The 57200-nt window shown below is 64.3% G+C and carries 54 protein-coding genes (2 of these 54 cut by a window edge); 15 read left to right on the top strand and 39 right to left on the bottom strand.

What is annotated here, in order from left to right; translation table 11 throughout:
• The 6 genes from GGQ90_RS14560 to fghA all read left to right on the top strand — a co-directional run.
• On the top strand, positions 1-945 hold the 3' portion of the coding sequence (locus GGQ90_RS14560; protein WP_188082887.1) for a glycosyltransferase. The gene continues 189 nt to the left of window position 1, outside the view; only the last 945 of its 1134 coding nucleotides appear in the window; its start codon lies beyond the left edge, outside the window; its stop codon occupies positions 943-945.
• A gap of 93 nt (positions 946-1038) precedes the next feature.
• The gene (locus GGQ90_RS14555; protein WP_004212237.1) at positions 1039-2442 is read left to right on the top strand and encodes an NAD(P)H-dependent flavin oxidoreductase; all 1404 of its coding nucleotides are present in this window, start codon (positions 1039-1041) and stop codon (positions 2440-2442) included.
• Positions 2443-2450: 8 nt separating this feature from the next.
• Positions 2451-2669 (top strand): DUF2093 domain-containing protein, encoded by a 219-nt coding sequence (locus tag GGQ90_RS14550; RefSeq protein ID WP_188082802.1) that lies wholly within the window; start codon positions 2451-2453, stop codon positions 2667-2669.
• 518 nt (positions 2670-3187) lie between these two features.
• Positions 3188-4300, top strand: a complete 1113-nt coding sequence (locus GGQ90_RS14545; RefSeq protein ID WP_188082801.1) for an S-(hydroxymethyl)glutathione dehydrogenase/class III alcohol dehydrogenase — start codon at positions 3188-3190, stop codon at positions 4298-4300.
• Positions 4301-4326: 26 nt separating this feature from the next.
• The gene (locus GGQ90_RS14540; RefSeq protein ID WP_188082800.1) at positions 4327-4707 is read left to right on the top strand and encodes a VOC family protein; all 381 of its coding nucleotides are present in this window, start codon (positions 4327-4329) and stop codon (positions 4705-4707) included.
• A gap of 14 nt (positions 4708-4721) precedes the next feature.
• Entirely contained in the window at positions 4722-5558 is an 837-nt protein-coding gene (gene fghA, locus GGQ90_RS14535; protein WP_188082799.1) for an S-formylglutathione hydrolase, read from the top strand.
• A 172-nt stretch (positions 5559-5730) separates the two neighbouring features.
• On the opposite strand, the gene GGQ90_RS14530 is transcribed toward fghA, so the two are convergent.
• Both GGQ90_RS14530 and GGQ90_RS14525 read right to left on the bottom strand, forming a co-directional pair.
• A complete protein-coding gene (locus tag GGQ90_RS14530) occupies positions 5731-7377 on the bottom strand; it encodes an amidohydrolase family protein (RefSeq protein WP_188082798.1) in 1647 nt (548 codons plus the stop codon).
• A 73-nt stretch (positions 7378-7450) separates the two neighbouring features.
• Positions 7451-10369, bottom strand: a complete 2919-nt coding sequence (locus tag GGQ90_RS14525) for a TonB-dependent receptor plug domain-containing protein (RefSeq protein WP_188082797.1) — start codon at positions 10367-10369, stop codon at positions 7451-7453.
• 332 nt (positions 10370-10701) lie between these two features.
• Here GGQ90_RS14525 and GGQ90_RS14520 point away from each other — a divergent pair, with 332 nt between their 5' ends.
• Positions 10702-12141, top strand: a complete 1440-nt coding sequence (locus GGQ90_RS14520) for an amidohydrolase family protein (protein ID WP_246428252.1) — start codon at positions 10702-10704, stop codon at positions 12139-12141.
• Between the two features lie 42 nt (positions 12142-12183).
• Here the strand turns inward: GGQ90_RS14520 and GGQ90_RS14515 are convergent, their stop codons facing one another.
• The gene (locus tag GGQ90_RS14515) at positions 12184-13737 is read right to left on the bottom strand and encodes a S10 family peptidase (RefSeq protein WP_188082796.1); all 1554 of its coding nucleotides are present in this window, start codon (positions 13735-13737) and stop codon (positions 12184-12186) included.
• A gap of 106 nt (positions 13738-13843) precedes the next feature.
• Between GGQ90_RS14515 and GGQ90_RS14510 the strand changes: the two genes are divergently transcribed.
• A complete protein-coding gene (locus tag GGQ90_RS14510; protein ID WP_188082795.1) occupies positions 13844-14923 on the top strand; it encodes an alpha/beta fold hydrolase in 1080 nt (359 codons plus the stop codon).
• Between the two features lie 144 nt (positions 14924-15067).
• On the opposite strand, the gene GGQ90_RS14505 is transcribed toward GGQ90_RS14510, so the two are convergent.
• The 4 genes from GGQ90_RS14505 to GGQ90_RS14490 all read right to left on the bottom strand — a co-directional run bounded on the left by GGQ90_RS14505 (position 15068) and on the right by GGQ90_RS14490 (position 21332).
• Positions 15068-16570 (bottom strand): peptide MFS transporter, encoded by a 1503-nt coding sequence (locus GGQ90_RS14505; RefSeq protein WP_188082794.1) that lies wholly within the window; start codon positions 16568-16570, stop codon positions 15068-15070.
• A complete protein-coding gene (locus tag GGQ90_RS14500) occupies positions 16567-16998 on the bottom strand; it encodes a YybH family protein (protein WP_188082885.1) in 432 nt (143 codons plus the stop codon). Before GGQ90_RS14500 ends, GGQ90_RS14505 begins: the two co-directional genes overlap by 4 nt.
• A gap of 37 nt (positions 16999-17035) precedes the next feature.
• Positions 17036-18838 carry a DUF885 domain-containing protein gene (locus tag GGQ90_RS14495; protein ID WP_188082793.1) on the bottom strand — a complete coding sequence of 601 codons (1803 nt, stop codon included), beginning with the start codon at positions 18836-18838 and terminating at the stop codon, positions 17036-17038.
• A gap of 85 nt (positions 18839-18923) precedes the next feature.
• Complete coding sequence (locus GGQ90_RS14490) at positions 18924-21332, bottom strand: glycoside hydrolase family 127 protein (RefSeq protein ID WP_246428251.1); 2409 nt, start codon at positions 21330-21332, stop codon at positions 18924-18926.
• Between the two features lie 73 nt (positions 21333-21405).
• On the opposite strand from GGQ90_RS14490, the gene GGQ90_RS14485 reads away from it, so the two are divergent.
• Positions 21406-22464, top strand: a complete 1059-nt coding sequence (locus tag GGQ90_RS14485; protein WP_281391438.1) for an Ldh family oxidoreductase — start codon at positions 21406-21408, stop codon at positions 22462-22464.
• Between the two features lie 14 nt (positions 22465-22478).
• On the opposite strand, the gene GGQ90_RS14480 is transcribed toward GGQ90_RS14485, so the two are convergent.
• Together GGQ90_RS14480 and GGQ90_RS14475 are read right to left on the bottom strand one after the other, a co-directional pair.
• The gene (locus tag GGQ90_RS14480; protein ID WP_188082792.1) at positions 22479-23681 is read right to left on the bottom strand and encodes a M24 family metallopeptidase; all 1203 of its coding nucleotides are present in this window, start codon (positions 23679-23681) and stop codon (positions 22479-22481) included.
• 4 nt (positions 23682-23685) lie between these two features.
• Positions 23686-24936: an NAD(P)/FAD-dependent oxidoreductase gene (locus GGQ90_RS14475; RefSeq protein WP_188082791.1), complete on the bottom strand. Its 1251-nt coding sequence runs from the start codon at positions 24934-24936 to the stop codon at positions 23686-23688.
• An 84-nt stretch (positions 24937-25020) separates the two neighbouring features.
• Between GGQ90_RS14475 and GGQ90_RS14470 the strand changes: the two genes are divergently transcribed.
• The 5 genes from GGQ90_RS14470 (at position 25021) to GGQ90_RS14450 (ending at position 30058) form a co-directional block, all read left to right on the top strand.
• Positions 25021-25920, top strand: a complete 900-nt coding sequence (locus tag GGQ90_RS14470; RefSeq protein ID WP_017502462.1) for a dihydrodipicolinate synthase family protein — start codon at positions 25021-25023, stop codon at positions 25918-25920.
• Positions 25920-26927 (top strand): 4-hydroxyproline epimerase, encoded by a 1008-nt coding sequence (locus GGQ90_RS14465; RefSeq protein WP_188082790.1) that lies wholly within the window; start codon positions 25920-25922, stop codon positions 26925-26927. Before GGQ90_RS14470 ends, GGQ90_RS14465 begins: the two co-directional genes overlap by 1 nt.
• Before the next feature lie 85 nt (positions 26928-27012).
• The gene (locus tag GGQ90_RS14460; protein ID WP_188082789.1) at positions 27013-27663 is read left to right on the top strand and encodes a GntR family transcriptional regulator; all 651 of its coding nucleotides are present in this window, start codon (positions 27013-27015) and stop codon (positions 27661-27663) included.
• Between the two features lie 51 nt (positions 27664-27714).
• Complete coding sequence (locus tag GGQ90_RS14455) at positions 27715-29160, top strand: amino acid permease (RefSeq protein ID WP_188082788.1); 1446 nt, start codon at positions 27715-27717, stop codon at positions 29158-29160.
• Positions 29161-29341: 181 nt separating this feature from the next.
• On the top strand, positions 29342-30058 hold the full coding sequence (locus GGQ90_RS14450) for a helix-turn-helix domain-containing protein (protein ID WP_188082787.1): 717 nt from the start codon (positions 29342-29344) through the stop codon (positions 30056-30058).
• 146 nt (positions 30059-30204) lie between these two features.
• On the opposite strand, the gene GGQ90_RS14445 is transcribed toward GGQ90_RS14450, so the two are convergent.
• The 3 genes from GGQ90_RS14445 to GGQ90_RS14435 form a co-directional block, all read right to left on the bottom strand.
• Positions 30205-31050, bottom strand: a complete 846-nt coding sequence (locus tag GGQ90_RS14445; RefSeq protein WP_188082786.1) for a DNA adenine methylase — start codon at positions 31048-31050, stop codon at positions 30205-30207.
• Entirely contained in the window at positions 30968-31243 is a 276-nt protein-coding gene (locus GGQ90_RS30000) for a Com family DNA-binding transcriptional regulator (protein WP_188082785.1), read from the bottom strand. Before GGQ90_RS30000 ends, GGQ90_RS14445 begins: the two co-directional genes overlap by 83 nt.
• Before the next feature lie 156 nt (positions 31244-31399).
• The gene (locus tag GGQ90_RS14435) at positions 31400-32575 is read right to left on the bottom strand and encodes a tyrosine-type recombinase/integrase (RefSeq protein ID WP_188082784.1); all 1176 of its coding nucleotides are present in this window, start codon (positions 32573-32575) and stop codon (positions 31400-31402) included.
• A gap of 73 nt (positions 32576-32648) precedes the next feature.
• On the opposite strand from GGQ90_RS14435, the gene GGQ90_RS14430 reads away from it, so the two are divergent.
• Complete coding sequence (locus GGQ90_RS14430) at positions 32649-32894, top strand: hypothetical protein (RefSeq protein WP_188082783.1); 246 nt, start codon at positions 32649-32651, stop codon at positions 32892-32894.
• A 105-nt stretch (positions 32895-32999) separates the two neighbouring features.
• On the opposite strand, the gene GGQ90_RS14425 is transcribed toward GGQ90_RS14430, so the two are convergent.
• From GGQ90_RS14425 to GGQ90_RS14295, 27 genes are all read right to left on the bottom strand, one after another.
• Entirely contained in the window at positions 33000-33176 is a 177-nt protein-coding gene (locus tag GGQ90_RS14425; protein ID WP_188082782.1) for a hypothetical protein, read from the bottom strand.
• Positions 33173-33772 (bottom strand): glycoside hydrolase family 108 protein, encoded by a 600-nt coding sequence (locus GGQ90_RS14420; protein ID WP_188082781.1) that lies wholly within the window; start codon positions 33770-33772, stop codon positions 33173-33175. Before GGQ90_RS14420 ends, GGQ90_RS14425 begins: the two co-directional genes overlap by 4 nt.
• 4 nt (positions 33773-33776) lie before the next feature.
• A complete protein-coding gene (locus tag GGQ90_RS14415; RefSeq protein WP_029547957.1) occupies positions 33777-33956 on the bottom strand; it encodes a hypothetical protein in 180 nt (59 codons plus the stop codon).
• 130 nt (positions 33957-34086) lie between these two features.
• A complete protein-coding gene (locus tag GGQ90_RS14410; protein WP_188082780.1) occupies positions 34087-34872 on the bottom strand; it encodes a hypothetical protein in 786 nt (261 codons plus the stop codon).
• Between the two features lie 15 nt (positions 34873-34887).
• The gene (locus GGQ90_RS14405) at positions 34888-36807 is read right to left on the bottom strand and encodes an SGNH/GDSL hydrolase family protein (RefSeq protein ID WP_188082779.1); all 1920 of its coding nucleotides are present in this window, start codon (positions 36805-36807) and stop codon (positions 34888-34890) included.
• 3 nt (positions 36808-36810) lie between these two features.
• Complete coding sequence (locus GGQ90_RS14400) at positions 36811-39417, bottom strand: hypothetical protein (RefSeq protein WP_188082778.1); 2607 nt, start codon at positions 39415-39417, stop codon at positions 36811-36813.
• Entirely contained in the window at positions 39414-39827 is a 414-nt protein-coding gene (locus GGQ90_RS14395; protein WP_185704157.1) for a hypothetical protein, read from the bottom strand. Before GGQ90_RS14395 ends, GGQ90_RS14400 begins: the two co-directional genes overlap by 4 nt.
• Positions 39828-39847: 20 nt before the next feature.
• Positions 39848-41836 (bottom strand): hypothetical protein, encoded by a 1989-nt coding sequence (locus GGQ90_RS14390; RefSeq protein ID WP_188082777.1) that lies wholly within the window; start codon positions 41834-41836, stop codon positions 39848-39850.
• Positions 41833-42258, bottom strand: a complete 426-nt coding sequence (locus tag GGQ90_RS14385; protein WP_188082776.1) for a DUF6950 family protein — start codon at positions 42256-42258, stop codon at positions 41833-41835. Before GGQ90_RS14385 ends, GGQ90_RS14390 begins: the two co-directional genes overlap by 4 nt.
• Positions 42255-42851 (bottom strand): hypothetical protein, encoded by a 597-nt coding sequence (locus GGQ90_RS14380; protein ID WP_188082775.1) that lies wholly within the window; start codon positions 42849-42851, stop codon positions 42255-42257. The genes GGQ90_RS14385 and GGQ90_RS14380 overlap by 4 nt, the downstream gene beginning before the upstream one ends.
• Before the next feature lie 2 nt (positions 42852-42853).
• Positions 42854-43456 (bottom strand): hypothetical protein, encoded by a 603-nt coding sequence (locus tag GGQ90_RS14375; RefSeq protein ID WP_188082774.1) that lies wholly within the window; start codon positions 43454-43456, stop codon positions 42854-42856.
• Positions 43457-43459: 3 nt separating this feature from the next.
• Positions 43460-46180 (bottom strand): coiled-coil domain-containing protein, encoded by a 2721-nt coding sequence (locus GGQ90_RS14370; protein WP_188082773.1) that lies wholly within the window; start codon positions 46178-46180, stop codon positions 43460-43462.
• Positions 46170-46361: a DUF7697 family protein gene (locus GGQ90_RS14365; protein ID WP_223178261.1), complete on the bottom strand. Its 192-nt coding sequence runs from the start codon at positions 46359-46361 to the stop codon at positions 46170-46172. Before GGQ90_RS14365 ends, GGQ90_RS14370 begins: the two co-directional genes overlap by 11 nt.
• A gap of 17 nt (positions 46362-46378) precedes the next feature.
• Positions 46379-46906 (bottom strand): hypothetical protein, encoded by a 528-nt coding sequence (locus GGQ90_RS14360; RefSeq protein ID WP_188082893.1) that lies wholly within the window; start codon positions 46904-46906, stop codon positions 46379-46381.
• Positions 46906-47850 (bottom strand): phage tail tube protein, encoded by a 945-nt coding sequence (locus GGQ90_RS14355; RefSeq protein ID WP_188082772.1) that lies wholly within the window; start codon positions 47848-47850, stop codon positions 46906-46908. Before GGQ90_RS14355 ends, GGQ90_RS14360 begins: the two co-directional genes overlap by 1 nt.
• Before the next feature lie 21 nt (positions 47851-47871).
• Entirely contained in the window at positions 47872-48312 is a 441-nt protein-coding gene (locus tag GGQ90_RS14350) for a hypothetical protein (protein ID WP_188082771.1), read from the bottom strand.
• Between the two features lie 6 nt (positions 48313-48318).
• On the bottom strand, positions 48319-48993 hold the full coding sequence (locus GGQ90_RS14345; RefSeq protein ID WP_188082770.1) for a DUF6441 family protein: 675 nt from the start codon (positions 48991-48993) through the stop codon (positions 48319-48321).
• 1 nt (position 48994) lies between these two features.
• Positions 48995-49303 carry a head-tail joining protein gene (locus GGQ90_RS14340; protein ID WP_188082769.1) on the bottom strand — a complete coding sequence of 103 codons (309 nt, stop codon included), beginning with the start codon at positions 49301-49303 and terminating at the stop codon, positions 48995-48997.
• Positions 49303-49653 carry a DUF2190 family protein gene (locus tag GGQ90_RS14335; RefSeq protein ID WP_188082768.1) on the bottom strand — a complete coding sequence of 117 codons (351 nt, stop codon included), beginning with the start codon at positions 49651-49653 and terminating at the stop codon, positions 49303-49305. Before GGQ90_RS14335 ends, GGQ90_RS14340 begins: the two co-directional genes overlap by 1 nt.
• Before the next feature lie 60 nt (positions 49654-49713).
• Positions 49714-51852, bottom strand: a complete 2139-nt coding sequence (locus GGQ90_RS14330) for a prohead protease/major capsid protein fusion protein (protein ID WP_188082767.1) — start codon at positions 51850-51852, stop codon at positions 49714-49716.
• Between the two features lie 14 nt (positions 51853-51866).
• Positions 51867-53381 (bottom strand): phage portal protein, encoded by a 1515-nt coding sequence (locus GGQ90_RS14325; RefSeq protein ID WP_188082766.1) that lies wholly within the window; start codon positions 53379-53381, stop codon positions 51867-51869.
• Positions 53381-53572: a phage head-tail joining protein gene (locus tag GGQ90_RS14320; RefSeq protein WP_188082765.1), complete on the bottom strand. Its 192-nt coding sequence runs from the start codon at positions 53570-53572 to the stop codon at positions 53381-53383. Before GGQ90_RS14320 ends, GGQ90_RS14325 begins: the two co-directional genes overlap by 1 nt.
• A gap of 11 nt (positions 53573-53583) precedes the next feature.
• Complete coding sequence (locus tag GGQ90_RS14315) at positions 53584-55590, bottom strand: phage terminase large subunit family protein (protein WP_188082764.1); 2007 nt, start codon at positions 55588-55590, stop codon at positions 53584-53586.
• A gap of 28 nt (positions 55591-55618) precedes the next feature.
• Positions 55619-56224, bottom strand: coding sequence for a hypothetical protein (locus GGQ90_RS14310; RefSeq protein ID WP_188082763.1), 606 nt, complete (start codon positions 56222-56224; stop codon positions 55619-55621).
• A gap of 118 nt (positions 56225-56342) precedes the next feature.
• The gene (locus GGQ90_RS14305) at positions 56343-56609 is read right to left on the bottom strand and encodes a hypothetical protein (protein WP_188082762.1); all 267 of its coding nucleotides are present in this window, start codon (positions 56607-56609) and stop codon (positions 56343-56345) included.
• A gap of 76 nt (positions 56610-56685) precedes the next feature.
• Entirely contained in the window at positions 56686-56997 is a 312-nt protein-coding gene (locus GGQ90_RS14300; protein WP_223178260.1) for a hypothetical protein, read from the bottom strand.
• Positions 56994-57200 carry the final stretch of a DUF3164 family protein gene (locus GGQ90_RS14295; RefSeq protein WP_188082760.1) on the bottom strand. It continues 480 nt past the right edge of the window, so the window shows 207 of its 687 coding nt (coding positions 481-687); its start codon lies beyond the right edge, outside the window; it ends in the stop codon at positions 56994-56996. The genes GGQ90_RS14300 and GGQ90_RS14295 overlap by 4 nt, the downstream gene beginning before the upstream one ends.

Here is a 57200-nt window from a genome sequence, read left to right as displayed (position 1 = left end):
GCGCCGCCCTTTGCCGGGCGGCCGGGACTGGCGCGGTTTCGCGCGATCGCGCAGTTCCTGTCCGGCTATGACCTGGTGCTGGGCTATAATTGGGGGGCGATGGACGGGGTGATGGCGCACCGGCTGTTCGCCCGGTCGATGCGCCTGCCGCCGCTGATCCATCATGAGGATGGCTTCAATGCCGATGAGGCTACGGGACTGAAGCCGCAGCGCAATCTTTATCGGCGCATGGCGCTGGGGCGGGCGCAGGCACTGGTCGTGCCGTCGGCCCGGTTGGAACGGATCGCGCATCAGGCGTGGAAGCAGCCAGCGGGCAAGGTCCATTTGATCCGCAACGGCATCGATGTGGCGCGTTATGCCGAGGCGCCGGCACCGGATGCGATACCGGGGCTGGTGCGCACGCCGGGCAAGCTGTTGGTGGGCACGCTGGCGGGGCTGCGCGCGGTCAAGAATATCCCGCGGCTGGTGCGCGCCGTGGCGGTCCATCGCGCGCGGCTGCAACTGGTGGTGGTGGGCGAGGGGCCGGAGCGCGACGCAATATTGGCCGAGGCGGCGGCGCAGGGGCTGGACGATATCTGCCTGGCCGGGTTCATGACCGATCCCTGGCGCTTTGTCGGCCTGTTCGACATTTTTGCCCTGTCGTCGGACAGCGAGCAGTTCCCGATCTCGCTGGTGGAGGCGATGGCGGCCGGGCTGCCGGTGGCATCCACCGATGTCGGCGACGTCGCCAATATGGTGGCGCCCGCCAACCGGCCCTTCGTTGCGGCTGATGAGCCGGGGCTGGCGGATGCGCTGGGGGTACTGGCGGCCGACCCGGAATTGCGTGCCGCATTGGGTGCCGCCAATCGGGCGCGGGCGCAGCGTGATTATGACGAGAAGACCATGGTTGATGCCTATGCCGCATTATATGGCGAGGCTCTGGCCAGCCCTCATATTTTGCGCTAGGGCGCGCGTCAGTTCGTCATCCCTGACAAAAACTGTTATAGGACGACATTTCAACCGGTCTGGGGAGGCCGGTTCATTTCGCGGGAGAAGTCGTTGTTCAAGGGTTTGAAACCCATCGTCTATGGTGGCCGCGAAGTCTGGCCGCTGGTCGAAGGTGGCAAGGGTGTTGCTGTTTCCAACCATGCCAGCTCGGGCGCCTGGGCGGCTGCCGGCGGCATCGGCACGGTATCGGCGGTCAACGCCGACAGCTATGACTCCATGGGCAATATCATCCCGCAAATCTATCATGGCCGCACCCGCCGCGACCGCCATGAGGAACTGATCGCCTATGCCATCGACGGTGCCGTCGAGCAGGTAAAACGCGCCTATGAGATTGCCGGCGGCAAGGGCGCGATCAACATCAATGTGCTGTGGGAAATGGGCGGTGCGCAGCGCGTGCTGCACGGCGTGCTGGAAAAGACCAAGGGGATGGTCGCCGGCGTCACCTGTGGCGCGGGCATGCCCTATAAGCTCAGCGAAATCGCTGCCTCCTACAATGTCAGCTATCTGCCGATCGTGTCGTCGGGCCGCGCCTTTCGCGCGCTGTGGAAGCGGGCTTACTCCAAGGCGTCGGAATGGCTGGGCGCGGTGGTCTATGAGGATCCCTGGCTGGCCGGCGGCCATAACGGCCTGTCGAACGCGGAAGATCCGCGCGCGCCGCAGGATCCCTATCCCCGCGTTCGTGACCTGCGCGCCACCATGCGCGAGGGCGGCATTTCCGACGACGTGCCGATCGTCATGGCCGGCGGCGTATGGGCGCTCAAGGACTGGAACGACTGGATCGACAATCCCGAACTCGGCGCGATCATGTTCCAGTTCGGCACCCGCCCGCTGCTGACCCAGGAAAGCCCGATCCCGCAGGATTGGAAGGACCGGCTGATGCAGCTGGAGCCGGGCGACGTGCTGCTGCACAAATTCTCCCCCACCGGCTTCTACAGCTCGGCGATCCGCAATCCCTTCCTGCGTTCGCTGGAAGCGCGGTCGGACCGCCAGATCCCGTTCAGCACCGAGCAGGCGGGCGACCATACCCATCAGCTCGACGCGGGCGTGAAGGGCAAGAATTTCTGGGTGACGGTCGGCGACCTGCTGCGCGCGCGCGAATGGGTGGGGCAGGGCTTCACCTCCGCACTCAAGACGCCGGACAACACGCTCGTCTTCGTGACCGAGGAAGAGAAGGCGGAAATCCGCAAGGACCAGACCGACTGCATGGGCTGTCTGTCGCAGTGCAGCTTCTCCAGCTGGATGGACAGCGAGACCAACTCGACCGGTCGCCTGGCCGATCCGCGCAGCTTCTGCATCCAGAAGTCGCTGCAGGAATCGGTGCATGGCGGTGATCTGGACAAGAATCTGCTGTTCGCCGGCCATGCCGCCTATCGCTTCAAGCAGGATCCCTTCTATTCGAACGGGTTCGTGCCGACCGTGAAGCAGTTGGTCGACCGCATCCTGACCGGCGACTGATGGCGTCGATGACAACAGGCGATATCCAGGGCCTTGCGGTGCTGCATTATGACACGCCGCATTTCGACATGGTACGGCCGGGGCAGTTCGTGCTCTGCGCCGTATCGGGTGCGCGAATCGACCTCGACGACCTGAAATATTGGAGCGCCGAGTTTCAGGAAGCCTATCGCGGGCCGGAGGAGGCGACCGCCTCCTTTCTGCGCCACCGCGGTGCAGCATTTCGCTGAACTGCGGTAAGTGCCTGCTACTATTCGGCTTTCTGTTGCTATTCAATTAGTTGAATGATCGCTGTGCGCGGCGGCGAAAATTTCAAGATGTTGCAATTTCCATTCATCGCTCCGGCGGAACGGTCTGTCGCGAGATTGCTGTTCCCACGCCCTTTTATCTGATGTATTCTTCCTCAACAGGCGGCGCAGATCGTCTTTTGGGTGAAGGATGTGTCAGATGTCTCGGATTGATGTCTTTGGTGATCGTATCTGTCTTGTGAGCAGCCTGCTGATCCTGGGCTGGTTCATTTACAACGTGTCCTTCTAAACAGGGCGCGACCGAGAAAGGCAGGACGACCCATTCGGCGATGCAAGTCGCTGGATGTGTTTTGTTTTTTTCAATTTATTCCGGATTTTCCTCTCCTTTTGACCGCGGTATCGGCTGGCAATTGCTGCCGGAACCGATATGAACGCCGGGAATGCTTTTAACAGGGCGTCCCCGGGGCGCCCGTTCACGCCAGTCATGGGAGTTGCCCGCCGTGAAAACCCGCGCCGCCGTCGCCTTCGAAGCGAAAAAGCCCCTCGAAATCGTCGAAGTCGATCTGGAAGGCCCCAAGGCGGGCGAAGTCCTGGTCGAGATCATGGCCACCGGAATCTGCCATACTGATGCCTATACGCTCGACGGATTCGACAGCGAGGGCATCTTCCCCTCGATCCTGGGCCATGAGGGCGCGGGTATCGTCCGCGAAGTGGGGGCCGGCGTCACCAGTCTGGTGCCGGGCGACCATGTCATCCCGCTCTACACCCCCGAATGCCGCCAGTGTAAGTCGTGCCTGAGCGGCAAGACGAACCTGTGCACCGCGATCCGCGCGACCCAGGGCAAGGGGCTGATGCCCGATGGCACGACCCGCTTTTCTTACAAGGGGCAGCCGATCTTCCATTATATGGGCTGCTCGACCTTCTCCAACTTCACCGTCCTGCCCGAGATCGCGCTGGCCAAGATCCGTGAGGACGCGCCGTTCCAGAGCAGCTGCTATATCGGCTGCGGCGTCACTACGGGCGTCGGCGCGGTGATCAATACTGCCAAGGTGCAGGTGGGCGACAATGTCGTGATCTTCGGCCTGGGCGGAATCGGCCTCAACGTCATCCAGGGCGCGCGCCTGGCCGGCGCGAACAAGATCATCGGCGTCGACATCAATCCCGATCGCGAGGAATGGGGCCGCAGGTTCGGCATGACCGAATTCCTCAACTCCAAGGGCATGAGCCGTGAAGAGGTGGTCGCCGCGATCGTCGCGATGACCGATGGCGGTGCGGATTACACGTTCGACGCCACCGGCAATACCGACGTGATGCGCGTGGCGCTGGAGGCCTGCCATCGCGGCTGGGGTACCAGCATCATCATCGGCGTGGCCGAAGCCGGAAAGGAAATCAGCACCCGTCCGTTCCAGCTGGTCACGGGCCGCAACTGGCGCGGCACGGCCTTTGGCGGTGCCAAGGGGCGCACCGACGTGCCCAAGATCGTCGACATGTACATGACCGGCAAGATCGAGATCGACCCGATGATCACCCACGTCATGGGGCTGGAGGACATCAACAAGGGGTTCGACCTGATGCATGCGGGCGAGAGCATCCGCAGCGTCGTCGTCTTCTGAACCGATAATCCAGCAGGAGAGAGACCATGTTCAGCCATGTTATGGTGGGATCGAACGATCTCGACGTTTCGCGCGCCTTTTATGATGCGCTGTTCGGTTCGGTCGGCGGCAAGCCGGCGATGCAGGACGACAAGGGACGGCTGATCTACATGCATGACGGCGCGCTGTTCATGGTCACCAAACCGATCGACGGGGAAGCCGCCTGTCATGCCAATGGCGGCACGATCGGTTTCCGCATGGCATCGACCGAGCAGGCCGATGCCTGGCATGCGGCCGGCGTCGCAGCGGGCGGCACGGCTTGCGAAGATCCGCCGGGCGTGCGCGAGGGCGGCTTCGGCAGGCTCTATCTCGCCTATCTGCGCGATCCCGCCGGCAACAAGCTGTGCGGCCTGCATCGGATCGGCTGAGGAAGGAAGAGCGGGTGGAGACGGTTTCGACCAACAGGGCCTTTGGCGGCATCCAGGGCGTCTATCGCCATGCCTCGCGCGAGACGGGAACGGAGATGACCTTCTCCGTCTTCGTGCCGCCGCATGCGCCGGGGGCGAAGCTGCCGGTGGTCTGGTATCTTTCCGGCCTTACCTGCACCCATGCCAATGTGACGGAAAAGGGCGAGTTTCGCCGGGCCTGCGCGGAACTGGGCCTGATCTTCGTCGCGCCCGATACCTCGCCGCGGGGCGAGGGCGTGGCCGACGATCCGGATGGTGCATGGGACTTTGGCCTGGGCGCAGGCTTCTATGTCGACGCGACGCAGGCGCCCTACGCTGCCCATTATCGCATGTGGTCCTATGTGACGCAGGAATTGCCGGCGCTGATCGCGGACCAGTTCCCTGCTGACATGGATCGCCAGTCGATCATGGGGCACAGCATGGGTGGCCATGGTGCGCTGACCATCGGCCTCACCTATCCCGAGCGTTATCGCGCGGTGTCGGCCTTTGCGCCGATCGTGGCGCCGGGCCAGGTGCCCTGGGGCGAGAAGGCGCTGGGCGGCTATCTGGGCGAGGACCGGGCGGCTTGGCGCAAGCATGACGCGGTCGCGCTGATCGAGGATGGTGCACGGATCGACGCGCTGCTGGTGGACCAGGGCGCGGGGGACAGCTTCCTGGAGGAGCAGCTACGCCCCCAATTGCTGCGCACGGCCTGTGACGCGGCGGGCATCGACCTGTCGCTCAATCTGCGTGAGGGCTATGACCACAGCTATTATTTCATCTCCAGTTTCATGGACGATCATCTGCGCTGGCACGCTGCGCGGCTTATTTAGGACGCGATGCGTCTGCCGGGCCGCAAGGCAGCTTGTCTCCGGGGTTTGGCTTTCGGGCAAATGGGCGCTCTTTCCTGCGGCTGACAAGGGCTGCCCGCAACAGGAAAGAGCGCCCGTCGACAGGCTCCGGTAATGCCTCAAAGGCCGCCATCTGCCTGTCGCTGCGAAACCCTCATGGTAGCGTAGAGGCCTCCGCATTCTCGATCGTCATGATGCCCGGTGGCATACCGCGCTCTGCCTTCTGCCTGGCGACCATGGCGCGGACTTCAGCGCGCAACGCCTTTGCATCATAGATGATGCCGTCCTTGATCGTGTAGTCGACGCCGCCGACCCGATCGACCTTGCCGGTCGCGTCATCGAGCCTGATCGATCCGGTGCCGAACAGCAATTTCATGTTGGCCAGCGGGTTGCCCTTGATGACCACGAGATCCGCCTTGCGGCCGACGCGAATGGTGCCGATCTGGTCCTCATGGCCGAGCAGCCGAGCGCCTTCCTGCGTGGCGGCGTGGATCACTTCCAACGGGCTGAAGCCGGCCTCGCGCAGCAACTCCATCTCCTGAATATAGCCGAAGCCGTAGAGATTGTAGATATAGCCGGAATCGCTGCCCACGGTGACGCGGCCGCCACGGTTCTTGTAGTCGTTCACGAACCGCATCCAGCGGCGATAATTGTCCTTCCACGCCATTTCATGCTCGGTGGTCCAGTCGAACCAGTAGGCGCCATGATTGGTGCGGCTCGGGCGGTAATAATCCCACAGCGCGGGCATGGTATAGTCCGCATGCCACTGCGCCCGGCTCATCCGCATGAAGTCGCGGCTGGTGAGATAGGCGGTGAAGGTGGGATCGAGGGTGAAGCCGCGTTCCAGCAGCGTGTCCATCACCTTGTTCCACTGGTCCGACCCCGGATCGGCCGCCTGCGCCCACAGCCGCCCGGCCTCGCCGAAGCGCATCTGCTCGTCATTGTTGATGAAGTCGGTGGGAAAGGCCTGGATGCGCTGGTCGGTGAACATCGCCTCGGGCAGGCCATACCAATGTTCCATGCTTTCCAGCCCCGCGCCCGACGTGCCCAGCACATTGGCATAGGCAACCAGTTGCTGGGCATGGTGCATGGTGCTGTGCAGGCCGAGCTTCTTCGTTTCGTCGAGCGCGGCATAGAGCACATCCTCCGGCGCGCCGCCGATGAACTTGATACCGTCGGCGCCGCGCTTCTTGGCTTCCTGGATCACCGCGCGGGCGGTGGCGGCATCATTCACTGGGCCGCGTATCTGGTGGAACATCGGATAGATGTCGATGCGCGGGGCGACGATCTCGTTGCGGGCGCTGCGGGCCTTGATGTCGGCCAGCCATTCGATCGGATGGCCGCTGCCCAGATCGCGGACGGAGGTGATGCCATGCGCCATCCAGAGCTTGAGGATATAGTCGGACGGCACCTTCTGCGCATCACTCAGGGAATGAAGATGGACATGGGCATCGACGAAGCCGGGCATGACATAGGCACCGGCCAGGTCGATCTCATGGTCGCCGGGCGCGGCGCGCAACGCCGGATTGATCGCGCCGGGCGCGCCGATCGCCTTGATTTCGGCGATGCGGTCGTTCGACAGGACGATGTCGAACGGTCCCTGGGCCGGGGCGCCGGTGCCGTCGATCATATAGACATGGCGCAGCACCGTGCGCTGGAACGGCCCTGCGCCCTGGTTGCGGGCGGGAATGGGATCGGCGGTCTTTGCCGCCGGCGCATTGGATGCTTCGGGCGCCGCGAGCGCGCTGCCGCTCAGGAGCAGCGCCGCCAGGGCGAGAATGGGACCGGACCGGACGGCCATGCGACGCTCTCCTCTATAGCTGTTGTGAGTGGCGGGCGGGAGCGCCACGGCCCCGGCCCGCCTGCTCATTGGATCAGAACTTCATCCGCGCGCCGACGAAGTAGCGGCGGCCCAGCGTGTCATAGAGCGACACGTCGGTATTGGCGTCGCCGACCAGCGTCGTGCCCAGGACCGGCGGCTGCCGGTCGAGCATATTGTTGACGCCGCCGAAGAAGGAGAAGGTCTCCGTCGCGTCGATCGAGAAGCTGGTGTCGAGATACCAGACCGGGTCCACCGACTTCACCACATTGGTCGCGGTCGGATAGAGCTTCAGGTCGCCGATCATCCGGCCCTGCAGGCGGAAGCTCAGCGGGCCGCTGGCATAGGTGGCGCCCAGGTTCAGCTTGAAGTCCGGGGTGATGAAGCCGCCGGTGCCGACCGAGCAGCCCGCGCCATAATAGCCGGCGCAATCCTGCGGCGCGGAGGTGGCGAGCACCTGCGTCGTACGCTCGAACAGCCAGCTGGCGATCGCCTGCAGCGACAGGCTGGCATCGTCGCCGAGCGACAGCGCACCGGGCAGCGGCACGCGATAGTCGACCTGCGCGTCGATGCCGTTGACCTTGAGCGAGCCGATATTGTTGCTCGACACGCTGACATAGTCGAGCTGGCCATTGCCCAGGCGCGTGATCGCCCGGCAGGTCGGGCTGCCGGCATCCATCATCGTGTAGCAGTCGTTCATCGTCTGCTGCGCGTTGACGGTCATGATCGCGTCGTCGACCTTCACGTTGAAATAGTCGACCGTGATGTTGAGGCGCGGGATGAAGGGCGGCGAGATGACCGCGCCGATCGTGTAGGTCTTCGACTTTTCCTCATGCAGGTTCGGGTTACCGCCGCTGTCCTGGTTGAGTCCCAGCGTCGCCTGGGTGAAGTTGGCGATTTCGCCCGCCGGCACGCCGGTGGCGACGCAGAAATTCTTGAGCGCGTCGCTGCGATTGTCCCCGCCCGATGTCGGGATGGCACAGGGATCGGTGCCGCTGGAATAGCCGCGCGTCACCGCCGTATAGAGTTCGGCGATATTGGGCGCGCGGATCGCGCTGTTATAGGCGCCACGGATGCGGATCCAGCTGACCGGGGCATATTCGCCGCCCAGCTTCCAGGTGAAGACCTTGCCGACCGAGCTGTAATCCGAATAGCGGGCCGCGCCTTCGATCGCGAGCGTATCGAAGAAGGGCATGTCCGCCAGGATCGGGATGCGCAGTTCGCCGAACAGTTCCTTGACGTCATAGGCGCCGGCCAGAGCCTTTTGCGACACCGCGCCATATTCATTGGCGAGATCGAGCGGGCTGGGGCTGAACGTATATTTGTCCTTGCGATACTCGGCACCCAGCGCGACCGAGACCGGGCCGGCCGGCAGTTCGAACAGAGTGCCGGCGATGCTGGCGCCCGCGACCTGGCGGGTGAAGATGTCATGGCTTTCGCGCACCGGGGTCAGGAAGGCGCCGGCTTCTTGGCTGATCGAATTGAGGCCCAGGATCGACACCGGCACGCAGCCCAGCGACTGGTTGCGACAGACGACATTGCCGGAAGAGTCGATGACCGCGTCCAGGCCCATCGACAGACGGGTCTGCGAGATCAGCCCCTCATTCCGGGTGTCGGTGCGGTTGCGCATATATTGGTAGAAGGCGTCCCACTTCCAGTCGCTGCCCAGCAGCGACACATCACCGCGCAGGCCGGTGGTGATCTGGTAGGATTGCCGTTCATAGCGATAGTTGCGCGTGCCCAGTTCGTCGGCGCGGCGGCCGCCGCCGACGATTTCCGCCGTGCCGTCGCCATTGGTGTCGAAGATGGCGGCATTGTTGGTGAAGAACTGGCGCAGGCTTTCGGGTAGCACCGGGTTGCTGGCATAGTTGGGGATCAGCAATGTCGAGGAGGCGGCGCCGGGCGTCAGCGGGGTGAAGCTGTCGGGCGCCAGGATCATGTCATTCTTGGCGTTGACGAAATAGGCCTCGGCATAGGCGGTGATCTTGTCGGCCACCTCATAATGGGCGTTGGCGGCGACGTTGAAGCGATCGAGCGGACGCTGCAGCAGATTATAGGGCGCGTAATTATAGGTGTCTTCGGGCTGGCAATAGGGCAGCACGGTGCCATTCTCGCCAAAACGAATCCCGGTGACCGATGTGCAGCTGCCACCGGGGGTCAGGTTGACGCCGGTCAGGGCGGCACGCTGCGCGGCGCTCAGCGGGACTCGGGTGCCGGGGATGCTGCCCGAACCCGAATAGACCAGCTGGCCGTTGACTTCGCCGAGCGGCGTGCGGCTGAAACCACGATCATTCTGGGTGATCGACGACTGGCGCGTCCAACTGCCTGACAGGGTGACATTGCCCCGGCCATCGGCGGTACTGGTGCCGAACGTCAGGTCGAGCTTCTTCGATTCGGCGTCGCCGCGATCGCTGATGCCATATTGGGCGCTGGCTTCCACGCCCTCGAACTTGTCGTCGAGGATGAAGTTGACCGCGCCGGCGATCGCATCGGAGCCATAGACGGCCGACGCGCCGCCGGTGATGATCTCGACCCGCTTGATCAGCGCGTCGGGAATGGAGGCAAGGTCGACATTGCCGTTGGAATCGGCAGGGATGAAGCGGCGGCCATTGACCAGCACCAGCGTGCGGGTGTTGCCCAGGCCACGCAGATTGGCGGTCAGCACGCCCGACCCGCCGCCATTATTGACGGTGGAGGTGTTGCCCGACGCCAGCTGCGGCATCTCGTTCAGGGTCTTTTCCAGCGTGACGTTGCCCGACAGCTTCACATCTTCGCTGCCCATGACCGAGATCGGGCTGGGCGCGGTCAGATCGGTGCGGACGAGCCGCGACCCGGTGACGACGATATCGGTGGAGGGCTGGGCGGCCTCCTGGGCCTGGGCGGTGGAACCCAAGCCGCCGCCAGCCAGGATGGTCGACAACAACAGCAAGGTATTGCGGCGGCCGTACAGGCCCGCCGGTCGGATCGTCATCATTAGTCTATCCCCTTGTAATCGCTAGGATTCAATTCATTCGACACAGATTATGATTTTGCATGCGCAGCAATGTGGGATGCTGCGCCGATGTCGGCTCCTGCGTACCGGACCGCCTGACGGTCCCCCGGACGGGTTTTCAGCTCCTCTCTCTCTGTCTTTGCGGCTCTTTGACCGCTTCAATGTATATTGAATATCGTATACTTTAATCATGCTGAGGCTGCATGAGGCTGTCAAGATTGCAGTTAAATGTCAGTCCGCAGTCGCCTGCGAAAAGCGTCGAACGGGGAGTTAGTATTATGAAAATAAACAGAAAAAATGTTCGTTCCCTGCTGTTGTCTGGAGCGGCTCTGGGCCTGCTTCGGCCCGATATTGTTGCGGCTGAAACAATCTGGATACGCGACGTAACCGTCATCGACGGCACCGGGGCCGCAGCAAAGGCGGGGCAGGACGTGCTCGTTGCGGATGGGAAGGTCGCAGCGGTCGGCGCAAAGCTGAAGGCGCCGGCCTCAGCCAGGCAGGTCGATGGTCGCGGACGTTATCTGCTGCCCGGCTTCATCGACTCCAATGTCCATGCGACCGTCTATGGCAACCCGGCGCGCCGCGACACGTCATCGCGCTATGCGGATCGGAACGAGGAACTGGCGCTCGAATTTTCCCAGCGCCAGCTGCGCGCGGGCGTCACCACCATGCGCGACAGCTATGGCGTGCTGCCGCCGCTGCTGGCGGTGCGCGACCGGATCGCCAGCGGCCAGGCGATCGGCGCGCGCATGCTGGTGGCGGGCAATATATTGGGCTGGGGCGGGCCATTTTCGCTGACCTATTCACTGACCGGCGATCGCGACCTGACCCTGTTTCAGGAACAGTGGAACGACCTGCTGGCCCAGGGCATGGGCGAGGAACTGATGGACATGACGCCGGAGCAATTGCGCGCCGCCGTCAGCGCCTATCTCGACCGGGGCGTCGATTTCCTCAAATATGGCGGCACCAGCCATTTCATGATGCCCTCGCTGATCGGCTTTTCGCCGCGCCAGCAGGCGGTGATCGTGGCGGAGGCGCACAAGCGCGGCAAGATGGCCGAAACCCATGCCACCAGTTCGGAAGGGCTGCGCCTGGCGGTCGAGGCGGGGATCGACCTGATCCAGCATCCCGAGATATTGAGCCGCGACTATCCCGACGATCTGATCGCGCTGATCCTGTCAAAGGGGACATTGTGCGCGATGCGGTCCAACATGGTCACCGGCGCGGTGCGACAGAAGCAGATCGCCCGGCGCGCCAAGGCGGTGGCGGACATTGCGCAGATGCCGCCGGCGCTGACCAGCACGGAACTGCGTCGCCGGGCAGCGATGCGCGGCGACGATGCGGAGATCGAGCGGCGCAATGCCGAGCGACTGGTCGCGGCGGGATGTCCCGTCACGATCGCGACCGACAATTATCTGGGCGATGCGCCCGAGTTTCGCCGCAGCCCCAAATCGCCGGAGCAGGAGCCGGGCGAGGGGAGCCTGCTGGCGATCGAGGGACTGGTGGAACTGGGCATGACGCCGATGCAGGCGATCGTCGCGGCAACCCGCAACGGGGCACGGGCGGCCGGCCGGCTCCAGGATCTGGGCACGGTGGAGCCGGGCAAGATCGCCGACCTGCTGCTGCTCGATGCCGATCCGCTGGCCGACATCCATAATATCCGCGGCCTCGGCCGGCTGTTCGTTGCGGGCAAGGAGGTCGATCTTCAGGCCCTGCCGCAGACGCACCTGTTCGTGGTCGCGGACAAGCGCTGAGCATAAGCGGCGCCGCATCCTAATGGACGCGGCGCCGATGGCTCACATGGCGCTGTCGTAGAAGGCCAGCAGGTCGCGGCGCAGGCCCTTCATGGACTCCGGGTGGATGTAGATCATGTGCCCGGATTCATAATAGCGATAGCTGATATTGGCCTGCAGCGCCTTGTCGAGCTGCATATGCTTCAGGTCATATTCGGCGCCGGCAAAGGGCGTTGCCATGTCATAATAGCCGTTGAGCGACAGCACTTTGAGATGGCTGTTGGTGCGCATCGCGCGGGCCAGGTCCAGTGCGGTGTCCGCCGCCGGCATCGGCCGGCCACCGCCGCCCGGCGCGCGGTGGCGCTGGTCCCAGGCCGGGCTGATCTCCTTGTAGAAATTCGGGCGGTAGCTGAGCGGCGTCTTGTAGCCGAGCGTGCCGAACAGGTAGGAATTGAGCGCCGCGATATAGGCGCCGCTGATCGAGGTGTCGGCCGCGTCAAATTCGGGATCGGCGGCGCTGTCGTCGACATCGATGCCGACGAAGCGGGAATCCAGCCGGCCGACGGTGCGGCTGCTGTCGCGCATCAGCTCCTTGCGGAACCGGCCGAGGTCGATGCGCAGCTTGTTCTGGAGGATGAAGCCCTTCGACAGGCCGGTATAGGCGGCGAGCTGGGTCGCGATCGCATCGCGCTCACCATCGGGCAGGTCGTCGCCCTTGGCCAGCGCGGACAGATAGGGGCCAAGGGCAAAGGCGCGCACTTCGCTCAGGAACGGCTCCAGCGTCGCCGGCCGGTTGGGCAGGCGGTTATGATACCAGGCGGTGGCCGCATAGCTGGGCAGATAGGTGACGTTGATCTGGTCATAGCCCGGATTGCGGATGCCATAGTTCAGGATCGACGACAGCAGCACCACGCCGTTCATCTGCACGCCGCGTTCCTGCAACGTGTTGACCAGGCCCGCGGCGCGCAGCGTGCCATAGCTTTCGCCGAGCAGGAATTTGGGCGCATTCCAGCGATTGTTGATCGTCAGATAGCGTTGGATGGCGCTGGCAAAGGCATCGATGTCCGGATCCACGCCCCAGAAATCCTTGCCCTGCGCCTTGCCGAGCGGGCGCGACAGGCCGGTGCCGATCGCGTCGATGAAGACCAGGTCGCTGCGGTCGATCAGGCTGTCGGGATTGGGGCCGATGGCGAAGGGCGCAGGGCGGGCTGTATCGGGGGTCGGCGTATCCACCCTGACGGGGCCAAAGGAGCCGATGTGCAGCCACATGGTCGACGAACCCGGACCGCCGTTGAACAGGAAGGTCACGGGACGTTCCTTCGCGCCCTTGGCCCGATCGGCGACATAGGCGGTGTAGAACATGCTCGCGATCGGCTCGCCGGCATCGTTGCGGATCGTCAGCGTGCCGGGCGTCGCGCTGTAGTGGATCAGCTTGCCGGCGACGGTCACCGACGCGCGGCTGGGCATCGCCTGTTCCTCGACCGGGGCGACGGCGCTATCGTCCTTCTTCGTCTCTTCCTTCTCCGCCGGGGCGGGCTTGTCGGCGGCGATCGACGGCGCGGCCAGCGCCGTCAGCAGCAGGGGAAGGGCGGAATATGCGATGTTTTTCGGGATCATGACTCTGCCTGTTGCCTTCATTTGCCGCGAACCGTACATCGTATACCAAATCTGTCAAATGCGCATATGCGTCATCTTCGTAAAGTTCCAAGGGAGGACCAGACATATGAAAAACCGATGGCCCCGGCTCGCCGCCGCTGCCGCACTGCTGCTCGCCACGCCGGCACTGGCGCAGGGCTTCGATGCCGCGCAGGTCAAGCAGGGCGACCATGTCATCCGCGACTTTGCTTTCCGTTCGGGTGAGAAGCTGCCGGAACTGCGGATGCATTATCGCACCATCGGCACGCCGCATCGCGATGCCAAGGGGCGGATCGACAATGCGGTGATGATTCTGCACGGCACCGGCGGATCAGGCGCGCAATTCCTGCAACCGCAATTTGCTGATGAACTTTATGGCCCCGGCCAGCCGCTCGACGTCCGCCGCTATTTCATCATCCTGCCCGACAATATCGGTCATGGCGACTCCTCCAAGCCCAGCGACGGCCTGCGCATGGCCTTCCCCCATTATGATTATGACGACATGGTCGAGGCGCAGCGCCGCATGCTGGTCGACGGACTGAAGGTCGATCATCTGCGGCTGACCTTCGGCACCTCGATGGGCTGCATGCACATCTTCGTCTGGGGCGAGAAGCATCCCGGCTTTGCCAGTGCGCTGATGCCCATGGCGTGTCAGGCAGCGCCGATCGCCGGGCGCAACCGGATGTGGCGCAAGGCGGCAATGGACGGCATCCGCGCCGATCCCGCCTGGCAGGACGGCAATTACAAGGCGCAGCCGTTGCTCGGCCTGCGCACCGCATCCAGCCTGTCGCAGATCGCCGGCGCCGCTGCCTGGTACATGCAGGTGCAATTTCCCACACGCGACGCGGTCGACGCCTATTGGAAGGAGCGGTTCGATCGCGACATCACCAGCCGCGACGCCAATGATTATCTCTATCAGCTCGATTCCTCGCGCGATTATGATCCGTCCGCCGACCTGGAGAAGATCAGCGCGCCGATGACCTGGATCAACTCCTCCGACGATTTCATCAATCCGCCGGAAATGGGCATGGCCGAAACTGCGGCCAAGCGCCTGAAGACCACCCGCTACAAGCTGATCCCCTATTCGCCCGAGACGCGGGGGCACAGCACCCACACATGGGCGAAATTCTGGAAGGATGAACTGGTCGCGCTGCTGGCGCGGAGTTGATCTTTGATGCGCCTGTCGGCGCATGGCGGCTCCAGCCCGCTCCCCCACCCGGCCACCCATAGAATACTGCCGTTGGGTGGCCGGGTGGGGGAGCGGGCCGGTACGGAAGGGAAATGCGCTCTTCCGCGCATTTCCCAAAAGACGCTATCGGCCGCCTTGTTGCATGAGGCGGCCGATACGCGGCGACACGATCAGGATGATGAGTCCGATCAGCATGGCAAGACCGCCGATCCGGCCATAGGCGGCGAGCACCGTGCTTGCTTGATCCGCGCCGGCCGATGCACCGATGGCGGCGGCGATCACGCCCGACATGAAATTGCCGCCCGCCGTCGCCAGGAACCAGGTGCCCATCATCAGCCCCAGCATATGGGGCGGCGACAGGCGCGACATCGCTGCCAATCCGACCGGCGACAGGCATAGTTCGCCCATGGTGTGGAGCAGGTAGAGCAGCAGGATGAAGAGCATCGGCATCTTTGCGCCTGGCAGCATCATGCCCGCGCCGACCAGCAGCAGGAAGCCAGCCCCGACCTGTATGATCGCCAGGCCGAACTTGGCGGGGGTGGATGGTTCCAGCCCGCGCCGGCCGAGCTTCAGCCATAGCCAGGCGAAGAAGGGCGCGAGCAGGAAGATCGAGAAGGGACCGACCGCCTGGAACAGCGAGGCCGGCACCGTGATGCCGAATAGCGTGCGGTCGACATGCCGATCGATGAACAGGTTGAGCGAGGAACCGGTCTGTTCGAAGAGGCCCCAGAAGACGGGCTGCACCACCAGCAGGAAGATCGCGACCAGCAACCGTCCCCGCGCCGCCGGGTCGAGCTTCAGGTAGGCATAGGCGACCAGGCCGATGCCCATGGCAAAGCCGCTTGCGCTCAGCAGATAGCCGACCGAGGCGGGGCTGGCGAGCAGGGCGAGCATCGCCGCGGTGAAGGGCAGGGCGCTGGCATAAAGCCAATATTCGCGGGGGATGCCGAACAGCGGGCTCGCCAGCCAGGCCGGATCGGGCGCCTCGCCCTGGCCCTGCAATGATGGCCTGCCCATGACGAAGACGATGATGCCCAGGATCATGCCCAGTGCGGCCGCGCCAAAGCCCCAGGACCAGCCGATCGTTTCGCCGAGCAGGCCGCAGACGAGCGGGCCGAGCGCGCCGCCAAGGTTAATCCCCATGTAGAAGATGGTATAGGCCGGATCGCGGCGCATGTCGTCGCGGGGATAGAGCTGGCCGACCAGCACCGAGACATTGGCCTTGAGGAAGCCGGTGCCGACCACGATCACCGCCATGCCGGCGAGGAAGATGCGGGTCGCACTTTCACGGTCTCCGCCCAGCGCATCGAGGCCGAGCAGGATATGGCCGCAGGCGATGACGATGCCGCCGAACAGCACTGCCTTGCGTGCGCCGAGGTAGCGATCGGCCAGCCAGCCGCCGACCAGCGGGCTGACAAACACCAGCGCGATATAGGCACCATAGAGCATGCCCGCGCGCTCGTCGGAAAAGAGGAACTGCTTGGTCAGGTAGAAGATCAGCAGCGCCCGCATGCCGTAGAAGGAGAAACGCTCCCACAATTCGGTGAAGAAGAGGATGAACAGCCCACGCGGATGGCCGAGGAAGGTGGCAGTGGCGGGATGATTGGCTGGGGACATGTCACTCATAGGCAATAGGCGGGGTGGGTCGCGTCCGGCTCGAACGCCGACACATGGTTGACGGCGATCACCCAGCGGCCCTCGACCTTGCGCATCAGCCGCGTGTTGATGCCGGACTGGCCGGGTTTGGCGGCAAGGTGGAAGCGGCTGATGAGCTGGGCCGCGTCGGGCGCCAGCATCTCGATCCTGATATCGCAGAAATGGAGCGCGCCGCGGGTTTCGGGCGAGGCACCATAGTCGCGGACATAATGGTCGAGCGTCCCCTGCCAGTCGCGCTGGAACTGGCCGCGCGACACGAAAATGACGCCGGGGTTGAGGAAGCCCGCCATATAGCCGCGAAAATCGCCCCGGTTCCAGGCCGCTTCCATATCGGCGATCACCTGGCGGATCGCCGCCTTCTCCGTCTCCGCCGAAGGGGGGATCGGCGCGGCACCCATGCAGAGCGCCGCGCCGATCAGGGAGAGGAGAATGCGCTTACTGCGCCGCACCGGAAGCCCCGGCTGCGGCCTTGGCCTTTTCCGCCTGGATGAAGCGGTCAAGCTCCGCCTCCATCACCGGCAGCGGCACCGACCCCATGGTCAGCAGCGTGTCGTGGAACGGGCGCTGGTCGAACTTGTCGCCCAGTTCCGCCTCGGCCTTGGCGCGCATCTTGCGGATCGACAATTCGCCCAGCTTGTAAGCCAGCGCCTGCGCCGGCCAGGCGATATAGCGATCGACCTCATTGGTGATGTCGAGCTTCGCGAGCGCGGTATGGCTGGCCATATAGTCGATCGCCTGCTGCCGCGTCCAACCCATGGAGTGCATGCCGGTGTCGATCACCAGCCGGACCGCGCGCCACATCTCGAACGTCTCGCGGCCGAATTCCTCATAGGGCGTCTCATACATGCCCAGCTTGGTGCCCAGCCATTCGGTATAGAGGCCCCAGCCCTCGCCATAGCCCGAGAAATAGGTCTGGCCACGGAAGGCCGGGCGGTTGGGGGCTTCCAGCGCGTAGGCGGCCTGGAAGCTGTGGCCCGGATTGCATTCGTGCAGCGTCAGCGCGGTCAGATTGTAGAGCGGCCGCGAGGGCAGGTCATAGGTGTTCATCAGGCAGGATTCGAGCCCGCCGCGACCCGAGGTGTAGATGGGCGCGATCTCATCTGGCACCGGCAGGATGGTGAAGCGATAGCGCGGCAGGTTGTTGAACGTGTCCTTGAGTCTGCCGTCCATCTTCTTGGTGACATAGGCGGAATAGGAGAGCAGCTCGCGCGGGGTCTTGGCGTAGAATTGCGGATCGGTACGCATGAATTCCAGGAACTCGGCAAAGCTGCCCTGGAATTTTGCGTCGGCCATCGTCTTCTTCATGTCTGCGTCGATGCGCGCGACTTCCTTGAGGCCGATCTCGTGGATCTGCTGGGGCGTCAGGTCGAGCGTCGTATATTCGCGGATCTGATCCTGGTAGAATGCCTTGCCGTCGGGCAGCGAATAGGCGTCGATCGTCTTGCGCGCCTTGGGCATATATTCGCCGCGCATGAAGGTCAGCAGCTTCTGATAGCTGGGGGCGACGGCATCGCGGATCAGTGCCTGTGCCTGTGCCTGCATCGCCTGACGCTGGTCGGCCGGGATGGTGTCCGGCATTGCGGCGAATGCCTTGTAGAAGGGATTGTCGGTGCCGGCGGCCAGGAACGGCTCGATCGTCTTGTCACGTCCCTCGATCGATACGCGCGGTACGGTATAGCCGCGCTTCAGGCCCGCCTGCATGTTCGCGATCTGCTCGTCGAAATAGCGCGGGATGTCCTTCATCCGGCCGAGATAGCGACGATAATTGTCGGCAGTGGAGAAGGGCGTGCGCGGGTTGATGCCGGTCCAGAAGAAGGTGTCGCTGTTGAACGGCGCCTCATAGGTCTTGTATTTGATCTTCGTGGCATTCTCCCAGACCGAGGTCTTGAACACCGCCTTGTTGATATATTCCTCATGCGACAGCTGGGCGTCAGGGATCTGGTCGAGCTGTTTGAGGATGTCGCTCCAATAGGCATAGCGGCGTTGCTGGGTGGCGGGCGTCACGCTGGGCAAATGGTCGTCGGCGCCGCCTTCGGTCCGGCCGCTGCCGGGCAGGCGGGCAAATTCCTTCTGGCGCCAGGTCCATTCGGCGTCATACAGCGCCTTGAGCTTCAGGTCGGCGGCGGTCGGCTGTGCGGCCGGGACGTCAGCGGCCGGTGCGGTCTGGGCGACGGCGACCGGCGCCGTGCCGGCGAGCCAGGCGATGGCGAGCAAGGATGCGGCATGGGGCATTTTCATGAATGTCTCTTTTCCCTGTTCGGCGACGCGACCCGGCGCCTCGCTCCTGTCAATAATGTATACGATATACCTTGATTGATGCGGGTCAAGTGCGCGTTTCACCGGCGGGCGTGAAAATGCGCGCGCCGAACATCGGGCCGGCGCGCGTCATGCCGGGTGCCGGCTGGACACGGATCATCACCGCGCTCTTGCCGCGCGTCAGTGTCTCGGGAATAGCGTATGTGACATCGAAAAATTCGCCGGGCCGGTCGGCATCCAGTTTCTGCGTCGCGATCTTCTGGCCGTCGACCAATATGTCGAACAGCCGGTTGCGCTCCTCGCCCCAATAGGTGGCCTGCAGGATCAGCGGGCCGGGCTTCACCTTCATGCGGAACTGGAAATGGCCGTCGGTACGCGCGTCGCGCCCATGTCGTCCGCGATAGGTGGTGGTGTAGGAGAGTTTCGCCTCCAGCGCATGGTCGCGTTCGGGCTGCATCTCGCCCAGGTGCATGACGTCGACCGAGCGCCGCTCCAAATCACGGAGCCGGGCCTGCTCGACGGCAAAGGCCTGTTGCTCGACGCCCCATTCCTGCTGGGTGAAGCGTTTGAAATAGACGGCGGTGCGCCGGTCGCGTTGCTGGAAGAAGGGCGCGAAGCTGAGGTCGGCAGGTTTGCCGATGCCGGCGGTGCGATAGGTAGGGAGGGCGCCGGGGTTGGCGGCAAAGCTCTGCGTTACATCGGCGGCGACCAGCGCCGGGGCCGGACCGTCAAAGGGCTGGTCGGCCGCGCCCAGATCGGCGGCCAGCACGATCGGGCCGTGCAGCAGGGCAATGGTACGGGCATCATCTGGCGTCGCTTCAACCCGCAATGCCATTGGCAGGTCCAGCGTCACCCGGTCGCCGGCCTTCCACTTGCGATCGATCAGGGCATAGCCATCGACGATGCGTGGAGTGGGCAGGGGCGTGCCGTTGACGGCGATGCGCGCGCCCTGGCACCAGCCGGGAATACGCAGGGCCAGGGTGAACCGGCCGGCGCGCGCCAGTTTCGGGATCGACAGGGCGATGTGGCCGTCGAAGGGATAGCCGGTCTCGATCCGCAGCTTTGCCCCCCGCGCGGCCCAGTCGGCTTCGCTGGGGATATAGAGATTGGCGATCAGCATGTCGGCTGGCCGGTCGGCATCTTCCCACCAGATGGATTCGCCATGCTTGGCATGGCTTTCCATGCCGCTGCCGACGCAGCACCAGAAATCGTCGAACGGTTCCGACCAGACGCGGTGCGCCCCCGACATCAGCGGCACCATATAGGCGAACATGCCGGTGGCCGGGTTCTGGTGCGCCAGGATATGGTTGATATGGGCGCGCTCATAATAGTCGAACAGGCGCGCTTCAGGCTTCCAGGCATAGAGATGCCGGGTCAGCTTCAGCATGTTGTAGCTGTTGCAGCTTTCGCAGGTCTGTTCGGTGATATGCTTGGAAATGGTGCCGGGATCGGGGAAATATTCCCGGTCGGCATTGCCGCCGATGACATAGCTATACTGGCCGACCACGGTTTCCCAGAAGAAGTTGGCGGCGATCGCATCGGCGGCATTGCCGGTGATCTCGTGCAGGCGGGCAAGTCCGATCAGCTTGGGGATCTGGGTATTGGCGTGGATCCAGGGCAGGCTGCTCTGCCGCTGCGCCAGCGGGTCGAGCACCTTGCGATGGCGCAGGCGTGTCGCCAGCGCCAACCAGCGCGGATCGCCGGTGCGAGCATGGAGTTCGGCAAAGCTCTCGTTGATACCGCCATGTTCGCAGTCGAGCACCTGCTGCACCTGCGCATCGTCCAGTTTCGCGAACACGGTATCGATATAGGCAGCCAGGGCCAGCGCTACGCCGCGCGCCTGGCTGTTGCCCAGATGGGTCTCGGCGTCGAACAGGCCGGCGAACAGCTTGTGCCAATTATAGAAGGGTACCCAGCAGCCGTTGAGGTCAAAGCCGGCCGAGCGGATGTCGCCGCGCATGATCTCCGGAAAGATCAGCCTGCCATCCTCGATCACATCGTCGCGGCGGCGAGTGAACCCGGCGGCATAGCCGTCGCCCGCCGCCGCCTGACAGGCAGCGAGTTCGTCGATGATATAGGCGGCCCGGCGCGCGCATTCGGTGTCGCCGGTCTGGGCGTGCATCAGCGCCAACGCGGTCAGATAATGGCCCAGTGTGTGGCCGGCGATGGTGTCATTTTCCCAGCCGCCATAGATGGCGCCTTTGGGCGTCAGCCCGGCATGTTTGCGGAAATTGTGCAGCAGCCGGTCCGGCTCCAGCCGCAGCAGATAGAGACGGTTTCCCTCGACCGCGTCGGCAAAGGGCGAGGGAAGAAGCCGGGTCGCCTGCAGCGGCAAGGCGCGTGCCGATTCGGGGAGGACGCTGCTGGTTGCGGCATGGGCGACGCTGCTCCATCCCTGCCAGGCAGGGGCGGTTACGGCGGCGGTCGCGGCCAGCAACATGGCCCTGCGGCTGAGGGGCGTGTGACGGTGGGACATGTCGGCTCCGGCTTGTCTGTAATCGTTATACCGTATACGATATTGCGATTATGGTTCGTGATCAAGACGGAGGATGCATGTCTATATTCAACGCCGCGGCATGGGCAATAGCGGCATGAGTGCTGACGAAAGCGTCACGCTGACGTTGCAGCAGGTCGCGGATCTGGCCCATGCCGTGCTGCGCCGCCATGGTCTGGCGGAGGCGCATGTCGGCCCGGTTGCCGCGACGATCATCGCTGGTGAACGCGACGAATGCGCGTCGCATGGCGTCTATCGCCTGCTCAACTGCGTCCATACGCTGAACGGCGGCAAGGTTGTGCCGGACGCCGTGCCGGTGGTCGACCCCGTCTCGCCGGCGCTGTTGCGCGTGGACGCGGCCGGCGGCTTCGCTCAACTGGCTTTCGCCACCGGCCTGCCGCTGCTGGTGGAAAAGGCGCGGGCGATGGGCATCGCCGCCATGGGCATCAATCGCTGTGTCCATTTTGCCGCGCTCTGGCCGGAGATCGAATCGCTCACGGATCAGGGCCTCATTGCCTTCGCTTGCACCCCCAGCCATGCCTGGGTCGCGCCGGCCGGCGGCACTTCCCCGCTGTTCGGCACCAACCCGATCGCCTTTGGCTGGCCGCGTCCCGGCGGCGATCCCTTCGTCTTCGATTTCGCCACCAGCGCGGTCGCGCGTGGCGAGATCGAACTGCATCGCCGCGCCGGCAAGCCGATCCCGGAAGGCTGGACGATAGATGCACAGGGCCATCCGACAACGGATGCGGAAGCGGGTCTCGCCGGCGCATTGCTGACCTTTGGCGGGCACAAGGGATCGGCACTGTCGGCGATGGTTGAGCTGATTGCCGGGCCGCTGATCGGCGACATGACCAGCGCGGAATCACTGGCGCATGATGATGGCGCGAAAGCATCGCCCTATGGCGGCGAACTCATCATCGCCATCGATCCGGCAGGCTTCCTGGGCGCGACGGCCGCCGAGCATATGCAGCGGGCCGAGGCGCTGTTCGACGGCATTACCGGCCAGGGCGCGCGCCTGCCATCCCAGCGGCGCTTCGCGGCGCGTCGTCGCACCCCCGAACAGGGCTGCCGCATTCCCCGTGCGTTCTATGAGGAACTGGCGGCACTCAGTTAGGCGCCGCCAATAATTCAGGCAAAAGGCTGGTCGATCGCGACCGAGGGCGGGGTGAACCAGGCCGCCCCGGTCTCGGTCACGTAAAAATGATCCTCCAGCCGCACGCCGAAGCGATCCGGCACGACGATCATCGGCTCGTTGGAGAAGCACATGCCCGGCTCCAATGGGGTCATGTCGCCGCGCACCAGATAGGGCGCCTCATGGATCGACAGGCCGATGCCATGGCCGGTGCGATGCGGCAGGCCGGGCAGGCGATAGTCGGGACCAAGGCCGGCCGCTTCCAGCACGCGCCGCGCCGCCGCATCGATCGCCCCACAGGCGACGTCGGGCTTGACCGCATCGAACGCGGCCTGCTGCGCTTCCTTTTCCAGTGCCCAGATGCGCCGCTGCTCGGCGTCCGCGTCGCCATAGACATAGGATCGGGTGATGTCGCTATGATAGCCGCCGATGGTGCAGCCGGTATCGATCAGCACCATGTCGCCTTCGGCCAGCACGCTCTCGCCAGGCAGGCCGTGGGGATAGGCGGTCGATCGGCCGAACTGGACGATGCAGAAGCTGCTCCCCGACGCACCCAGCACCCGGTGCGCGGCCTCGATGAAGCGACGCACCTCGGTCGCGGTGATGCCGGGGCGCAGGATGCGTGCGGCGCGGCGATGCACTTCCAGCGTCATCGACTTGGCCTGCTGCATCAGCGCCAGTTCGGCGGCCGACTTGCGGCTGCGGCAGCCGTCGATCACGGCCGACGCGGCAATCAGCGTCACGTCCGGTGCGGCGGCCCGAATGCGCTCGACGAACAGGAAGGCCATGGCCGGGTCGATCCCCAGCCGGGCGACGCCCAATGACTTCAGCGCATCGGCAACCAGCGCGGACGGGCTTTCATCCTCTTCCCAAAGGCGCAGGTCACCGGCATCGATCTTGAGATCGGCTTCCAGCGATCCGCGCTCGAAGCGCGGGCAGATCAGGATCGGCTCGCCGCTGAGCGGCAGCAGCATCGCCACCAGTCGCTCGCTCGCGCCCCAGGGGACGCCGGCGAAATAGGCGAGGCTGGTCCCGGCATCGATCAGCAGCGCGTCGAGTCCCTCCTGCGCCATCAGGGTACGGGCCTTGGCAATGCGCGCCTGATATTCGGCGGCGCCGATGGCCGGTGCGCGATCGGACCAGGGCTGGAGGCTGGCCAGTTCGGTGGCGGCGTCCGAACCGCCGATCTGCTGTGTCATAATCCTATCCTTCAAAGCGGCGGAGCGAAAAGGGCGTGGCGTCGACCGGCGGCGGTGCGCCGGTGGCGAGCGCGGCGATGATTTCCCCGGTCAGCGGTCCCAATGTAAGCCCCAGATGCTGGTGACCGAATGCATAGAGCAGGTTGTCCGCGCGGTCACTCCGGCCGATCGCGGGGAGATAGTCGGGCAGGGTCGGGCGCGCGCCGATCCAGGGCCTGGCGTCCGCCTCGATCGGCAGGCCGAGCGCGGTCGCATGGGCGCGCAGCCTTTGCCATTTGCGCAGATCGGGCGGGGCGGAGAGGCTGGAAAATTCGACGAAACTTGCCGCGCGCAGGCCGCTCTCGAACCGGGTGACGATCATCGATCGATCCTCGAACACCACCGGCGGCATGTCCATCGGCCAGCCTGCGGGCGGGTGTGGCGTGTGCAAATGATAGCCGCGCTCGGCGATGATCGGCACCTTGTGGCCCAGCGGGCGCAGCAGCGCGTCCGATGCGGCACCGGTCGCGACGATGATATGGTTCGCGTCCAGCGTCCGGCCGTCAGCCAGTTGCACCTGCGCCTGTCCGTCATGTGTGGGAAGGGCGGTGACATCTGCCTGCTCGATCCGCCCACCTGCCGCCAGTAGCGTATCCTTCAGATCCTGCGCCAGCCGGGTCGGGTCAGCGATACGGCCGCTGCCCTCGCAGCGAATCGCGGCAATGATCGGATGCGGGAACAGGGCTTCGAGCAGGGCCAACTCGCGTGGGGTCGCGTCGCGGAAGTGCGCCGTACCGCAATCGGCCGCCATCCAAGCGCAGCGCCCGGCCAGCGCGCTCGCCTCGCTTTCCCAGACGATGAAATGCCCATCCTCGATCAGGCGGCTTGGACCGGCGCACAGCCCATCGATCCGCTGCCATGCCGGCATCGCCTCACCCAGCAGCGCCTTTAATGCCGTGCGTCCGGCAGCAAAGCGCGACGGGCGCGCGGCGCTCAACAGACGTAGCGAGAAGGGGAGCCAGCGACCGATATCGCGCCAGGGCAGGTCGAGAGCGCCGCCGCGCCAGAATAGCCGCCGGGGGAAGCTCTTCACCGTTGCCATCGACGCGAGCGGATCAATCTGTTCCACTGCAATATGGCCTGCATTGCCCCAGGACGCGCCGCGGAGCGGGCTTTCCCGTTCGATCAGCAGCGTTGAGATTCCCTTTTCCTGCAATCGGATAGCGCAGGATGTTCCGACGATGCCGCCGCCGATGATGATTGCGTGTTGGGTCAATTGACTTCTTTTCACTTGGCGTTGACGATTAGATACCGTATACGATCCTCAGTTTCAACGGAGGCTTATGTGAATTCCTCAAAATTGACGTGGCGTGGTGTCTACCCTGCCGCCACCACCCAGTTCACCCCCGATCTGGACGTTGATATCCCCGCAACCCAGGCTGTCCTGGATGCGCTGGTGAAGGATGGCGTCGACGGCCTCATCATCGCTGGCACCTGCGGTGAGAACAACTCGCTGGAAGCCGAAGAAAAGCGTGCTGTCGTCAAGGCGGCGGTCGAGGTCGTGGATGGCCGCGTGCCGATCCTGGTCGGTGTGTCCGAATTCACCACCCGCCGCGCGGTCACCTTCGCGCAGGATGCCGAAAAGCTGGGCGTCGACGGGCTGATGGTGCTGCCCGCGATGGTCTATGTGCCGACCGTGGGCGAACTCTGCACCCATTTCGAGACGGTGGCCAAGGCGACGTCGTTGCCGATCATGCTCTACAACAACCCGCCGGCCTATCGCGTGAATATCGGCATCGACGCGCTCACCCGCCTCGCCGACACGCCCAATATCGTCGCGGTCAAGGAAAGCGCACCCGATCCGCGTCGCTTCACCGACCTGATCAACGCCTTTGGCGACCGCTATATCCTGATGGCGGGCCTGGACGATGTTGCGTTCGAAGGCCTGTTGCTCGGCGCGCATGGCTGGATTTCCGGCCTCACCAGCGCTTTCCCGCGCGAATCCGTGGCGCTGGTCGCGGCAATCAACCGGGGCGACCTGGAAGAAGCACTGCGCATCTATCGCTGGTTCATGCCGCTGCTGCATCTCGATGCCGATCATGATCTGGTCCAGTCGATCAAGCTGGCCGAAAGCATCATGGGACGCGGCACCGAGCATGTCCGCCTGCCGCGCATGCCGCTGGAAGGCCAGCGCCGCGCCGACGTCATCCGCTGGGTCGAGCAGTGCGCCGCCACCCAGCCCAGCCTGACGGCGGCCTGATGTCCGCGGTGCGCCACACATTCTTCTGCATAGACGGCCATACGGCGGGCAACCCCGTCCGTCTGGTCGCGGGCGGCGCGCCGCTGCTCAAGGGAAAGTCCATGGCGGAACGCCGCCTGGACTTTCTCAATCGCTTCGACTGGATCCGCACCAGTCTCTGCTTCGAGCCGCGCGGCCATGACATGATGTCGGGCGGCTTCCTCTATCCCTCGACGCGCGACGATACCGACATCGGTATCCTCTTCATCGAGACCAGCGGATGCCTGCCGATGTGCGGCCATGGCACGATCGGCATGGTGACGTTCGGCCTGGAAAATGGCCTAATCCAGCCGGCGACGCCGGGCAGGCTGCGGGTAGAAGTGCCCGCCGGCATCATCGACATCGACTATACGACCGACGGCAAGCGCGTGACTTCGGTCAAGATCCGCAACGTCCCCGCCTATCTGGCAGCGGAGGGCATCGCAATCGATGTGCCGGGTTTCGGGCCGCTCAGCGTCGATGTCTCCTATGGCGGCAATTACTATGCGATCGTCGAACCGCAGAGTGGCTATACTGGCCTTGATGACCTCGGCGCATCGCGCATCGTCGAACTGAGCCGGATCATTCGCGAATTGGTGCGCGAGAAGTATCAGCCGGTCCATCCGCTCGAGCCCAGTATCAAGGGGGTCAGCCATGTCCTGTGGGCCGACAAGCCCAAGGGCGAGGGCGCCGACGGCCGCAACGCCGTCTTCTATGGCGAGCGGGCGATCGACCGCAGCCCCTGTGGCACCGGCACATCCGCGCGGCTGGCGCATCTGGCGGCCAAGGGCAGGCTGAAGGTCGGCGACCGGTTCGTGCATGAAAGCTATATCTGCAGCCGCTTTATCGGTCGGGTCGAGGCCGAGACGATGATCGGCGACCAGAAGGCGATCATCCCCTCGATCGAGGGATCGGCGATCGCCACCGGCTTCAACACCATCTGGGTCGATCGCGCAGACCCGTTCTGGGCCGGCTTCACGGTCGTATGAAATCAAAGGCGCAGAGCGGATGGACGGGATCGTTCATCATATACGAAGTTGTATTCCGCCGTCCGCTCTGTGCTATGTTCGCTTCATGAGCCTAATCATCCGAAATCTGTCCGACCAGCTGGTCGACCTTGTCCGTGAGCGCATCTTGTCTGGCCGAGTGCCGCCCGACGGGCCGATCCGCCAGGACGCGCTGGCGGCCGAACTGGGGATCAGCAAGATTCCGCTGCGCGAGGCGTTGGCCCGGCTGGAGCAGGAAGGGCTGCTCAAGTCGCAGGCCAATCGCGGTTTCTTCGTGCGCAGCCTCAATCGGGTGGAAGCGGACGAGGTCTATGCGCTGCGGTTGAAGCTGGAGCCCGACGTGATGGCGCTGGCTGCAGAACGGGCAGACGAGGCGGAGCATCAGGCAGCGATCAACACGCTCGCGACCCTCTATCAGGTCACCGACGAAGGCGGCGACGGGGTGGGCGCGTTCAATCGCGCCTTCCACATGGCGCTGCTGCGTCCCAGTTGCCAGCCTTTGTCTGTCAATATTCTGGAACGGCTTCATATCCTGTCGGAACGCTATGTCCGCAAGCATCTGGAACCGCTCGGCCGCGACGAGCGTGCCAATGACGAGCATCGCGAGATGCTCGATGCCTGGGTTGCGCGCGACAGCCAACTGATCCGCGAACTCACAGTCGCACATATCCGCAAAACCATGGACGATCTCATGGTTCAGCTCGACGCCGACGACTGAACCATGACCGTGCAACCGGAACGTCCATAAGAACAAGGAAGGAAATTTCGGTTGAGCACTGGTTTTTGGGGACCGATCAAGCCGATCGGCGCCAGTCATCACGCGCAGCATCAGCAGTTGCGCAAGACATTGTCCTGGCCGCATCTGATCGCGCTGGGGGTCGGGGCGATCGTCGGTACTGGCATCTATACGCTGACCGGTGTGGGTGCTGACCGGGCGGGGCCGGCGGTGATCCTGGCCTTTGCCATTGCGGGGGCCGTGTGCGCCTGCGCGGCGCTGGCCTATGCCGAACTTGCCACGCTGATCCCGACCGCCGGCAGCGCCTATACCTACACTTATTCGGTGCTGGGGGAGACGCTGGCATGGGTGGTGGGATGGAGCCTGATTCTGGAATATTCGCTGGCGTGCAGCACCGTGGCGGTCGGCTGGTCGGGCTATCTGGTCGGCTGGATCCAGCAGGCGGGGATCAGCCTGCCACCGATGCTGCTGGCCGGGCCGCATGGCGGCGGGATCGTCAACCTGCCGGCCGTGCTGGTGGCTCTGGCGATCGCGGGCATGCTGATCGCGGGCACGCGTGAAAGTGCGACGCTCAACATCGTTTTGGTGGTCATCAAACTGACCGCGCTGGCCGCCTTCGTCGCGCTGGCGCTGCCCGCCTTCCAGTCCGACCATCTCCAGCCCTTCATGCCTTATGGTTTCGTCAGCCATGTGGAGGGCGGTATGACGCGCGGCGTGATGGCCGCGGCGGCGATCGTCTTCTTCGCCTTCTACGGCTTCGATGCGGTCGCGACCTCGGCCGAGGAAGCGCGCAATCCAGGCCGAGACCTCACCATCGGTATCATCGGGTCGATGGCGGTCTGCACCCTCATCTACATGGCGGTTGCGGTCGCGGCGATCGGTGCGCTTGATTTCCGGGCGCTGGCCGGTTCATCCGAACCGCTGGCGCTGGTGTTGCGCTCGCTGGATCATCCGCTGGCCGCCTGGCTGGTGGCGGGCGCCGCGCTGGTCGCGCTGCCCTCCGTCATTCTGGTCATGATGTATGGCCAGAGCCGTATCTTCTTCGTGATGGCGCGCGACGGGCTGCTGCCGCGTTCGCTCAGCAAAGTGTCGGAAAAGACAGGATCGCCCGTGCGCATCACGGCGATCACCGGCGTCTTCGTCGCCGCCGTCGCCGGCTTCTTCCGCCTCGACGAGATCGCTGAACTGGCCAATGCGGGCACGCTGATCGCCTTCATCGCGGTCGCCGGCTGCATGATGGCGCTGCGCCGCAAGGCACCCGAGATGAAGCGCGTCTTCCGCTGCCCGCAGCCTTATCTGGTCGGCACGCTGGCGATCGTCGGCTGTATCTATCTGCTGATCAGCCTGCCGGAAAAGACGCTGCTGCGCTTTGGCCTGTGGAACCTCGTCGGCCTGGCTCTTTATTTCGCCTATAGCCGTGGCCGCAGCCTGCTGCGCACGACCGGGCATGCTGCGAGTGAGGGAGGTTTGCCGGAATGACGTTGGGGACCGGTCCAAATCTGGGCCGGCTGCCCGTCTGAAATCTTTGCCCGTCGGTGCCGGCTGAATGGCACAGACGTTATCAACCAATCTAATGCTTTGCGAAGACGAGGGGGCATATTGTGCTCGTCGAACGCAAGAAGCAAAGAGAATCCGTCGCCAATAAACGGGCGGCGCGCGCATGACGGCCTGGTCATTTGGTTCGGTCGCCGACCGCCTCGTCGCCAACAACAAGCCCGGCCGGCGCACTGAAGAGCCGGTCCGCCGGCACAGCTACGACGTCAACGACCGACGGGCTCAGGTCTTCCGGCCGATAGGTGACGGGACGAAAGTCGGCGCCATGCGCTGGCGCGATCGCTATCTGCAGACCGCCGAAGAATATGATCGGCAGATGAAGAAGAAGGGGGAGCGGCACCCGCTCGGCGCTAACGCGCTGCGCGTGCTGAAGGCGCTGCTCTGGCTTCCGGGGCTGGACTTCAAGACCGGCCGGCTCGAGCCGGCGATCGCCACCATCCAGGACCTGACCGGCTACGCGCGCAAGACCGTGGTCGACGCCATGCGGCGGCTGAAGGACCATGGCTTCCTGAATTGGGTGCGGCGCACGGAGAAGACCGGCAACGAGCCGGGCGAGGGGCCGCGTGTGAAGCAGGCCACCAATGCCTATTTCTTCGACCTGCACCGGCTGCACAAGCGAGCGCAGATGCGCCTGGCGCAGTTGCTGAGGAAGTGCATGCCCGCGGCCGGGACCTCCACTGCTGATAGCCTGGAGGGCGCTGAGGTGGCCCGGGAACCGGCCTGCGATCCCAAACTCGCATCTATCCTGGCTCGCATGGAGGCGGCCTTCGAAGGGGAGGGTGCGAGTTCAGATACGGGTCGGAATCCCGGGGAAGAATTATAAGAGGGATAAGGACTGCCTTCGGCAGGCGCTATTAGCGGTCACGCACGCACCCCCACCCCCAGATTTTACACCCCAGGCGCTCCCCCGCGCCGTAGGGGGCGGGAAGGCTGTGGCCTTCCCGCTTGGCTCCCCAGGGCGCCAAGAGGTTAGGATCGTGGTTTTGATCCAGCCTCAGGGCATGCGGCCCGGTCGAGCGGGAAATTGGCGATGATCAGCTCGCCAGCGCGGGCCGAATTGGTGCCAGCGGAGATGGTATAGGTCACATCGACCGCTTGAAGATTGAACCGCGAAAAGACAGCGCGCGCGCCGGGCGTGTCATTGATCGAGAGAATGAACTGGCCGCAGATGCCGGCAAGCTGCTCGGCCAGGCGCTCGAAATCTTCTCGCGCGAAGACCCCGGCGCCGTAATCGGCCTCGCAATCCCAATAGGGCGGATCAAGATAGAAGAGCATGCCCGGCCGATCATAGCGCCGGATGAAGTCGCCATAGGGAAGGCGCTCGATGACGACCGGCTGCAGCCGGTCCCGAATAGACGATAGGGTGGCGCGCAGCCGTACGAGATTGAAGCGGGCGGGGCCGCTGGTCTGCACACCATAGGTTCGGCCGACGACTTTGCCGCCGAAGGCCAGGCGCTGCAGATAGAGGAAGCGCGCAGCGCGTTCGATGTCGGTGAGGCAAGCCGAATCGATTGCACGCAGTCGATCGAACTCCTCGCGGCTGGCCAGCGTCCATTCCAGCTCGTCGACCAGGGCCTGATAATGCCGGCGCACCACACGGAACAGCGTGGTGACATCGCCGGATATATCATTGATCGCTTCGAAACGCGGCCGGGCCGCACGGCGAAAGAATATCCCGCCCATGCCGACGAACGGCTCGGCATAACCGTCATGGTCTACCGACTGGATGATGCTACAGATCCGGCGCGCCAGGTTGCGCTTGCCGCCGAGATAGCCGGCAGCCGGGGAAATGGGGGAGATGGTTTCGAGGGTCATGGTCAAGCCTTCCGGCGGCCGCTCGATCGGCGGTCGGGTTCGGGCTCACGGGCCTCAGGGAATTGAAAGTGCCGCAGCGGCGACACTTGATCTCAATGACGCCGGCGATCGCGCCGGGCTCGGATTTGAAGAGCAGTGCGCGGCAGGACGCGCAGCGATTGGATACGCAGGTGAAATCATTTGACGAATGCATGAGGGTTCGCTCCAACACCCCAGCCCGTTGCGCGGGTGCGGGGCGGCCAGTCGGCCAGCTGTGTCGTGGCGAGTTGTACTCTCGTCGGTTCATCGGGTGGCAGCCCGGTAGCCCCCGCTCCCGGCGCCAGACGCGCGGAAAGGGGAGCACATAAATTTATGTGTTCAGCATCGCGCCCCATCGATCGAACAGGCTGCAACGCTGATCGAGCAGCTGGGCGCGGTTATAGGCGGCCTCGCTTTCGCTAGCGCCCTTGGGCGCATGGGCCAGAGCCAGGTCGATGGCAGCGCGTTCGAGCGGAAACCGCTCATTCATGATCGTCGAGAAGGACGCCCGCCAGCCATGGGGAACGTGGCGGCCGGCATAGCCCGCGCGCTTGTAGAGCGCGCCGATCGCCGCCTCGTTGATCGGAAACACCGCGCCGGATCGGGTATCATACCCGATCTTCGCGATCTCCTTCAGGACGGCGACCGCCGCGGCGCTGAGCGGCACGATATGATCATTGCAGGCGTCGGCTTTGCGCGCCTTCTTCAGCTTCATCCGCTCGGCCGGGATGCGCCATAGCGGCGCGGCTCCGTCCAGATCCTCGAATTCTTCCCAGCGCGCGCCCAGCAGCGCGCCCATCCGCACGGCGGTCAATGCCAGGAAGCGCGACGCCAGGCGCACGATCGGTGGGCCGCCGGCGCGATCGCAGGCGGCGAGTAACGCACGCAGCTGATCGACATCGAGGAGCGCGGGCTGGTGGCGCGCGATCGGCGCCGGGCGCAGCGCGCGGGTGACGACTGCTGCAGGATCCTGATCGATCAGGCCCTCGGCGATCGCGAAGCAGAAGACGGCCGAGATACGCTGGCGGATGCGCCGGGCCGTCTCGATCGATCCGCGTGCTTCGATATCGCGCAGGACCTGCAGCACCGCGGGCGCGCCGATCGCGCCGATCGGCAGCGCGCCGAGCTCGGGAAAGACATCGCGCGCTAGGCTGTCGATGACGTCGGCGCCGTGGCGATCGGTCCAGTGCTCCAGCTGCAGAGCATGCCATTGCCGCGCCACGGATTCGAACGTGCAAATTTGCACGGCGACTTTCCGCACCGACGGATCCACGCCTTGGGCGACCAGGCCCCGCGCGCCTTCGGCGCGATCGCGTGCGTCGACCAGCTGCAGGTCGGGCCATTGGCCCAAGCACAGCAGCTTCTCCCGGCCGTCGATCCGGTACCGCAGCCGCCAGCTGCGCAGGCCGGTGGGCGTGACAAACAGGAACAGGCCCCGCTCGTCGAACATCTTAAAGGCGCGCGATCGCGGCCGCGCGGCTTTCACCGCAGCATTTGATAGGGGCATGGTAGCCTCAAGATATGGGATGACTTTTCCGGCCACGGATGTTTAATTCATGACAGGAACTAGGAGGCGCAAGATGAAGCCAACCAGCATTCAGATTAGAATGGCCCAAGCTGTTGAAGAGCATTTGAAGCCTGGCTTTACAGCCATGGTTTTTACTGCTGGCCACCATTTCAGCCTTACGAACGCGAAGGTCGAGGGCGGGGTACTGGGCGCCTTGATTCTAGGTGTGGATACAGGCGGGCATCTTGTGGAGATCGATGTCACGCAGATTCTGGCAGTGAGGCTCGATAGTCGCGCTCAAGGGGCCTTCACCCCGTGAACAGTCAGACGGACAACCCCTCCGTCGCGCCCAGTCCATTAATGGCGGTTTACCGCGATAAATTGGGTATGCGCCCAACGGGCGATACCCCACGCGATACCCCTGCTAGACTTGGCTTTCGGCCCGATCCTCGTTAGAGGGGACGGGATCCCGACGCATACTGTCATCGCGGCGGTCGTCGGGGTCACCTTCCCGCGTCAGGCGATCGATCGCCGCCTGGGCAAATGCGACGGCGATGGTGCGGCCGATCCAGGCCGCGATCTTTCCGACCGGGATCTTCATGCGCATTTCTCCAGGGGGACGTTGCCAATCCGCAGGTTGACCCAGCCGTTGCGGAAAACCTTCAGCTTTGCATTCGCCGCGATCAGTCGATCATATTCGGCGAGCTGCTTGGCATCGAGGCGGGGGAGTATTGCTCGGCACAGCAGGATGCGCTGGCAGCTACGAAAGCCGGCGACGGTCGCCGGGCCGACCTGGCCGTCCACCTTCAGCTTCATCGTTGGGCAGACTTCGTTGAGCGATTGCTGGAAGAAGCGCGACGGCCGCGCCGGGCCCATATTGACGCTGGTGTCGAACAACTCGGTGGTGACCGCCGGATCCAGGTCAATCAGCGGGACGAAGCCGGGCTTCACCAGATAGCCCTGATAATAGATGCTGTTGACGACGGCATCCGGGATCGACTTCATCGGGCCGGTATAGCCATATTCGATGGCGACCTTCTTGGTGATCCCCTTGTTGGTCTCGCCGCCCGGGTCGCTGGGATGGTTCACATAGCCGCCTTCGACCTTCTTGGTCGGCGCCATGATTTCCAGGGCGATCGGCGACAAGGCAGTGAGCGCCGCGGCGGAGGCCGCGACGACAATCTTCATCTTGTTCATGATGTCAGTCCTTTCGGCCGGTCAGCCGCTTGGCAGTGTCGGTTTCCCAGATCCGGATCGCGGTCCAGATGATCGTCATCAGCGCGGCGATCGAGGGCAGGATGTTGGCGATCGTGCCCAGCAGGACGCCAAAAGAGAGGCCATCGGCGACGTGTTTCATCGCCGCCTGGTCAAAGTCGTTCATTTTGCTGTCTCTGCTGTTATGGGATTTGTGACCCAAGCGTGACGACGCGCGGGTTGCCGGCGTCTCAGCGGTTGCCGGCGATCCCGGCGCCTGCCCTCACTTGCAACCAGGCGCCGGGATCATTGATGTCTCACACCCCGAGCCCGCGGTTAGCTTCACGCATGGCGAGCCAGTCATAGAAGTCCGCCAGTTCCTGATCGGAAAGCAGGCGGGAATAGATGGCCGCGCCACACATCCGAAATTCATCGTCACCGCCACCAACCATGGCGCTGCCCAGACGCAGAAGGCCGCTCGCCTTGTCGCGCACATTACCTGCCGTGATCGCTACCGTAGTCGTGCCGGAGCCAGTCGTCAGAATGTTGTGCTTGGCTTCGGTCAGGCTAAAACGTCCCGCATGAGTCATATATGACCCGGCAGCGCCGCCGTTGACCACGGCAGTGTGCGAGACGTTGGCCTGTGTGCCATTAGACGTGTTGTCGTTGCTGGCGCGGTATCCCATCGAACTATAGTTCTGCTTGCCGGTCGCCGGGCTGGCACCGCCGCCGACGCGCATGGAAAGGCCGTATGAGTTCCCGGTCCCGCCCTGCCGCGTCGTCCACGAGTTGGAGACTGCGTTGAAGTTGAGATACTCAGCAGTGTGCCACGCGATGATGGTCATCTCGTCAACTTCGACAATCTGCGTCTGCAAATAGGCGATCTGATTTTTGAGCAGCAGATAATTGTCTTCGACACCGGGAGAGCCGATGGCAACCGCGTTCGCTTTGCCGGCGAGGGGCGAGCGGTTGATAACACTTTCCTCAATGGACTCCCCGAGGAAGAGCAGGCCTTCCAGACCCAGCACGCTAGGCGGGTAGACCTTGCCGGTGCGAACGGCAGCCGACGAGACGCCGGGTGATTGAATGGCGAGAGCAGTCATATCGATACCTTTCGATCAGGAGTTTTTGAGGAATTGGGCGCGGGACAGTCTGACGACGGCGGTCCCGCCCGCGCCGCCGAAGGTCAGCTTGAACCGCAGGGTTGGATCGACGAGCGTACCGCTGGGCACGCTGGCCTTGCCGGTTTTCATGACACCGCCAACAAGGTCGGATTGGTCGTAGAACTGGTGTCCCCAGCCGGCGTTGTCGTTAACCGTAGCGTCTCGCTCTAGCGTGGAAATCTGCGGAAACACCGATCCGTTACTGAGGCTACAGGTCAATTCATGGCCCTTGACCTTCGCCATGCCGGTTATGTCTACCTGCATCGCGGCTTCCACGATGTCGCCAGCGGTGAGGCGCGTGGCTAGTGAGGGACAGACCACATGGAGCGTGTCGCCATCAGCTCCGGTATTATTGACAGTAATGACCAGATCGCTACCGTAGCCATCCGAGCGGGCAACAGTGGAGCTGGTGACGTAACCGCTGCCCCACGTCCCGCCCGTCGTCAGCCTCAATCCAGCCGGGATCGTGCCGGAAATCACTGAGGGGTTGGAGTTCGTGCCGCCAGAGCCGGTCATGAGCGGATTGTCGAGAAGCTGGCGGCTTGTGGACGAGTTGCCATAGGTATCGGCGGCGGAGGCAATCAGAATATCCATGAGCGGAAAGCCTGCGGCGATAAGGCGCTGAGCCATCATGTAGCCGATTGCCCTTGCGCCCCATGGGGCCTGATGGATTTTATCGTCTCCTTGCAGCATATACTGCTTGGCCGAGCCGATCGGTGAAAGCGGATCGATGATGACCGCGTTCGCATCGAAGGCGAGGAGTCCGTGCTTGTAGGCTGGAGCGCGCAGCATGGCCCGATTGACGCGGTTCAGCTTGGCAAGGTTCGCTGCTGCGTTCACGCCCGTGATGTCTTCGTGACCTTCGTACCATGTCGGATCAGTCAGCCATGCTGTGCGGATGCCCGCGTCCTGGAGCAAGCCGAGGATCGAACCGCTGCTCTCCTCCGTCTCCGTCCCCAGCTGCAAGGCGATGATCTGATCCGCCGTCATTCCGCCGTGAATGGAGTTGCAGGTGCCGCCCATGACGAAGCACCATGCGGGGTCTTTAGCGATAACGTCATTGGCAACGCGGGCGAGAATCTGAGCGTCATTTTCGCTTCCGACACCCGCGTTGAAGAGCCAGTTGATCGAACCGCGCAGGTAATAGTCAGCCCACGCGAGCCAGCCAACGTCGGCCTTGCGAGCTACGCCGCCGGGGTTGCTGGGGGTGAACGGCCCCTGCCACGAGTTCTGTGCTGTTTTGGAGTGGCCAAGCGTGATCACGCTATTGGCCGGCCGCGCCTTTTTAAGCACTGCCGCCTCATCGAGCGGAGCTGTATCAGAGCCTGATCCGGCGGCGGCGACACCGTTGCCGACCGCATCAACAAACACGATGCCCTCGACACCTTCGACCAGCCGCGCGGTCAATGGCCCAGCCTTGAGCGTTCCCGTATCCGCGCGCATATGAGGTAGCCGCAGCGGTTGCGTATCCATCGGGATGAAACCGACCTCGTTGCCGATATCGTCGAGGATCGCGAGGCCACCAACGCCGTCGACCGAAACCGTCCGCAGCGGCCCGATGCGCGCCGTCGATGTATCTGCGCGCACATAGGGGAGAATGAGCGCCCGAACGGCGTCCATCGGGATGAAGCCGACCTCATTGCCGACCTGGTCAAGGATGACGACGCCAGGGTTATCGCCATCAATCTTGACGACAGTGGTGGAGAGATCATCGAGCGACGCCCGCTCCCCCACCGTCATGCTGACCTTGACGGTGCCGTCGGTCACATCGTCTGCTGATACGGAGATATCGACCTCGCCGGACTCGATGCTCGCCACCACCGAGGCGGCGATGTCCTTCCGCATCTTCCGCGATACGTCAGTAATATCAGGCATCGATTAGGCTCCAGTCTGGTCGCCGACAGCGACGCCGGCAGTATCGGTGGTGGGATCGGGTGCGGCTTTGGTGCGCCAGGTGCCGGCGGCGGTGGGCCACAGGGCGAAGCCGCCAATGCGCATTGGCTTGGCGTAGGTGATGGTCGGGAAATCCATGCCGCCGGCTGCCAGGCTACGCTGCTCGACGATGACATCCTCGCCGGTCGCGCGCAGGGACTGCTGGGTACCGTCCGGCGTCTGCTGGATCTGGTACCGGAATTCGCTGCCCACGAGCCAGGTGACATTGGCCTTGTAGCCGGTCGGCGCCCGGACGGAGATGTTGGTGTCGGCCGCGCCGGCCATGTCGCCCACGACGACATTGCCGTTGACCTCGAAGCCGCTGTTGACCGTCGCGAAGGCCACCGGCGTGCTGAAGCCATGGACCGGCGCCGCCATGTCCATATTGCCCACCGCGACGGCGGCATCGCCGACATTGACGACAGGCACCGTCCCGAACGTGTTGAGGTTGCGCGCGCCGGACACCTCGACATGATTGACGCTGGCGCCGTTGAGCATGACCGCGCCCTGCATGGTACGGCTCGCACCCGCCCGCGTGTCGATTGCCACGGGATCTCGAACGAACAATGGCCCCTTGGCGCCCCAGACCTCGACCGCAAAGGCGCGGTCCGTGGTCAGACCACAATCGGTGGCGCGGACATGGCCGCACCAGCCCGAACAATAATCCAGGCGCACCGCGCTCTTCTTCGTCCCCTCGACGATCGTGCCATCCGGTATCAGGATCTCCGCATAGTTGCTGATCCAGATGGCGTGCGCGTAATGGCCGGTGATGCGGGGCGAGGCATCGAAGCTGAAGCCATAAAGCCCGGTCGGGAGGATCGCCGCGCCTTCGCTGTCATAGGTGACGCCATGGCAGCGGATCGCATCCACCGATCCGCCATTTTCCGGGACCAGCATGTGGCCGGTCATATCTTCGTCATGGGGCCGCGCCAGCGTGCAACGGCCGATCCGGACATTGGCAAAATTATAGTTGGTGAGGCAGGCCTGCACGCCGATCAGCTCGCCGATCGTGACATTGATGCCTCGCCCATCGAACGCATTGTCGACGAACAGATCATAGAAGTCGGAGACGCTCACGATCCGGCGCGTCATGCGGCGCGCGGCCTCTCGTTCCGCCGCATTGGTGATGCCCGGGGTACGCTCGGTTGGCGACAGGCCGGTCGTGAAGTCCGCGACGATGCGACCCACATGGATATTCATGATCTGGTCGTCGTTCGAATGGCGCTCGATATTGAGCAAGGCCACCCACAGGCCGTTGCCGCCGCGCCAGATCAGCTCGCCGATCGTGAGCGCGCGGCAATTATAGATGCCGAGTGCCTCGCGGAAGATGTCCGCCGGGTCCAGTCGCTCGATCTGGCAAGCCGCAATCCAGTTGTCCGTGCTGCTGGTCATGCCGATTTCAAGGCCGTTGCCGCGCATGTTGATGCACTTGGCCCGGCCGATCGTGATCGTGCCGCTCGACTTGTAGACGCTGATGCCGTGCTGAAACTGGTAGACGGCGCCCTCATCGAACACGCCGGCCCCATCGCGGCCATCATCGAACGGGATGCCGCCGGGGTTGCGCTCGGCATCATACATGTTGCCATCGAGCGTGAAGTCGCCCAGCACGCCCGCATTGCCCAGGTCTGGCCAGTTCCATTTGTGATGGCCGAACATGGTCGGGCCGTTCTTGTCATGGTCCGCCGCCTTGATCTGCAGCGTCGCGCCCCAGATCGCGATCTGCACGTCGGGGCGCAGCGACATGACGCCGCGCTGGAAGGTGCTGCCGGGATCGGTCGGGTCGGTCTTGCCCAGCCCCTCGATCAGATAGGGGGCCGCTCCCTCGCCGTAGAGGGTGCAAAGGCTTTGGCCCATCTCATAGGCCAGCTGCATAGTCTCATCGATGGCGGCCGCGCTGTCCTGGCCCGATCGCGCGCCCAGCATCTTGGCATCGATCAGATCTTCTGCGATCCGAAAGCCACGGCCGTTGGCGGTCATCACCGACGATCGCGGATGATCTTCGACATAGGCGGCGTCGACGGCTGCGTCATAGACATAGCGAGCCGCGCCTATGCCCTTGGCCGAATGGCCGCTGGTCTGCACCGCGTCCATGCCCAGCGGGATCCACCGCCCGGCCAGATCGGTAAAGAGCGAGACGGCCAGCACCTTGAGCGTGGCGCGGTCGGAGTAGGGGATTTCCTCCGCGCTCGATGGCCCGGTCTTAACCCCGGAATACCAACGCCCGCTGCCATCGGTCTCCCACACGTCGAATGCGTCGCCGGTTTCCAGATCGCCATCGGCAGCACCGGCCGCCAGGCTGCCATAGCGAAAGCCCACCGCCTGGTCGGACGCGACCTGCGCGGCGGCCTGCGAAGTGGACGCGCCGTCGAGCGCTTCGACATTGCTGGCGGCGGCATCGGCGGCGGCGTCCTGCGCGGCCAATGCATCGGCCGCCACGCCGGCAACCTTGCCGTCGATCTCGGCGGTCGCGGTGCCGACATAGCGCGCGAGCAGGTCGACGCTCTGCAGCTGGACGACATTCTGCTTCTTCACGAGCTCGAAGGAAGCGGTCATATCTGGGTGCTCCCCGGCACGATGATGAAATTACCCGCGAACCAGCGGGCCTTGCGCATGCCCACGACGGTGATCAGCATGTCCCAGGACAGTTTGATCTCGGCGCCGGGCTCCGTGCCGTTGGTGGCGAAGGGCAGCAGCTGCTCGATCGTCGTCTCGTTGATCAGCATCCGGATCGTGCTCACCGGCACGCCGGCGTCGTCTGCGACCGATACCGACAGGCCCTGGGCGAGCGGCGCCGTCTGCTCGAGGCTGATCAGCGGATCGCCGGGCGCGTCGGGATAGAGCCGGATCTGCGCCTTCAGGGCTGCACCGGTCATGTCGACGCCGCGTATGATGATCTTGTCATCGTACGGCACCCAGCGCTTGGCGCGCAGGTGCAGCACCGCCGGTTCGGTCGGATTGGACATGGTTGCTCCGATTAGGGCGATTAGGGGATGTCGGCGGCGTCGAGCCGGTTGAGGATCGCAGTGATGTCGGCGGCGGTGTACGTGCCGCCCAGCTGGGCGGCGTTGCCGGCGTTTGTCGCGGTGTCGGCCGTCGCCGCCGACGATGCGGTCAGCGTGCCGACCGTGACCGGCCCGAGGATCAGCCAGGGAGTTTCCCCATTGAACGCCCGCAGATAACGGATGCCCACCTGATAGCTGCCACCGGATGCAAGGCCGGTGATTTCCTTGCCTTTGCTGTCCGCGCGCACGGTCACCTGGTCACTCCAGTCGGATGCGCCAACGGGGCGATACGCAAATTCGATCCACATCGCGTTCGATGATTCACATTCGCCCGCGATGATCAGTGAAGGGACGGATCCGCTGCCCGCTGAGACACTCCAACTGCCTGCGTCCGGCGCGCCCGGTTCGGACGGGGTTGACGGTTCGGTGATCGGCGCCGGTACGCCTACCTGTGCCAATGCGATGGGATATTTACTCATATCCTCCGTCAGGAATGTCAGCGTTGGGTGCCCTTTGACTGGGTCCAGACTACGCTCGCGGATTAGGGCGATCTTGCCCGACAGATCGCCCATGCCTTCGGGCAATATCCAGCAATCGCCGAACCGCGCACCGATCCACCGGGGCTTGAGCGGCAACACGATCGGCCCGGCCTCCCGCGCGGCAGCGGCGTCCAGATAGGCCAGCGCCGCCGCCTGGTCGGGCGTGTCGCCGGCAGAGCACTGGACCAGGCCATAATCGATCCGCCGCGTTCTGGTGTCGCCATCGGCGGTGACGGCCGCCGCTACGCTGACCGCGCCGGCGTCGACCATCTCATAATCATGATCAGCCGATCGATAGCGTGGAATGACGGAATTGATGCGGTCCCGGCGGGTCTGCATCTGGGGCAGGGTTGCGTCGCCGACGATATCGCTGCGAGGAATCGTTCCCAGCACCACGCGCGGTTTGCGCACCAGGCAGGCCAGGCGCGCGCCCTGCCACACAGGTTCGCATCCACCGGCCTGCAGGAACAGCTTCAGATTGTTCCACTTGCCTTTGGCCAGGTCGACTTGGCCGTCACAGGTCCATCCGTTAGCGTCGGCCCAGTTGGCGCCCTCGACAAAGCTTGCAACATCGACCGCGTCGATCGGCGAACCGATGCCGCCCATCCGCTTGCCACCTTCCCATCGGCCGATCGCCCAGGTCAGCGCATGTAGCGGCCCGTTGCGGGTGAAGACATAGGTGTCTTCCTGCAGGGCGCGGCACGGACCACTGCCGCCGGGATAGGTGTCGTCCAGGCGCGGGTCATAGGCCAGCACATAGCGGCCTCGCCACGCCATCTTGGGCGTGGAAACCAGCGTATCGTCACCCTTGGCGTCGTACAGCATCGTCAGCTGGGTCGCGGCCAGGCTCGGCAATGTGCTGGCCGACGTCCAGCCCGGCGGGACGCCAACGCCAGTGGACAGCTGCGCCGGCTCGGGGCGAATGCCCATCTGGGCATCCTGCCAGATCCGGTTCTTCCCGCCGATGGCATAAGGACCATAAATGCCACCGGCAAAATTGATGTCATCGCCATCCATGACCGTCTGGTCGATGCCGGCGATTGGGCCGCAACCGCTCAATATGGTGGTGATGGTCTGGTACGGATTTTCGTCGGGGCCGTGGCTTTTCCAATAGACGATGTTGCCGCTGACCTGCGTTTCGCCGACGACATAGGGCACCGCCGCGTCCGGATCGGCCTTGAAACTGGTCTGCGATCCGGCCCCGCTCGAACTGGGGCGCTTGGCAGTCATTGATGCGACCATGCCGGCGACGCTGCTGATGGTGGCGAGCGTGGATACGGACAGGCTTCCTACGCCAGCGATACCGACCGTAGTGGCGCCCAAGGTCGAGAGCGAGGCGCCCAGCGCCAGGCCGCCGATCGCGCCGACACCAGTGGCGACCAGCGCCACCGCGCCGATCGCCAGCGCGGCCTTTCGCGCGAAATTGCTCATTGCGGCACCACCTGCCAGCAGATCAGGTCGGCGCCGGCTTCCAGCCGCAGCGGCCCGGCCTTGCCGTCCTGAAAGCCCAGCACCGCCTGGTTGCCGAGGTAGATGCCCAGTGCATGAAAAGCCTCAACGCCCTCGCCGGCGATGATGTCGCCCTCCATCGCCATCGACAATGGAATGCGGGGCAGCAGCTGGGCATCAAGCGCAGCTGCGAGATCAGCATGACCCATCCGCTGAAGCACGCGGCGTGCGCCGAGCGCGGTCTTATATCCGCCTCGCGCCCCGATCCTCACCTTGCGGCCCATGGCTTTTAGGTGATCGCGCGCAATGCGGGCGCAATCGGCGCTGCCCCACGCGAACGAACGCCCGGTCCATTGATCCAGGGTGGCCTGCGTGATTTCGACCCGGCGGGACGCGATGATCATGAATAGGTCACCTTGTCCTTGGGTTCATTCTGGCCCCAGTAGATCTGCTGGGTCACGCCGGTGACATGATCCAGGCCGCCGGCGTCAGGGAAATAGGTTTTCAGCCAGGTCGGATTGAGCCGGATCCACTCGTCATCCTCGAACAGCCGTTCGAAGGCCGACGTGCAGTCCAGATCGACGGCAAGGGTTTTCGATCCCAGCCTGATGGTCGCGATATCCAGTTCGCCGTCGAAAACCGCATAGGGGTCGGGAATGACCTGGCCGGTTACCATCGAATAACAGGCCACCCACAGCCGGACCCGGCTGCCCTGCAGCGTCGACCAGGGGATGACGTCGATCATGTCAACCGGCGGAATGATGGAGCATCGCAGCGACGGGGCAGATTCCGATGCACCGTCCTCGATCGCGCGCATTGCGGAAAGCACGCCGAACTGTGCGTGGCGTCCCGCAAAGATATTGCCGCTCCACCGCAACACGCCTGCGCCGTCGAGCAGGCGGATTGCGCCATAGTCCGCCGTGTCCAGCTGGAACAGGCCGGCCATGGGGATACGGTCGCCGCTAAGCACGGCGTCCATTTCCGGCGTCGTTTCCATGACTATTCCCGTTCGGTGATCGTGAATTTAAGACCGGCGGTCTGCGCGCGCTGCAGCGTCCATCCCGCTTCCTGGCCGGTCAGCACGCCTTCGATCTGCGGATCGGCGAAATCGATCATGTCGCCATCCGCAGGAATTATGCGGAGCATCGGCCAGAAACTGACGGTCAACGCGCCGTCGGTACCTGTAAGGGCCCTTTGCGTGACCATCTTCAGGTACCTGCGTCCATTATGGATCAGGTTGAAGAACTGTCCCTCCTGCGCGGCATAGCCCCATGGACCGCCGCCGCGCAGCTGCAGAGTTGATCCCTGCTGGTCTCCGCCGTCGACCACATAGGGGCCAGGTGACCGGACATCGAAGCCGGGTTGGGGCCATTTCATGCGGACGTCGGCGCCGATCGACCGGATCAGCGCCGCCACCCATCGCCGGCCGTCCGGCTCGGGCTTCAGCCTGCCGGTAACGACATCGATGGCCCAACGGTCGCCGATCCGGTGCAGGTCGACCGATGACCCGCCCAGGATCGCCTGCAGCGTATCGCCATAGCGCACTGGGCGCGGCACGGTGCCCGGCGCCAACGCGCGGGTGAGAGGCAGCAACTCCGACATCGATTATCTGCCCTCAAGCGATCGCGACGATCCATAGCGGCTTTCCGCCAGCGCGCGGGACGCGCCTTCGGACGCCCCATATTGGCCAGCTGCAGCAGCCATGGCCTGCATTTGCATTAGCAGATCTTCAGTCATCACGGCGTTCCGGAGATCCGGCGCGAAGATAACCGGCGATCCGCTCCCGCCGTTCGACAGGATTCGGCGTGTCTCGGCCGCCGGCGTCACCTTCGATCCGCGCGGCAATTGCACGAGCTCGGGGCCATTCTCGGCAAGCCAGGTCGCGCCGCCCGACGCATATTCGGTGCCGATCGCGGCACCGCCCGCTTCCGCAGCGGCCAGGCCGCGAAGATCATTGATCCCGATCGCCGTCCCAAGCGCGGTGGCGCTGCTCCCGCCAAGCAGGCCAGCCAGGCCGCTACTGCCGAACAGGGTGGGCAGGCTGCCGCCGCTGATAAGGTTCTTCAGCGGATTGATCGCCGCCAGCTTCCAGAGTTCGTTGCGCAATTCCTGCAGGATGCTCTTGCCAGCATCGCCCCAATCCCTGAAATTGTCGGGGTTGAGAACCGTGTCGACCATATGCTCGCCTGCGTCGGTCAGTTCCTCCCAGGCGGCATGCTGCCGATCCAGTATCTCGGTCAGGTCGAGCAGTTCGGCGCGCTGCGCGACCAGCTTCGCCAATTCTTCATCGCTGATCGTGGCATTCTTGCGCTTCAGGTCGATCCTGAAGCGCTCGAGCTCCAGAATGCGAGCTTCCTGCGCGCCAATGCGGCCGCGATAGACCAGTTCTAACTGGGCAAGCTGCAGCTGGTCGCTGCCCTGCTCGTAAATCTCCTTCAGCCGGTTCTTGCGCTCCTGCTCCGCTTCCTCTTCGGCGGCAAAGGGCGCGAGCCGATCCTTGAGATCGGGGAGAAAGGCATTGGCGCGGCTCTGCGCTCGCCAGTTGGTGGCGACGTCGCTGGATAACATCCCCTTGGTCGCAAGGGCCGATATCTGCTCGAGCTCTTCCTTATATTCGCGCGCCGCTGCCGCCGTTGGATCGAACCGCTTTTCCAGCGACGCAAGCGCCTGATCGAGCTCGCGCTGATCTTTGGCGGCCTCGCGCGCGTCCTTGGCGGAATCCCGGCGCGATTGCCCCGCATGCCGCTCACGATCGCGGACCTGCTCCACCTCTAGATTGGCCGCTTTTACGACCTTCGTATATTCCGCTTCGGCAGCGGTGCGCGCGGCCGTCCCTGCCTGGGTCGCCTCCATGCGAATACGTGCTTCGCGCTCGATGATGTCGCGCTGTGCCGTCGCTCGGCCGACCGCGTCTGTTGCCGTCGCCAGTTTCAGCCGTGCATCGCGCAGGCTGCTGTCATTGGTCAGGGCTACGCGCAGCGTCGTCGTGCTCACGCGATTGAGAATATTGTCATAGCGCTCCAGCGACGCGGTGCTGGCATCATATTGCTGCTGCGCTTCGCGGCGCTCGCGATCGAGCAAGGAACCTTGTCCACGTGCGCGCCGATCGCTGATGGGTACGTCCTCAGTCGTCGTGACTGTTCGCCGTGCCCGGCTACCAGGAACGACCTCAATTCTGGTGACCTGGCGCTGTTCGGACCCATCGGCGATATCATCCAGCCGCTTGCGCGCCGCAGCCTGTGCCAAAGCCGCTTCTGCGCGGGCCGCCTGAAGCGTGGCAACGGACTGCTGCATGCGCGCGCCGGCAAGATCGCGTGCGGCTGCTGCGACATCGCCGCTCTTGTCGAGCGCCATGACCCGATTGACTTCGGTCTGGGCATCGGCAAGCGACAGTGTAGACTTGCCGGCCTTTTCGGCAGCGTCACCCCCACTGAGGATATTTTCCGCCAGCATCCCGACCAACGGAATGCCGATGCCAAGGGCTACACCCCAGGGGCCACCCAGTATGCGCGCAAATGTCGCAAATTTGCCCGCGCCGGTTTCCGCGCCGCTGCTCATCACCTGTAGCGAGCCGATAAACTGGGGCGCCTGCATCGAAAAGGCCCGGACGGCATCGGTGCCGCCGGCAACCTGGACGAAGAAGTCCTGCACCTGGTAACCGGCCTGCTGCATGCCGGCACGGAAAGCACCGCTGGCCGCCGTGGCACGCTGGTGACTGTTGACGGTTGAATCCAGCTCCATTTTCAGGCGGGCTTCGGCCTGGGCCAATTCGTCCACCGTCAGGTGCGGCGCCATGGCCTTGAGCTCGGCCATCTCCGCATTGAACCGGTTCTGGGCGGCGGTGACGGGATCCAGCACGGCCTTCAGCGCCGTGGCCTTGGCGATCAGCGCTTCTTCCCGGTTCAACAATTCCTGGATTGCGTAGGCGCTCGCCCGGGCGGACCCTTCGAACTGGGGCAGCCCGCTCGCTGCACCCAGATCCTGTTCGACCCGCCCGCCGCCGGCATAGGATCCGGATGCATTTTCGATCTGCATCTGCAGGGCGGTTTTGGGCATGATCGCCGACAGCTTCGCCGCTTGCGCGGCGCGCCGCCGGTCGGCGTCGAACGCAACGTCGAATGCCCGATCGGCTCGGGACGCCGCACGCTCATAGGCGGACGCTATCCGCTCGGCTTCGCGGGACGCTTCCTGGCCCAACTGCCGGGCACTGTCGCCAATGCCATCGAACGTGCGTTCACCTGCCTGACGGATATCCGCGAGGTCGGATTTGACCCCGGCCTTTCCTTCAGTGTTCAGGCGGATCGCGACGCCTGGCTTACTCGCCATGATCTACCTCCGCCCCATCCGCATCATCGCCGCCATCGCCATTCGCACGCCGAACCAGCGCGGATTCGACGTCTGGCAGGATCTCCGCCAGCAATTCCATGTCGGCGCTGAGCGCCGAGCCGAGCGCCAGAGCGGCGCCATAATCCAGGCCGAACACGCCGCCCATCGGCGCGACGCGCAACTGGCCGCCCAGGCGCGTTACGACGTCCCAGACACTTTCGCCGGCGTCGCTACGCGGCTCTTCTTTGCGGTACGGGCAGGCTTGGCACCTTTGTCCTTCGCTTTCCGCGCCGGCGCAGCTGAGGTTGCAATAGTCATGTCCTGCGTCGCCCTCGCCGAAATGCCATCGGACGAGGGCGCGGATACGTTTTTTTCCGCGTCCTGCAGCGCCCATGGCAGGACATAGGCGTCGTCGGCCGCTTCAACCAGGATCGCGCGCTGCATGAACGTGTCTAGCGCACCTGGGGTACTGGGCTGGATGACGTTGCCGTCGATATCGCCAATACCTTCCCACTCGCGCATGCCGGCGCGGATCAGCGTCTGGCTGAAGATATCGCTCACCCGCTCCTGACGATCGACTTCCTCCAGATCCGGATTTTCATCCAGGAACAGGCGTACGGCACGGCGCGCGGCGCGCACCATGACGCGGTCGATCGGGTCGAAGCGGGCACGCACACCCGGCATCAGGGTCAGCCACCCGTGCGGTGGTTCCTCCAGCCGGATCATCAATAGGTCGCCACATCGTTGGTCAGCGTGGCAGTCAGGCATGGGCCATCCTGTCCGCTCGACTGCCAGTTATAGGTGGCCTGGACGCCGCCCGGGCCGGTGATCGGGTGCTTCACCCGGGGCAGGAACACGCGCGGGCAGGTCAGCACCAGGCTGAAATCGTCGCCAAAGGTCCATCCCCAGCTGAGCTCGACAGGAAGGCCGTTCGACGCGTCCAGACGCAGGATGTCGTTGTCATAGCGCGCGACCAGGCTGCCGCTTGCCGTCGCGGTACCGCCATCGGCATCCTCGATCTCGCCATCCTCCTGGATGGTCTCGATCTTGTCCAGATTGTTGGTGAAGCCGAAATCGGCGGACACGATGCTGCCCAGCTTCACGCCTTCGCGCTCGATCTTGCCGCGCGCCTGCGGGAAGCGGCTCATCTCCAGCACGGCGGCCAGCACCCCGGCGTCGCTGGCACCCGCCGGCTCGCTTTCGCCCTTGCCGACCAGGCTGATCGTCGCGCTCAGCAATCCGCGACGCTGCATCTGGATGCGCAGCTGGTTCGCCTTCAGTCCATAGGACATGGCGTAGCTCGGGCGATCGGGGAATTGCGTCTCTATCGACATGCTGGGCAAATTGACTGCGCCGGACGTGAACACGTGCGCATAGGGATCGCCACTGCCGCCGGTCGTTGCCGGCGCCCCCAGCAGCAGCTTCAGCCAATAGCCGAAATAGCGGACATCGACGGGAACGACCACGTCGCCATCATTGGTCACCACGTCGGGCGTCGGATCATAGGCCTCGCGGCCATTGCCCAGCAGGTCGCTCTCCTGAAGCGGCTGTTCGGCGCCCAGATTACTGCTGGCGAAGGGGAAGCCGCGAAAGCCGTTCGCCGGCGGCGTCCCGTAATTGGTCTCGAATGCGCCCGCCAGTTTGGCGTTGGCGCCGCGTGCGCGACCCATGGGCTATTCTCCTTGGAAAGATCAGTTCAGCGGATTGCTGGTCGAATAATCGGCGATGACAGCCGTCTCGCCCTTGCCGGCCGCCTGCGCGGCGGTGATGAAGATATCGTCGGTGATCAGGGGCTCGGGCTCGATCCATTCGGCCAGGCCGCCCAATGTGCGGTCCGCCTCGATCGCGTCGCCGATCGCCGCTGCCATCTCGTCCAACACCTTCCCGCGGCTGTCGGCCGACGTGGGATAGGCAGTCAGTTCGATCGGGATTCGGTGCGAATAATGATAGGTCAGCAGGCCAAGCGTCACTTCAGGATCGCCCGGATCGCCGCTGCGTATCACCACGCGGCCGCCAGGTGCCAGGCGCGTTGGCGCCGGGTCTTCGTCATCCAATACCATTACGTCGGCGTTGGGTAGGGCGATGGCGGCCAGCGCCCTCAGCGCGGCGATGACGTCGTGACGCTTGGACATGGGCCCTCAACTCAGCAGGGAAACGAGGTAGCGGCCCGCACGATCTGCGGCGGCCTGCAGGTTCAGCCGCAACGGCATCTTCGCCTGGCGGACGAGGACGAACATGAGGACGCGCTTCACTGCGCGCGGAGCCATCCCTTTGCGCCCCTTCAGTCGGCCAGCGCTTGCCTGCCGGAAGCCCCTGCCGTTATTTGCGCCAACGACGTCGATCAGCGCCAGCAGGGAGCCTCGCTTGCCCTTTTGGATGATCAACTCGCTGTTGAAAGTCAGTTCGACTTCCTCCGGTGACATGCGAGTGCCGCGCGCTCGCTTTCCCAGGCTGGAGGCGTAGCTGCCGGATCGCCGCCGCGGCGGGACATTCTTGGTCGGAATCCATAGATAGCCTTCGCCGTCTACAGGGCGGATCGTCACTCCGCGGGAAAAGGCATCAACGATCTGTGGAGCTTTCGACCAGACGAACCCCGCTGGTCCTAGAGAATGTCCGTTCCTGGGATAGACTTGGCTCCGCCACGTCTTTGCCAGCCTCTGACCCATGCCAGCACTCAGGACGTCATTCCGCAGCAATTCCTTCAGATAGTCAGTGGCCTCAGCCATCGCTGCGGTCACATCACGGCCAAGATCCTCTATCGCAGCCCGCTCGATTTCCGCAAAATCGGGCATCGTGACTTTGATATCGAGCATATCAGGCCGGCTGTGTCGGGCAGGTCCAGCTCAGCCCTTCATTATCGAGCAGGCAGTCGCCATTGATGCGGAAATCGCCGGCGGCGATGGATATGACGCCATTATGCTCGGGCATGTCGACGTCGCTGCGAAAGATGACGAAGCTATGCTTGTCCATCACCAGCTCACCGTCGTCGCTGATCTCGCTGGGCTGGCTGTGGATGACACGGATATCTTCCACAGCAGGCCCTGACGGTGGCGAATATCGGCCCGCGACCGACGCGGCCGACGCGCGCAGCGTGGCCATGCCGGTCGCGAACGGATCAGCCATCAGGCTTCAGCCGGAAGGGCCGTGCCGTTGAGGCGAACGCGGCCGATCACTTCGCCGGCGGTGTTGCCGACCGCCAGCAGGGCGACGCCGATCAGGGTGTTGCCCGATGCGACAGTGGTGCAGCGCCTGTTGGTATTGTCCCAATAGATCAGCGCGCCGACCGCCCATGCCTGGGTGCCGATCTTGGTCAGGTCGAAAACGCCGTGCGTCTTCCACTCGCCCTCGGCGCCATTGGCATAATCGGCGCAGGCCACCGCAAACAGCTGGCCGATCAAGGCGCCCTGGCCCGACGTGCGCGCATAGGGCGCGTTGGCGGTGATCGTACCGCCATCCTGTACGAAATTCTTCATGGAGATGCTCCCGAAAGGAGAAGGGGGAGGGGACGGTCAGGCAACCGCCCCCGAGCTCGATCAGCCGCCGTTCTTGTAAAGGCCGCGGTGGTCGATCGTGGCCGCCGCGAAATCGAGGCTGGCCTTCAGTTCGACGCCGTCGACCGTGAAGCCGATCCGGCTCGACAGCTGAACGCCCTCGGCACCTTCGAGATAGGTATATTCGATGGTGTCGCACTGCTCGTTGCCGGCAGCCATGTACCAGGCGGTGGTCGACGCCGCGTCCAGCACCGATTCCACGATCGGCTCGACCGCGGTGCGGCCGCCGGCGCGGAATTCGTTGGTGTCGGTCTGCTTGGCCGGCACATACTGGCTCGACGTATACTGATAGGCCAGCTGCTCCTGGGTGGCCGGCACGATCAGCCAGCGCGGCGCCAGATTGAGCTCTTCCTTCTGCAGGCCCTTCTGCAGACGCATGGCAGTGCGGCCAGCGCCCAGCGTGGTGGCCGAGATGGGGCCGCCGGCGCCGGCCAGATTGCCATGGTCGGCGTGGAACAGCGCCGTGGTATCGTAACTCATCGTCGGATTGGCGGTGAGCTGCGAATAGACGGTGCGGTTTTCCAGGCGGGCGGCCGATCCGGCAAAGCCGGTGGTCATCCGTTCCAGCGCGCGCAGATCGTCGTTGATCAGCGTCTGGCGGGAAATCCCGATGATGCGGCCGTAGGTGACGACGGCATAGCTGACCTTGCCGTCGCTGATCGTGCCATATTTGAACTCACCGGCCTCGTTGACCTTCAGCAGGTCGGGCATGGCCGACGTCTGGATGACGTCGATCGAGCGGAAGTCCGGCGCGTTCGGCGCGCGGCGTGCCCAGCGACGATAGCTGGGCTGATTTTCCTCATAGGCGGCACGCAGGCGACGGTTCATCGCATTGCCCATCAGCGCCGGGAAGTCCGACGTGCTGTGCAGCGCGCGCTCGGCGATCTCATGGGCGGTCATGCCGCGCATCGAAATGCCGCTGGAGCCCAGATATTCTTCCGCCATGCGCAGCAGGCTCATGCCGCGGAAATTGCGCGCATCCGCCGACAGTTCGCTGCCGGGCGACATGCGGTGGAACAATGCATCGCCCATCGCGCGTGCCATTGTCACGCCGTTGCCGGCACTGGCAGGGACACGATTGGCGGTGCGGACATTGCTGTCGCGCTCAGCGAAGCGACGGCCGATATCGGCCATCAGGGCGTCACGGGTGAACGGGTTAGCCTCGTGCCGCTCGATCAGCTCGAACACGGCATCGGTGTCCAGGCCGGCGTTGGTGCCGGCGGTGCGGATAGCCTGCACCGTGACGGCATCGGCCTGGCGCTGGGCGGGCTCGATGGCAGGCGCGGGTGCTGGCGCCGGCGCGGCAGGTTCGGATCGGGTCGTCTGTGCCGGTTCCACCGATGCGGCGGGATTGGCAGCAGCAGCTGCGGGGGCGGCCGCAGCCGCGCCGCCGGGGAGGTTGCGTCGCATATCGTCTTCCTCTTGGTTTCCGTGCGAAGGGTTTTGGGGGGCTGATCGAACCACGGCGTTCGGATCGGCAGGAACGGGGACGAAACTGGCCTCGAGCAATTCCCAGGCGACAGCGCGCCAGGTCTCATGGTCAGTGTCGTCAGTGGCGGTGATCTGCCATTTGGTGACGCGGTACCCGATGGAGATCGCACGGATCTCGCCGGCAGCAACGCGCGCCTCGATGTCGCGGCCCGCTGGCGTATCGGCGAACTGCAGGACACCGATCAGCTGACCGTCCTCGATCCGGACGGAAAGGACACGGCCGATCACGCCGTCGAGCTGATACTGATTATGGGTGTCGAGCAGCGGACAGATGCCGCCAGTCACGCGGGCGAGGTCGATCGCCTCGGCGCTGATCTCCAGCTCTTCGGTGAACCAGTAGCGCCGGACAGCGGAACCCGCCGACAGCACCGCTTCGACGGTCCGGGCAGCGGAATCATAGCTGTCGGGCGTGACCGCCAGGCTGCGGTTACCCCGGCCGCCCGTCATGGGCTGCCGCCTTTCCTCCGGATCGCCGCCTTCCGCCGGCGTATTGCGGGTGAGGACGCCGCCGCCGATCAGGTTGGCGGCAATATCCAGCAGCGCTGTCGTACGGGGGTGGCGGTGGATCAGCGCGGTCAGGCGGCCACGTGCGGGCGGCGGCGCCGGCGGCACCTTGCTTTTGTCGTTCATGATGTCTCCGAAGGTCAGGCCGCCGCGGCGGCATCTTCATCCTTGGCGCTGGCGGCCTGGTCGTTGTCGGGCTTCGCCTGGTTCAGCACCTTGCGGGGGTCGCCATCGAACATGAAGTCGGGGCCCAATATCTCGCCCATGGCCTTTATGTCGTCGGCCAGGCGCTGCAGATGCTCGACATAATCCCAGCCTCGCTCTTCCACGAGCTCGCTGAGCGTGACCTTGCCCATGCGCAGGTTGGCGAGATCCGCCTTGGCATCCTTGTCTGGATCGACCGAAATGAAGCCCGGCGGCGTATGACGCCATCCGCCCGGGATGGCGCTCAGCAGCCCAGCGGCCAAAACGGATTCGGTGAAGCGCGCCACGATCGGCCGCGATGCGCTGTGGATGAAGGCCCATTGTCGACGCTCGGTCCGGCGTCGAAAGCCATGACCGCCCGCACGGAAGCTGGAATAATTTACCCGGCTGAAATCACCGGTCGCCTGCTCGAACATCACGCCGGCGGCCGCAGCGCTCTCCCGCAAATATTGCGTGGCCATGGCATCAACGCCGGAATCGCCCGGCACATTGTTGAAGGTGATTTCCTCGCCCGGCCGCAGCCGCTGCAGCAGACCCGGCTCCATCTTCTGCGTCTGGGTGCCGTTGGGCGTCTTGCCCGGCTCGGTGCCGACCTGAATATCGCCATCCTGGCTGGTGATGAAGCCGACCATGCAGGCTGCGATGCGTTTGCGCACCAACTCCGCCTGGAAATAGCTGCGCAGATCCTGCAGCGTCAGGATCGCCGGCGCCAGCACCGGCATGCCGCGATCCTGCCCAGGCCGAAGCTTGTCGAACAGATAGACCAGCTCATTGGCGGGCACCCGCTCGCTGGTCATACTGAACGCGCGCCAGCTCGCCACGTCGCCGGGATGGGCGGGCAGCAACCAGAATGCGACGCGGCGGCCCTCGCTGTCATATTCGATGCCGCGATCGATCCAGCCGCCGTTGGCGGTCGTGCCGGTCTTCATCACGTCGATGAAATCGGGCTCCAGCAGCTGCAGCTTCAGCGGTGCGCGCGTGGCAGAGGCATCGAACTGCTGACGTCGAAACCGTACGATCGCCGATCCGCTTTCGCGCTGCGCCTTCTCGGCCGACCAGCACAGGCCATTCAGGTCCTGGTCGCCGTCAAAGTCGCATTCGTCGACAAAGCCGCTCCACAGATCCTTGACCCGCTTCAGGTTGCGGCCCTTCAGGCCGATCGGTGCAGACACGATCCCGGTACCGACAACATGGTCGGCAATCGTCTCGACGATCTGCAGCGCATAGCCATTGTTGCGCACCAGGTCGCGGGATCGATTGCGCACGACCTCCTCGGCCGTGGCGATCTCCGCATTGGCGCTGCCGCCAGCAGCCTGCCAGCTGGCGGTGCGATGGTCGCGCTTGGCGCCATCATAGGCGCGCGCGTGAATGTCCATCGCCCGCCGGGCCTGCATCCGGCGCATGCCGGATACGGGGGACAGCCAGCCAATCGCGGAATCGAGCCACGTCATCAGAAGCTGGCCAGGAACCCGCGCGAATTACCGCTCGATGCCGGCGTGACCTCAGCCTGCATGATGGTCAGCGTCTCCCGCATTTCGGCAAGTGTGCGATACTGGACTTCACGACCGTCGGCGTAACGTACGCGCAGCGCGCCGGTGGCGATGGCCTTCTTCAGTTCGTCGATGTCAGCCTGGGTGAACAAGGCAATCTCCTCTACAGCCAGCTGCTCTCGCCGCCGCCAATCCATCCGCCGCCACGATCGCCCCAGCCTTGCGGCTCGGCGCTGGTGATGACGGGCTCGGGGGTCCATCGTGCCGCGACTTCCGCGACACGGTCATTCAGTCTGAAGCCGAAGTGGATCAGGCCCTGCAGCGCGGCATAGGCATTGACCCGGCAGTCCAGCGCCTCGTTGGCCTTGCCCTTGGGGCACTCCCAAACGGTGAACCGCTTGCCGGCCGTGATCTTCAGCGCCAGCCGCTCGACCAACAGCTGTTCATACCAACTCAATTCGCGCCGGGCGTGGAAGTGGCAATAGCCCGCGCCCGGCTCGGTCAGCGCCAGGCGTGACCTGATCGTGTCCTTCGCGGCGTTGGTGCCGACGATGACGGGCTTGTACTGGCCTTTCTTGCGGTTCGTCGGCTTGACCGTTGGCCAGACCGGCTGCCGCGCACCACCACGTTCCGATGCACCCTTGGTCGCCCAGATCTTGCGGCCCAGGCGCGCGCGCGAAAAGCGATAGACCTCCTGCGTCCGGTGACCACCGGAATCGATGCAGGCGGCTTCCACCGTGAACTCGCGGCCATCTGCCCGGCGGAACCGGCGCAGCAGCTGCTCGTCCACACGATCCCAGAGCTCCTCCTTCGACGTGTCGCCCTCGATGACGACATAGCCGATCGACCAGCTTTCCTCGTTCGTGCCCCAGCCAGTAAACTCCAGTTCGACGCGATCGTCCTGTGTATCGCCGCCAACGGTGATGACGCCGACGCCGTCCGGAACCTCGCCCGGCCATTGCTCGGCGCGCGATGCCAGCGCTTCGGCTTTCAGATCCTTGCCCGTCGCGCGGCGATGGGGGCGACCGCGCTGCGTGTTGTCGAACACGACGCGCAGATCCGGATCATCCTTGGCTGCAAGCCATTTGGCCGCCTGTTTGGGCGGCGCGTCCTTTGGCCAGGGCGAAAACAACTTGCCGGCGGTGAAGCTGGCATGCTCATTGTCCACCGCCCAGCTGCCGCAGTCACAGCAGCGGGCCCGATAGACGGCGTGACGATCGCTGCTCCACCAATCCCAGATTGCGGCGACCGGATCTGCAGGCCTCGCCTCCTCCGGTGCCTTCCATGCTTCCACATAGGCGGCGGCAGGATCCTGATGCTTGCCGCAGCACAGAAATGGCCGCGTCTGATGCCAGCGGGTCGTTGCCAGCGCCTTCAGTCGCTCGCCTTCGCTCCAACCGGTACCGCATGCCTCGCAATAGATCTGCGCGGTCTTGGGGAAGTGAATGCCGCTGTCGGCGTCCTTGTCCCAATGAACGTGGCGAAAGAACTCCAGAAAGTTGCGGTGGCCGCAGTGCGGGCATTTGACGGATGCCTGCCGCTGATCGCCGTCCAGGAAGCTCGCCTCGATCCGGCTTTCGCCCTCGATCGTCGGCGAACATGCCCGCACAGACAGGTAATTGGCAAAGGTCGCCTGGCGCTCATCGCCCAGGCCAATCGGATCGCCCTCGCGCGTGATGACATATTTGTCCGTCTCGTCGTACATGGTGATACGGACGGGGCGGCGGGCCAGATTGTCGGGAGAGCCCGCGCCCACCATGGCGAGGAAGCCGCCAGGGAACGCCTTGTAGGTCAGCGTCTCGTCGGCCGACCGGCTCTTTTTCGATCCGACCAGCTCGCGCAGGACGGGGGTAGACCGGATCAGCGGCCCGATACGCTCCTTGCTGAAGGCCTCGACCGCCTCATCCTTTGGCTGCACCAGCAGCATGGGGCAGGGGTCGAGGTGGGCATGGAAGCCCGTGATATTCTCGATGAAGGCGGTCTTCATCAACTGGGTGCATACCATCAGGGTGATGACATGCACGCCCGGCTCTGTCGCCGCGAGCATGGGCCCGCGCGACGCTTCGACGGTCGACGTCCGCCATTTGCCCGACGTCGATCCAGCCTCCTTCGCCAGCCTGCGATATCGGTCCGCCCACTCCGGCACGCTGATGCGCGGCGGCGGCGTCATGCCGCGGCGCCACGATCGCGCTAGGCGCTCAGCTTTCTCTTCCGGCAAACTCCGGGTCGGGTTCGCCAAGGTCGTTGAGCAGCTGCTGGACATGTTTATTGAGCGTCTCCACGACCGGATCGGCGGAAACGCCGAGCTCGGCCGCGATCAACGGCCCCACGCGCACAGGCCAGTTCATCCAGGCGTCGCGAAATTGCCGTGCCTGTTCGAACAGGACGGCCTCTGCCACCTCCAGATCGACGACATCGCCGGCGTCGCGGCGCATCGCCAGCAGATGCTTGCCGGCCAGCGCATTCTCTTTGACCATCTCGGCCGCGCCGGTGATCGCGAACCGTCCTGCCAGAACCGCGGCTATGAAATCTTCGTCGCCGAGTTCCGCCAGCGCCATAGCGGAGCTGATGGTGTCCGCTGTCTTGGGTGCGGACTTTTTCGGTTTGTCCGCACCTTTGTCCGCACCAGGGGCGGCCTTCCTGTTGGCCTTGCGCCAACCCGTTCCCGCCTGGGAAGCGTCAACCTTCCCGTCTTCGGAAACCCGCAGTTTTCCTTGCTTTATCGCCCTGCGGACAAGCGCTTCATTGCACCCATCAAGGACAGCAAATTTCCGAATGGCGACGAAGTCTTCATCTGCGGACATTTTGGTGCGGACACCTTTCACAATCCGTAGCTGGGCACTTCATGAGCCTTTGCTGCCCGTGATTCTCGGGTGGGGGAAGGACCCAGACCGGGGGGGAGGGGGTGGCCCCCCGTCCGGCTCAGGCGATCAGGTTGGTGACGTTGGTGCGAACCCGCGCGGCCCTCTCGGCCTCGCTCACGGCCTCTGCGGCAGAGGCAGAGGCCTTTTCCGCTTCGAGGCGCAGTTGAAGGGCTCGGTTCGAGAGGTCGTCAGCCTTGGCGTTCTGCGCCGCTTCTGCAAGCGCCAGACGATCAGCGACCTTTGTCAGGACGGATACGATGCCATCGACGGATTTGGTGGGGAGAAGCAGGGCGATGAGACCTGCGATGATGCTGGACGCGTTCATTGTGTCAGTCCTTCTGATCTGCCGGCGTGCCGGCTAAAGCTGCGTTGATAGACGTCTCGACCCTGCCCAGTGTCGGCTACGCCTCACGAACGGTCGTCACGCTGAGATCGGCGATCACGCCATCGCCTGACGCTTCGACATTGTGGACGTCCATATTGACCAGCACGAAGCCCGGGACATAGAGCGCATCATCGTCCAGCGTGTCGAGCCAGGCGCGATTGGCCGCGCCCTCGACCTGCATGGAGATGGCATGATCGACCAGATCATAGCGCGGATGGTTCACCGGTGTTGAGCCATCGCCAATGAAGTCGACGGTGCATCCGGCCATCTCGGCCGAGCGCTCCAGCTCGCGCTTCAGCCGGTCCATGGCCATCACCACGAAGCTCATCCCGCCGACACGTCGATCGTGATGCTGGTCCAGGGCGCCTGTGTGTTGGCGCGCTGATACATGCGGATGTAGCGCTTGGAGCCAACGATGCGGAAGCTGTCGCGGATCGCCTTCATCCCGTGCAGCCACCGCTCGTCGGTGATGTCCAGGCGGAGCAGCGAGAACAGATCGCTGCGGTTGATCCGGCCCTGGCTGTCGACGGC

The sequence above is a fragment of the Sphingobium scionense genome, assembly GCF_014197035.1.
GTDB lineage: Bacteria > Pseudomonadota > Alphaproteobacteria > Sphingomonadales > Sphingomonadaceae > Sphingobium > Sphingobium scionense.
Note: the sequence above shows the minus strand (reverse complement) of the source record. Positions and strands in the feature narration are given on the sequence as shown.

Bases quoted from the DNA above. Each gene is read 5' to 3' on its own strand.
- GGQ90_RS14480 (WP_188082792.1), bottom strand. From the start codon at position 23,681: ATGACACAGCAGATCGGCGGTTCGGACGCCGCCACCGAACTGGCCAGC.
- GGQ90_RS30000 (WP_188082785.1), bottom strand. From the start codon at position 31,243: ATGCATTCGTCAAATGATTTCACCTGCGTATCCAATCGCTGCGCGTCC.
- GGQ90_RS14300 (WP_223178260.1), bottom strand. From the start codon at position 56,997: ATGAGCTTCGTGGTGATGGCCATGGACCGGCTGAAGCGCGAGCTGGAG.
- GGQ90_RS14390 (WP_188082777.1), bottom strand. From the start codon at position 41,836: ATGAGCAATTTCGCGCGAAAGGCCGCGCTGGCGATCGGCGCGGTGGCG.
- GGQ90_RS14360 (WP_188082893.1), bottom strand. From the start codon at position 46,906: ATGATCCGGCTGGAGGAACCACCGCACGGGTGGCTGACCCTGATGCCG.
- GGQ90_RS14380 (WP_188082775.1), bottom strand. From the start codon at position 42,851: ATGGAAACGACGCCGGAAATGGACGCCGTGCTTAGCGGCGACCGTATC.
- GGQ90_RS14355 (WP_188082772.1), bottom strand. From the start codon at position 47,850: ATGGGTCGCGCACGCGGCGCCAACGCCAAACTGGCGGGCGCATTCGAG.
- GGQ90_RS14485 (WP_281391438.1), top strand. From the start codon at position 21,406: ATGCATGTCTATATTCAACGCCGCGGCATGGGCAATAGCGGCATGAGT.
- GGQ90_RS14405 (WP_188082779.1), bottom strand. From the start codon at position 36,807: ATGCCTGATATTACTGACGTATCGCGGAAGATGCGGAAGGACATCGCC.
- GGQ90_RS14415 (WP_029547957.1), bottom strand. From the start codon at position 33,956: ATGAACGACTTTGACCAGGCGGCGATGAAACACGTCGCCGATGGCCTC.
- GGQ90_RS14420 (WP_188082781.1), bottom strand. From the start codon at position 33,772: ATGAACAAGATGAAGATTGTCGTCGCGGCCTCCGCCGCGGCGCTCACT.
- GGQ90_RS14550 (WP_188082802.1), top strand. From the start codon at position 2,451: ATGACAACAGGCGATATCCAGGGCCTTGCGGTGCTGCATTATGACACG.
- GGQ90_RS14410 (WP_188082780.1), bottom strand. From the start codon at position 34,872: ATGACTGCTCTCGCCATTCAATCACCCGGCGTCTCGTCGGCTGCCGTT.
- GGQ90_RS14330 (WP_188082767.1), bottom strand. From the start codon at position 51,852: ATGAACGACAAAAGCAAGGTGCCGCCGGCGCCGCCGCCCGCACGTGGC.
- GGQ90_RS14500 (WP_188082885.1), bottom strand. From the start codon at position 16,998: ATGGGTGCCGCGCCGATCCCCCCTTCGGCGGAGACGGAGAAGGCGGCG.
- GGQ90_RS14400 (WP_188082778.1), bottom strand. From the start codon at position 39,417: ATGACCGCTTCCTTCGAGCTCGTGAAGAAGCAGAATGTCGTCCAGCTG.
- GGQ90_RS14325 (WP_188082766.1), bottom strand. From the start codon at position 53,381: ATGACGTGGCTCGATTCCGCGATTGGCTGGCTGTCCCCCGTATCCGGC.
- GGQ90_RS14345 (WP_188082770.1), bottom strand. From the start codon at position 48,993: ATGCTCGATATCAAAGTCACGATGCCCGATTTTGCGGAAATCGAGCGG.
- GGQ90_RS14525 (WP_188082797.1), bottom strand. From the start codon at position 10,369: ATGATGACGATCCGACCGGCGGGCCTGTACGGCCGCCGCAATACCTTG.
- GGQ90_RS14370 (WP_188082773.1), bottom strand. From the start codon at position 46,180: ATGGCGAGTAAGCCAGGCGTCGCGATCCGCCTGAACACTGAAGGAAAG.
- GGQ90_RS14505 (WP_188082794.1), bottom strand. From the start codon at position 16,570: ATGAGTGACATGTCCCCAGCCAATCATCCCGCCACTGCCACCTTCCTC.
- GGQ90_RS14450 (WP_188082787.1), top strand. From the start codon at position 29,342: ATGACGGCCTGGTCATTTGGTTCGGTCGCCGACCGCCTCGTCGCCAAC.
- GGQ90_RS14435 (WP_188082784.1), bottom strand. From the start codon at position 32,575: ATGCCCCTATCAAATGCTGCGGTGAAAGCCGCGCGGCCGCGATCGCGC.
- GGQ90_RS14460 (WP_188082789.1), top strand. From the start codon at position 27,013: ATGAGCCTAATCATCCGAAATCTGTCCGACCAGCTGGTCGACCTTGTC.
- GGQ90_RS14540 (WP_188082800.1), top strand. From the start codon at position 4,327: ATGTTCAGCCATGTTATGGTGGGATCGAACGATCTCGACGTTTCGCGC.
- GGQ90_RS14515 (WP_188082796.1), bottom strand. From the start codon at position 13,737: ATGATCCCGAAAAACATCGCATATTCCGCCCTTCCCCTGCTGCTGACG.
- GGQ90_RS14495 (WP_188082793.1), bottom strand. From the start codon at position 18,838: ATGAAAATGCCCCATGCCGCATCCTTGCTCGCCATCGCCTGGCTCGCC.
- GGQ90_RS14510 (WP_188082795.1), top strand. From the start codon at position 13,844: ATGAAAAACCGATGGCCCCGGCTCGCCGCCGCTGCCGCACTGCTGCTC.
- GGQ90_RS14315 (WP_188082764.1), bottom strand. From the start codon at position 55,590: ATGACGCCGCCGCCGCGCATCAGCGTGCCGGAGTGGGCGGACCGATAT.
- GGQ90_RS14350 (WP_188082771.1), bottom strand. From the start codon at position 48,312: ATGTCCAAGCGTCACGACGTCATCGCCGCGCTGAGGGCGCTGGCCGCC.
- GGQ90_RS14445 (WP_188082786.1), bottom strand. From the start codon at position 31,050: ATGACCCTCGAAACCATCTCCCCCATTTCCCCGGCTGCCGGCTATCTC.
- GGQ90_RS14425 (WP_188082782.1), bottom strand. From the start codon at position 33,176: ATGAAGATCCCGGTCGGAAAGATCGCGGCCTGGATCGGCCGCACCATC.
- GGQ90_RS14335 (WP_188082768.1), bottom strand. From the start codon at position 49,653: ATGAAGAATTTCGTACAGGATGGCGGTACGATCACCGCCAACGCGCCC.
- GGQ90_RS14465 (WP_188082790.1), top strand. From the start codon at position 25,920: ATGTCCGCGGTGCGCCACACATTCTTCTGCATAGACGGCCATACGGCG.
- GGQ90_RS14395 (WP_185704157.1), bottom strand. From the start codon at position 39,827: ATGTCCAATCCGACCGAACCGGCGGTGCTGCACCTGCGCGCCAAGCGC.
- GGQ90_RS14530 (WP_188082798.1), bottom strand. From the start codon at position 7,377: ATGGCCGTCCGGTCCGGTCCCATTCTCGCCCTGGCGGCGCTGCTCCTG.
- GGQ90_RS14490 (WP_246428251.1), bottom strand. From the start codon at position 21,332: ATGTCCCACCGTCACACGCCCCTCAGCCGCAGGGCCATGTTGCTGGCC.
- GGQ90_RS14310 (WP_188082763.1), bottom strand. From the start codon at position 56,224: ATGTCCGCAGATGAAGACTTCGTCGCCATTCGGAAATTTGCTGTCCTT.
- GGQ90_RS14430 (WP_188082783.1), top strand. From the start codon at position 32,649: ATGAAGCCAACCAGCATTCAGATTAGAATGGCCCAAGCTGTTGAAGAG.
- GGQ90_RS14305 (WP_188082762.1), bottom strand. From the start codon at position 56,609: ATGAACGCGTCCAGCATCATCGCAGGTCTCATCGCCCTGCTTCTCCCC.
- GGQ90_RS14385 (WP_188082776.1), bottom strand. From the start codon at position 42,258: ATGATCATCGCGTCCCGCCGGGTCGAAATCACGCAGGCCACCCTGGAT.
- GGQ90_RS14375 (WP_188082774.1), bottom strand. From the start codon at position 43,456: ATGTCGGAGTTGCTGCCTCTCACCCGCGCGTTGGCGCCGGGCACCGTG.
- GGQ90_RS14340 (WP_188082769.1), bottom strand. From the start codon at position 49,303: ATGGCTGATCCGTTCGCGACCGGCATGGCCACGCTGCGCGCGTCGGCC.